We start from the raw sequence: 57671 nt of genomic DNA on the forward strand, positions 1-57671 counted from the left end.
AAGGAACAGACCGAGCAGAAACCGCTCAAGGCCTATCGCGAGCTGTTCCAGTTCCTGAAATCCCTGTACCCCGAACCGCCGCTGGTCAACTACAAGCAGGAGCCGGAAGATGACCAGCAAGCATGATCCGGTCCGGATCGGCATCGTGTCGGTCAGCGATCGTGCCAGCCAGGGCACATACGAAGACCGTGGCCTGCCGGCCCTGCGCGAATGGCTGTCCTCCGCCCTTCTCAACCCGGTCGAGTTCGTTGAGCGGCTGATTCCCGACGAACAGCCACTGATCGAGGCCACGCTGACCGGGCTGGTCGACGACACGGGCTGCGACCTGGTGCTGACCACCGGCGGCACCGGACCGGCACCGCGCGATGTCACACCGGACGCCACCCTCGCGGTGGCCGACCGGCTGATGCCGGGCTTTGGCGAGCAGATGCGCCAGATCAGCCTCGCCTTCGTGCCGACAGCCATCCTGTCGCGCCAGGTCGGCGTCATCCGCGGCCGCTGCCTGATCCTCAACCTGCCGGGCCAGCCCAAGGCGATTGCCGAAACGCTGACCGGACTCAAGGCCTCGGCCGAACGCGCAGCCGTCCCCGGCATCTTTGCCGCCGTACCCTATTGCATCGACCTGATCGGCGGCCCTTACCTCGAAACCCGCGACGACATCGTGCGGGCTTTCCGCCCGAAAAGCGCACAGCGCCCGGCGGCCTGATCCCGTCATGCCCGCACCCTCTGCCTACCGTCCGCCGCGCTGGCTGCCCGAAGGGCACAGCCAAACCATTTGGCCGGCACTCCTGTTCCGCCGGACTCCTCCCGCCTACCGGCGGGAGTGCTGGCCGACGCCGGACGGCGGCATCATCGCGCTGGATTTCATCGATGCTCCGCAGCCGGATGCACCACTGGTGGTGCTGTTTCACGGACTGGAAGGCTCCAGCCACAGCCATTACGCCATCGCCCTGATGCAGGCCCTCCGGCAGTGCGGCTGGCATGGCGTCGTACCGCATTTTCGCGGCTGTGGCGGCATGGACAACCCGCTGCCGCGCGCCTATCACGCCGGTGACTCGGCCGAGGTGGCCTGGATTCTCGAGACGCTGGCCGGCCGCTACCGGACCCTGTACGCCGCCGGAGTCAGCCTGGGCGGCAACATGCTGCTCAAGCACCTTGGCGAGGCCGGTGACCGGGCCGTGGTCAAAGCCGCCGCCGGCATCAGCGTGCCGGTCGACATGGTGGCAGCCAGCGAAAACCTCGACCGCGGACTGTCACGGCTGATCTACACCGGCATGTTCCTCAAGACACTCAAGGCCGCCAGCCGGGCCACCCTTGCTCGCCATCCGGGCCTGTTCGACCGCGACCGCATGGAAGCCAGCCGGACTTTCGGCGAATTCGACGATACCGTCACGGCTCCCCTGCACGGATTTGCCGGTGCCCGCGATTACTGGACCCGTGCCAGCTGCAAACCCTGGCTGCGCGACATTGCCTGTCCGACCCTGCTGCTCAACGCCCGCAATGATCCCTTCCTGCCCCAGCAGGCCCTGCCCCGCCAGCAGGAAGTCAGCCGCCAGGTCACGCGGGAGTTTCCGGATGGCGGCGGCCATGTCGGTTTCATCAGCGGACCCTTTCCGGGTAACATCGACTGGTTGCCTGCGCGGCTTCTGGCGTTTTTTGCCGCGCATTCCCGCCCCGATCCGCACTGAACCGCCCCGTTGCCGCCACCATGTCCGACATACTCGAAAAAATCCTCGCCACCAAAACCGAAGAAGTGGCCGCCGCCCGCAAGGCCCGTCCGCTGGCCAGCCTGCGCAATGATGCCGAAACCCGTCGCGACATCCGTGATTTTGCCGGTGCCCTGACCCGCTGCCAGTCGGTCGGACGGGCTGGCGTGATCGCCGAAATCAAGAAAGCCAGTCCGTCCAAGGGCATCATCCGCCCGGATTTCCAGCCGGCCGCCATTGCCGAAAGCTACGCCGGCCATGGTGCAGCCTGCCTGTCGGTCCTGACGGACGTCCGGTATTTCCAGGGAGCGGCCGATTATCTGGTAGCGGCCCGCGATGCTTGCGACCTGCCGGTCCTGCGCAAGGATTTCCTGGTGGACGAATACCAGGTGTTCGAAGCGCGTGCCATGGGAGCGGACTGCATCCTGCTGATCGTGGCGGCACTGGATGACGCCCGGCTGGCCGACTTTGAAGCCATCGCCCGCGAGCTCGGCATGGCCGTACTGGTGGAAACCCATGACGCTGCCGAACTGGACCGCGCCCTGCGGATGGCTTCGCCGCTGATCGGCGTCAACAACCGCAACCTGCGCACCTTTGACGTCAGCCTCGATACCACGCTGTCCCTGTTGCCGGTCATCCAGGCCGAAAGGCGCATGGCCATCACCGAATCGGGCATCAGCACGCCTGGCGACGTGATCCGCATGCGCGAAGCCGGCGTCAACAGCTTCCTGGTCGGTGAAGCCTTCATGCGAGAAGCCGATCCCGGCGCGGCGCTGGCACACCTGTTCGCCTGATATCTCCGTCAGTCCTGTTGTCCGCACGTCCCGGTCGTTCCGGGAGGTGCCTTTGTGTCGTATCAAAAGGAATCATCTATGCAGTTCAAGACCTCGCTGGTTGCTGCCTGTGCCGTTGCACTGGCTGTCAGTGGTTGTGCCACCAACGATTTGGGGCAAAAGCGGGACCTTAACAACACCGAAATCGGCGCCATCCTCGGCACCCTCGGCGGTGCGGCCATCGGCGCGGCCGTGTCGAGCAAGAAAGACCGCTCGAAAGGCGCACTGATCGGCGCCATCGGTGGCGGGCTGGCCGGTGCCGGCATTGGTCAGTACATGGACCGCCAGGCCCGCGACTTCCAGCGCCAGCTGGCGACCCAGATCCGCGACGGACAGATTTTCGTGGTCAAGCGTGCGGACAATTCGATCCTGGTGACCATGACCAGCCAGACGGCGTTTGATACCAGTTCGGCCAGCTTGAAGCCGGGTTTCATGCCGACCATCAACACCATTTCGCGCATCGTCAACCAGTACGGCAAGACCACGCTCGACATCACCGGCCATACTGATTCGACCGGCAACGACCGCATCAATGTCCCGCTGTCGCAAAACCGTGCGGCCGCCGTGCAAAATGCCCTGCTGTCCCGCAACGTCCATCCGCAGCGCCTGTCGGCCTACGGCATGGGAGCCAGCCAGCCTCGGGCCAGCAATGCCAGCGAAGCCGGGCGCCAGCTTAACCGCCGGGTGGAAATCCTGATCGAGCCGGTAGCTGCCGGCTGAACAGCTGCTTGCTGAAGCCAGGGCATCACCGGAAGGTGATGCCTTTTGTCGTTTTCCTCCTGCCAACCGCCATGCAAAAACCGGCAGGTTCCGGCTCCGGTTTCAGTTTGTGAATCATCCACTTGCCAGCCACGAACAGCCCCCGGCCACCAAGACCATTGGCATGCCGGTTTGCGTGTGTCGCAGCAGGGGCAAATTTTTACCGCGACGAAAAAACAATGTTGCTAGAATGCGCGGCTTTCCGAACGTCCCCGCAACAAAAGAGTCGCGGCTCACGCGATTCTGGGAGGACACGGTGGCCCGACAGTCCACCGCGTTCCCGACAGGCGGCAACAGCCGCTTGAGACTCTCTAGGCGCTATTCGGCCGCAAGCCGTGAAACGGAGGACGGGGTTTTTTAACTTTGTGCAGCCACGACAACCTGCACGAGCTTTAAAGGACAACGTTCATGGCTTGGACTGTCAATGACAGCCGGAACCTCTACGGTATCCGGCACTGGGGTGGTCATTTCTTCGACGCCGGCGACAACGGCAATGTGGTGGTACGCCCGAAAGGCCGCCACGGATCGGAGATCGACCTTTACGCACTCACGCGCAAGCTGGCAGCCAGCGGACTGGAACTGCCCTTGCTGGTGCGTTTCCCAGACATCCTGCAACAGCGCGCCCGCCGCATCATCGAAGGTTTTGACGCTGCCCGCGAGGCCTGGGAATACCCGCAAGGCTACACCCTGCTGTATCCGGTCAAGGTCAACCAGCAAGAAGCCGTCATCAAGGCCATCATTGCCGACACCAGCCTGCCCATCGGCCTGGAGGCCGGCTCCAAGCCGGAACTGATGGCCGTGCTGGCACTGGCGCGACCGGGCTGCAAGATCACCTGCAACGGCTACAAGGACCGCGAATTCATCCGGCTGGCGCTGATCGGCCAGAAGCTCGGCCACGAAATCTTCATCGTGATCGAGAAAGAAGCCGAAGTGCAGTACGTCATCGACGAAGCCCGCCGGCTCGGCATCATGCCCAATGTCGGCCTGCGCGTACGCCTGACGTCGCACGTGGCCGGCAAGTGGGCCGATTCGGGCGGCGAAAAGGGCAAGTTCGGCCTGTCGGCCGCCCAGCTGCTGTCGGTCAGCCGACAGTTCATCGATGCCGGCATGCAGGACGCCGTGCGCCTGCTGCATTTCCACATGGGTTCGCAGATCACCAACATCAGCGACTACCGGGCCGGTTTCCGCGAGGCGCTGCGCTACTTCGGCGAGCTGTGCCGCCTCGGCCTGCCGCTGGATCACCTCGACGTCGGCGGCGGCCTCGGCGTGGACTACGACGGCACCCACTCGCGCAACGACAGTTCGGTCAACTACACCATCGGCGAATACGCCGAAACCATCGTGTCGATGACCCGCGAGTTCTGCGACGAGCACGGCCTGACCTGCCCGCATGTCATGAGCGAATCCGGCCGGGCCCTGACCGCTCACCATGCGGTGCTGATCATGAACGTCACCGACGTCGAGAAAACCAATGACGCGACACCGTCGCAGGCCGAATTCGACGCCCTGGGCGATCCGGACGAGCTGCCCACCGCCATCCACAAGCTCTACGAGCTGGCGACCAGCACCGACATCGTCACCGCCACCGAAACCTATTTCCGTGCCGGCCAGTACGTAGCCACCGTGTCCGACCTTTACACCGACGGCCGGGTCAGCCTGCGTGACAAGGCATTCGCCGAGCAGTGCTATGCCGCCCTGTGCCGGCGCATCCATGGTGCGCTCAACACCCTGCAGCGCAGTCACCGGCAAGTGTTTGACGAACTGGGTGACAAGCTGGCCGACAAGTATTTCTGCAACTTCTCGGTCTTCCAGTCACTGCCGGATACCTGGGCCATCGACCAGCTGCTGCCGATCGCCCCGATCCACCGCCTCGACGAACAACCGGTGCGCCGTGCCGTGTTGCAGGACCTGACCTGCGATTCGGACGGCAAGGTCACGCAGTACGTCGACCAGCAGTCGATCGAATCGACCATGGCCGTGCATGACGTAATGCCGGGCCAGGAATACCTGCTGGGCGTGTTCCTGGTCGGCGCCTACCAGGAAATCCTGGGTGACATGCACAACCTCTTTGGTGACACCGACAGCGTCAACGTTTACGTGGATGACCAGGGCCGTGTGACCTGGAGCGGGGTGGAAGAACACGACACCATCGAAGACATGCTGCGCTACGTGCACCTGCAACCGGAAGAACTGATGCGCCGCTATCACGACAAGATTGCCGCCGCCGATCTGGCCGACCAGGAACGTGGCGAATTTCTTGCCACATTCCGAAGCAGCCTGACACACTCGTCGTACCTGGTGATCTGAACATCAGCAGTCAAAAACCGATAGAGCCGGACAATAGCCCGGCTCTCTTGTTTTTAACGAAATTCCATAGTCATTCAAGAGATTGATCAAGCATGTTGCATTGCGGACGTAAAGATTCGGATTTTTATCAGTAAAAGCGCTCGATAAAGTCATAAATGAACCTCAGAAAATAAGAATTTATCGAAATTGCGTCATAGTTATCCGCTATTCTGCAAATCATCAAAAAGCAGTCCAATTTAGCCAAGCAACTGCTTGACCGGGACAGGTCTCCCCTCGCAGTCTTACGTCGTAAATCTTGACATTCCGACCGGCTCACCCCCGCTCGGCCAACTGGCCAGACGACGATTACGACCATGGAAATCCTGTCCCACATCAGTACCGCCGCACTGGCCATGGCCATCCTGTGCGGCACGCTTGCCGCCCTGCTGGCACTGGCCAACCGCTGGCTCAGCGTTGAAGAAGACCCGCGGCTCGAAGCCATCGGCGACCTGCTGCCGCAAGCCAACTGCGGCGGCTGCGGCGTACCCGGCTGCGGCCAGTTCGCCCGCGAGCTGCTGGCCGGCCGCGCCGACATCACCAGCTGCAATGCCGCCACCACAGACGCACTGACACGCATCGCCGCCCTGCTGGGCACCGCCATCGGCACCCGCGTGCGCAAGGTCGCACGACTGGCCTGTGCCGGCGGCAGCCACGTCGCCCGCCAGCGCGCCCATTACGAAGGCCTGCCCAGTTGTCGCGCTGCACAAATGGTGTCCGGCGGCAACAAGGCCTGTAGCTGGGGCTGCCTGGGGCTCGGAGACTGCAAGCTGCGTTGCCGCTTTGATGCCATCAGCCTTGATGCCCACGGCCTGCCGGTCATCGACCCCGAGCGCTGCACCGCCTGCGGCGACTGTGTCGACGCCTGTCCGCGCGCCCTGATCACCCTCGAGCCGCTGGACCACCGCCTGTGGGTCGCCTGCCGCAACCGCATTTCCAGCAACACCGCCACCGACGTCTGCGAAGTCGCCTGTACCGCCTGCGGGCGCTGCGTGGCCGATGCCGCACCGGGCCTGATCCGGCTGGAAGACGGGCTGGCCGTCATTGCCGCCGACCAGCGCCAGGCCCGCCGCGACGCCATCAGCCGTTGTCCGACCGGCGCCATTGTCTGGCTGGCCACACCCACGATGGCCGAACGCGGCACCGCCGCCTGCCCGATCCGTCGCCGCGAAGCCCTGCCGGTCGATCCGGCCCGTGCCGCCTGATCCGTATTCCGGTCCGGAGCAGCCCACAGGCCGGCTCCGGACCGAAGCTCCATATCCAATCACCCAATCCGAGAGGTTTCATCATGTTTGGCATCAATGGCAAAAAGGCGGCTGAAGAAACCCGCTACCGATATCCTGGCGAGCGCATGGCAGTTGACGGCAATACCGCCGTGATCCTGTGCGAGCGCGAGGCTTCCGATGCGGCCGGCGCCTACCCGATCACGCCGTCGACGCAGATGGGCGAATACTGGGCCGAGCAGGCCGCCAACGGTCACGTCAACGTGTCCGACCGGCCGCTGATCTTTGTCGAGCCGGAATCCGAACACGCCGCCGCCGCCGTCACCGCCGGCCTGTCGATGACCGGCCTGCGCGCCACCAACTTCTCGTCGTCGCAGGGCATCGCCTTCATGCACGAGTCGCTGTACGCCGCCGCCGGCAAGCGCCTGCCCTACGTGCTGAACATGGGCTGCCGCGCCATCACCCACGCCTCGCTCAACGTACACTGCGCCCACGACGACTTCCACTGCGTCGACGACACCGGCTTTTTCCAGCTGTTTGCCACCAATGCCCAGGAAGCCGCCGACCTCAACCTGATCGGCCGCCGCACCGCCGAGCTGGCCCTGACACCGGCCGTGGTGGCGCAGGACGGCTTCCTGACCACCCACTTGCTGGAACCGATCCGCAAGCCCGAGCGCGAGCTGATTGCCGAATACCTCGGCCGTCCGGAAGACCTGATCGACAGCCCGACCCCGGCCCAGCGCCTGCTGTTCGGCCCCACCCGCCGCCGCGTGCCGGCCCTGTGGGACGTTGACCTGCCGCTGATGTCGGGCGGCGTGCAGAACCAGGACGCTTTCATGCAGACCATGGCTGCACAGCGCCCGTACTTCTACGCCCACGTCGCCGGACTGGCCGACCAGGCCATGCATGAATACGGCAAGCTGACCGGCCGCCACTACGAACGCATTTCGCGGTATCGCTGCGACGACGCCGACTACCTGATCGTCGGCATGGGCTCGATGATCGTCGAAGCCCAGGCCGTGGCCGACTGGCTGCGGGCCGAGCGCAAGCTGCGGGTGGGCGTGGTCGGCATCACCCTGTACCGGCCGTTTGCCGGCGACCTGCTCGGTGAAGTCATCAAGGGCCGCAAGGGCGTGGCCGTGCTGGAACGTACCGACCAGCCGCTGGCCGAAGACCTGCCGCTGATGCGCGAAGTGCGCGCCACGCTCGGCAAATGCCTCGAGAACGGCCGCACCCAGCGCGGCAAGTCGCTGCCCTACCCCGGCTACGCCGCCATCGCCGCCACCGAGGCACCGGACCTGTACTCCGGCGTCTACGGCCTCGGCTCGCGCGACCTGCAACCGGAATGCCTGATCGGTGCCATCGAAAACATGCTGCCCGAAGGCAGCCAGCACCGCTTTTTCTACCTGGGCATCGACTTTGTCAGCGATCCGCAGTCGCCTATCGAAGAAGCCAGCAACGACAGCCTGCTGCAAGCCTACCCGCAGGTGCGCGAACTGGCGGTCAAGGGCTCGGTCAATCCCGACCTGATGCCGCAGGGCGCGCTCACCATCCGCATGCACTCGATCGGCGGCTGGGGTGCCATCACCACCGGCAAGAACCTTGCCATGACGCTGTTCGAGCTGCTGGACTGGGAAATCCGCGCCAACCCGAAATACGGCTCGGAGAAAAAGGGCCAGCCGACCACCTACTATCTGGCGGCCGCTCCCGAACCGATCCGCCTCAACTGCGAATACCGCTACGTTGACGTGGTGATGTCGCCCGACCCCAACGTGTTCAGCCACTCCAACCCGCTGGACGGCCTCAAGCCCGGCGGCGTGTTCATCCTGCAAGCCAGCGGCAACGATCCGGACGCCGTGTGGGCCAGCATTCCGGCCCTGCGGCAGCGCGAAATCGTCGACCGCGGCATCCGCGTGTTCTTCCTCGACGGCTTCTCGATCGCCCGCGACGAAGCCAGCAACCCGGAACTGCAACTGCGCATGCAGGGCAATGCCTTCCAGGGTGCCTTCTTTGCCGCCTCGCCGCTGATGGCCCGCGCCAGCCTTGATGAAACCCGCCTGTTCAGCGCCATCGAAGAGCAGCTGCGCCACAAGTTCGGCGCCAAGGGCGAGCGGGTGGTGACCGACAACCTGCGCGTGGTGCGTCGCGGCTTTGACGAAACCCGCGAGATCACCGACATGCCGCTGCACAGCGCCGGCTCGCCGCGCGCGCTGCCCAACGCCCCGGCCATGCTCGCCGCCCGCCCGGCTGCCGAGCCGGCCCTGGGCGACATCCACCGCTTCTGGCAGCGTACCGGCGCCTACTACACCGCCGGCTGCGGCTCGGACCGCCCGGCCGATCCGTTCCAGGCCCTGTCGCTGCTGCCGCCGGTCACCGGCCTGATGCGCGACATGACGCAGATCCGCTTTGAATACCCGCACTGGCAGCCGGAAAAATGCACGGCCTGCGGCAAGTGCTACACCGTCTGCCCGGACTCGGCCCTGCCCGGTCTGGTGGTGAAGCCGGGTGACCTGCTGGCCACCCTGGTCCGCCGCATCGAAACCGGTGGCACGCCGACCGTGCACCTGCGCCGGGTCAGCCGCAAGCTGGAAACGCTGCTGCACGATGCCTGTGACAAGGGCGGCTGCGACACGCACATCGGCACGGCGCTGGAAAGCGCCATCGCGCAGCTCCTGGCCGACATGCCGGCCAGCGACTCGCGTCCGGGCCTTGAGCGCGAACTGGAACTGCTGCGCACCGAGCTGGGCAACTTCGACTTTGCCATCACCGCGCCGTACTGGAAGGTGCGCGAAAAGCAGAATCCGGGCAGCGGCGGCCTGTTTGCCCTGACGCTGAATCCGGCCACCTGCAAGGGCTGCATGGCCTGCATCAACGTGTGCAAGGACGGCGCACTGTCGGCCCAGCCGCAGGACGACATCGCCATTGCCCGCATGCGCGAGCACTGGAACCTGTGGCGCGACCTGCCCAACACGCCGCCGGAATTCGCCCGCATCAGCGATCTGGACAACAAGATCGGCGCACTGGAAACCCTGCTGCTCGACAAGCGCAACTACGGCTCGATGGCCTGTGGCGACGGCGCCTGTCTCGGCTGCGGCGAAAAGACCGCCATCCACCTGTTCACCTCGACCGTCAGCGCCCTGATGCAACCGCGCGTCGAGCGCCAGGTCAAGCGCCTGAAAGACCTGATCACCCGCCTGGAAACCCATGTGCGCCACCAGCTGGTGGCCGGAGTCGACCTGTCGGATGCCGGCGCGCTGGCCGATGCCAGCCTGGCGGTTCCGGATGGCGACCTGACGCTGTCGCGGCTGGCCGACCTGCTCGACAGCGGCCATGAAACCACGCTGGTCGACCGGACCTGGCTGAAGGAAATGGGCCAGCTGCTGGCCAGCCTGCGCGATCTGGTCTGGCGCTACGAATCCGGCCCGTCCGGCAACGGTCGCGCCACCATGGGTGCGGTCAACTCGACCGGCTGCACGTCGGTCTGGGCTTCGTCGTGGCCGTACAACCCCTACCCGTTCCCGTGGTCGTCGCATCTCTTCCAGGACAGCCCGTCGATGGCACTGGGCCTGTTTGAAGGCCACATGGTGCGCATGGCCGAAGGCTTCCGCGCCATCCGCCGTGCCGAAGACGTGCTGGCCGGCGAAACCGTGACCCCGGAAAAGGCCCGCTTCTACCAGCGTTTCGGCTGGCACGACTTCAGCCACGAAGAGTGGCAGCTGTGCCCGCCGGTGGTGGCGATCGGCGGAGACGGCGCCATGTACGACATCGGCTTCCAGAACCTGTCGCGCGCCTTGGCTTCCGGCACCCCGATCAAGGTGCTGGTGCTGGATACGCAGGTGTACTCCAACACCGGCGGCCAGGCCTGTACCTCGGGCTTTATCGGCCAGGTGGCCGACATGTCGCCGTACGGCAAGGTCGGCCGCGGCAAGCAGGAAATCCGCAAGGAAATCGGCCTGATCGCCATGGCCCACCGGACCAGCTACGTGCTGCAATCGGCCGTCAGCCACATTCCGCACCTCCTGGGCGGCTTCATCGACGGCCTCAACAGCCAGCGCCCGGCGCTCTTCAACATCTACGCCGTCTGCCCGGCCGAACACGGCGTGCCGGACGACGCCATGGACCGCCAGTCGCGACTGGCAGTGGAATCGCGCGCCTATCCGGTCTTCCGTTTCAATCCGGATGCCGGCCCGCTGATCGGCGATGCGCTGGATCTGGAAGGCAACCCGGAGCTGGACGCCGACTGGCCGATGACCGAGCTGGCAGGACAGGACGAAAACGGCCGCCCGGTCCGGGTGAAAAAGCCGTTCACCTTTGCCGACTTTGCCTTTACCGAGACGCGCTTTGCCAAGCACTTCCATCCGCTCAAGCCGGCCGATGCCGAGGCCGGGCTGATCCCGTTTGCCGATCTGGTCGCCCTGCCGGAATCCGAGCGCGAAGGCCGCGTGCCGTACATCGAGGTGCTGCGCAGCTCCGGCCGCATCGAGCGTGTGGCCGTCAGCGACAGCATCGTGCGTTCGGCCGATGACCGCCTGCGCTTCTGGCGCCAGCTGCGTGCCCTGTCCGGGCAGGAGCAGACCGGCAGTCTGGACGCTGCCGTGGCCCAAGCCCGCCAGGACATGGCGCGCCAGCTCTCCGATGCGCTGCTGTCGCTCGCAGGTGCGGCACCGCTGGCCGCCACGGCCGGCAGCCCTGCCGGCATGCCGGCGGCGGCTCCGGCAGCCCGTCCGGCAGCGGACTTCGAGCCGGCGTGGATTGATCCGGCCGACTGTACCGCCTGCGACGACTGCACCCGCCTCAACGGCAAGGCCTTTGCCTACGGAGCCGACGGCAAGGCGACAGTGGTGAACCCGACGGCAGCCAGTTATGCCGAGCTGGTGCGCGCAGCCGAGCAATGCCCGGCCGCCTGCATCCATCCGGGTACGCCGGCCAATCCGGCCGAGCCGGGGGTGGCCGCACTGGTCGAACGCGCCAGGCGCTTTGCGTAAGGACAGGCCATGAAGCTCCTCGACGCAGTTTTTGCGCCGATGCACGATGACCACGGCAAGGCCCGCACGGCGGGCCAGCCGATCCGCCGCCTGCCCTTTCCCGCACGCGTGACCGTGCCGCTTGCCCAGCATATCGGCAAGCCGGCCCGCGCCATCGTGCGGACCGGGCAGCGGGTAGAGCGTGGCGAGCTGGTCGCCGAAGCCGACGGCTTCGTGTCGATCCCGCACCACGCGCCGGTCAGCGGCACGGTGGAGTCCATCGGGCTCATCAGCACCCTGTCGGGTGCCAGCACCACGGGCATCGTCATCCGCACCGATCCGGCCAGCATGCAGTGCCGCCAGCCCCTGCCCCCGGCCGGCGATCCGCTGGACTGGTCGCCGGTGGAACTGGCTTCGGCGGTGCAGGCCACCGGTCTGGTCGGCCTTGGCGGCGCTGCGTTTCCGACCCACGTGAAGATGAGTCCGCCCAAGGAGGCCGTGCTTGATACGCTGGTGGTGAACGGCTGCGAGTGCGAGCCCTTCCTGACGGCCGACCATCGGGTGATGATCGAGCGCACTGCCGGGCTCATGGCCGGCATCCGCTACGCCATGCATGCCGTGGGCGTGTCGCGGGCGCTGATCGGCGTGGAGGACGACAAGCCCGAGGCGATTGCCGCCATCAAGGCGTTGTTGCCGGCCGACCGCAGCATCGGCTGCCGGGTGCTGCCGACCCGCTACCCGCAGGGTGCGGAAAAGATGCTGATCCACTCGCTGCTGCAACGCGAAGTGCCGTCCGGCAAGCTGCCGGCCGATGTCGGCGTGGTGGTCAACAACGTCGGCACGCTGGCGATGCTGGGCGAGCTGCTGCCGCAACGCGCCGGGCTGATCGAGCGGGTGGTGACGGTATCCGGCCCGGGCGTGCGTCAGGCCGGCAACTACCTGATACCGCTGGGCACACGCATCGGTGACGTGCTGCGTCATGCCGGCATGGAATCGGGCGAAATGGAGGTGATCCTCGGCGGGCCGATGATGGGCATGAGCGCGCCGTCGCTGGACATTCCGGTGACCAAGGGCATGTCCGGCATCCTGGTGTTTCCGGTCGGCTCGCTGCCCGAACGTCACCGCCAGCCGTGCATCCGCTGCGGCCAGTGCATCGATGCCTGTCCGATGGGGCTGAATCCGTCGCTGCTGGGCCGGCTGGCCGGCAAGCAGGAGTATTACCTGACGGCCCGTCACGGCGTGCTCGACTGCATCGAATGCGGCGCCTGCACCCTGAGCTGCCCGTCCGGCATTCCTTTGGTGCAGTACCACCGCATGAGCAAGTCCATTCTCAGACAGCGGAGGCATTCATGAAAAAGCTGCCGACCCGGCTGTACCTGCACTCCTCACCACACCTAGTGACCGGGCACGACACGCCCAAGATCATGCGCCACGTGGTGTATGCGCTGCTGCCCGTAACGCTGTGGGCCATCTGGCAGTTCGGCACCAGTGCCTTCCTGCTGGTGCTGACGGTGGTGCTGAGCTGCGTGCTGACCGAGCGCCTGATCCTGCGCCACCCGGCTGCGCCGCGCGACATGAGCGCGGTGATCACCGGCCTCACCCTGGCGCTGACCCTGCCGCCGGCCTTGCCGCTGTGGATGGGTGCGGTGGCCGGCATCGTGGCCATTGCGCTGGGCAAGCTGCTGTTTGGCGGGCTGGGCTCCAACGTGTTCAACCCGGCGCTGGTCGGACGGGCCTTTGTGCAGGCGAGCTTTCCCGCCACCATGACCACCTGGACCCCCGCAGGGGCGGCCGGCCGGTTTACCGAGCTGATTCCGTCCACGCTGGCCCTGCCCTTCACCAGCCCGGATCCGGTGGCCGCGTGGGCCGCAGCCCGGCTGGACGGCTTTGCCGGTGCCACGCCGCTGGCGGCATGGAAATTTGCCGGCGAACTGCCAGGCCAGGGACACTTTTTGCTGTCGCCCGGCGTCAGCGGTTCGCTGGGTGAGACATCGGCGTTGCTGATCGTGGCATGCGGCCTCTACCTTGCCGTGCGCGGCATGCTCAACTGGCGCATTCCGCTGGCCGTCCTGCTGGGTGCAGCACTGGTCAGCACCGCCTTCGGCCCGTTTCCGGACATCGGCAACGGCGTGCTGTTCGTGCTGACGTCGGGCGGCCTGATGTTCGGTGCCTGGTTCATGGCCACCGACATGGTGACCGCACCGATCACCCGTCGCGGCATGTGGGTGTACGGACTGCTGATCGGTGCGCTGATCGTCACCATCCGTTTCTGGGGCGGTGCATCCGAAGGCGTGATGTACGCCATCCTGCTGGCCAATGCCCTGGTGCCGCACATCGAGGCCCTGACCCAGCCGCGCCATTACGGACGCAAGCCATTCTGGAGGCGCTCATGAGTACGGCGAAGCAGGAAAGCAGCAGCCGCATGATCCTGGTGCTCGGCGGCATTGCGCTGCTGTGCGGCATGCTGATCGTGCTGGCCGACGAACTGAGCCGGCCCTTTGTCGAGGCCAACCGCCGCCATGCCATCGAAACGCTGGCGCGCCAGGTGGTACCGGCCAGTACGGTGACGATTACGCCTTATGTGCTGGCCGGTGACCGGCTGGTGGCAGACACCTCGCCCGATCTCAAGGGCCAGCGCCTGCTGGCGGCCTACGATGCCGGCGGCGAGCTGGTCGGCGTGGCCGCCGAAGCGGCAGCCCGCGGCTATGCCGATCTGGTGCATCTGGTGTACGGCTATGACCCGGTCCGCGAAACCATCACTGGCTTTGCCGTGGTCAAGATGGCCGAAACACCGGGGCTGGGTGACAAGATCCTGACCGACAAGGGTTTTCTGGCCAACTTCCCGAACCTGGATGCCCGGCTGTCGGCAGACGGGGCAGCGCTGGCCAATCCGATCGTGACCGTGGGGCACGGCAAGAAAACCGACCCGTGGCAGATCGACGCCATTGCCGGCGCCACGGTGACTTCACGGGCCGTGGGCGCCGCGCTCAACCAGGGTGCGGGCAAACTGCTGCCGCAACTGCGCCGGCACCTTGAAACGCTCAGGAGGAACAAGCCATGAGTGAAGCGGACAACAAGGCCGGGCTGGCTCCTGGCACCTTTTCCGAAGGGCTGTGGCGCAACAATCCGGTCTTCGTGATGCTGCTGGGCATGTGTTCGGTGCTGGCGGTGACCAATTCGGCCGTCAATGCGCTGGCCATGGGGCTGTCCACCACGTTTGCCCTGGTGGCGTCGGCGGCCATGGTGTCGGGGCTGCGCCGGCTGATTCCGCGGCCGGTGCGCATCGCGACCTACGTGGTGATCATCGCCACCTTCGTGACACTGATCGACTACGCCATCCAGGTGATCAGCCTTGCGCTCTACAACGCGCTGGGCGCATTCATCCAGCTGATCGTGGTCAACTGCCTGATCCTCGGCCGCGCCGAAGCACATGCTTCCAAAAACCGGGTGTGGCCGGCTGTGGTCAATGCTCTTGGGATGGGGCTGGGCTTTACCCTGGCGCTGCTGGCGATGGGCACGGTGCGCGAAATCCTCGGCAGCGGCAGCCTCTTTGGCGTGCGGCTGTTCGGCGAAAGCTTTGCCCCGTGGGTGATCATGGTTCTGCCGCCGGGCGGTTTCTTCGTGCTAGGCGGCTGGCTCTTGCTGTTCAGCATCATCAAGCATCGCCGTCAGGCGCGGCAGCAACAGCTGGAGGTGCAGCATGTCCACTGAACCGCTGTGGTCGATTTTCCTGAATGCGGCCATCGTCAACAATTTCGTGCTGGCGCTGTTTCTGGGCATCTGCCCGTTCCTGGGGGTATCGAGCAAGCTGCGGACCGCATCCTGCATGGGCGCGGCCACGCTGTTCGTGATGCTGATCTGCGCCCTGTGCGCCTGGGCCATCAATCTGGCGCTGGCGTGGCTGGGGCTGGAAAGCCTGCGGCTGATTGCGTTCATTACGGTGATTGCGTCGACCGTGCAGCTGGTGGAAATGGTGATCCGCCGCTTCAGCCCGGCCCTGTTTGAAAGCCTGGGGATCTTCCTGCCGCTAATCACCACCAACTGCGCGGTGCTGGGCCTCGCGCTGTTCCAGACGGCACGCCAGTATTCGCTGTTGCAGTCACTGGTGTTTGCCCTGGGGGCGGGTGCCGGCTTTACACTGGCGCTGGTGCTGATGGCCGGGCTGCGCGAACGCCTGAGCCTGGCCGAAGTGCCCGATGTCAGCCAGGGGGCGGCCCTGAGCCTGATGCTGGCCGGCATGCTGGCACTGGCGTTCATGGGCTTCAGCGGTCTGGGAGCCTGAGCCATGCTGGGACTGAAAATGCTGGGAGCCGGCGCGCTGGTGGCCCTGCTTCTGGGTATCTGGGTGGTGGTGGACCGGCACTGGCAGCGCCGCTGCCGGCCGGGTGCCGAACCCGGCAGCTCCGGCTGCCATGACTGCCAGCAGCACGACTGCCCGAGCCGCCGCAGCTGATCCCGGCGTTTGATCCACTTTTTTCCGGTATTTGACGATGCACGCAGAACTTCTTGCTTTTCTTGACCAGAACCAGATTCCCTATCAGCGCTTCAGCCATCCGCCCGTATTTACCTGCGAGGAAGCCCGCCAGGTAGCGCCGGACCTACCGGGTGCCGATACCAAAAACCTGTTCCTGCGCGACGGCAAGGGCAAGCGCCACTTTCTGGTGACGGTGCCAGACCACAAGTCGGTCAACCTCAAGGCGCTGTCGGCTGCGCTGGAAGTGAAAAACCTGACTTTTGCCTCGCCTGAGCGCCTGCTGCGTTTTCTGGGCGTGACGCCGGGTGCGGTGACCCTGCTGGGAGTGTTCAACGACAGCGAACGGGCGGTCGAGGTCGTGCTGGACACCGAGCTGTGGGACAGCGACGCCATCCTGGCGCACCCGCTGGTCAATACCGAGACACTGTCGATCCCGACTCCGGGACTGATGCGCTTTCTGGAGCTGAGCGGACACCCGCCGGTCCGCTTGTCCGTGCCGCAGCCAGAGGCTGCCTGACCGGTGACACGGGCAGCATTTCGGTTATGCTCTTGCGCTTTTGCCGCAGGAGAAACCGATGTCTGATGCTGCCCGGTTCTGGAATCCGCGTTTTGCCGCCGGAGAATACGTTTACGGCACCGATGCCAATGCCTTTTTGCGCGAGGAGGCACACCGCCTGCCGGCTGGCGGCCGGGTGCTGAGCCTGGGAGAGGGCGAAGGGCGCAATGCCGTGTTCCTGGCCAGCCAGGGCTGGCAGGTGACGGGCGTGGATGCGTCAGCCGAAGGTCTGGCCAAGGTGGCGCGACTGGCACAGGCCCGTGGCGTGCCGGTGGCAACCATTGAGGCCGATCTTGAGGAATGGGACATTCCGGCCGGCAGCTGGGACGGCATCGTGTCGGTGTTCTGCCATCTGCCGCCGGCCTTGCGCCAGCGGGTGCTGCGCCAGGCTGTCGACGGGCTCAGGCCCGGCGGTGTCCTGCTGCTGACGGGCTACACGCCGCGACAGCTGGCATTCGGCACCGGCGGCCCGAAAGAAACCGCCCTGCTCAACGAACCGGCAGACCTGCGGGCCGATCTGGCCGGACTGGACATCCTGCGTTGCGAGGAAGTGGAACGCGACATCTGCGAAGGCCGCCTGCATACCGGACGCGCCGCCGTGGTGGAACTGGTGGCGCGCAAGCCGGCCTGACGGGTCTGCCGGGGATCAGCGGAACGGATTCCAGCTCTGGTCCCCCAGCCGCTTCATCCGGTAATAGCAGGCGTTGGCCCGCATGCAGAAGAGCATCTGCGAACCGGCCGCGATGGCCTTGAGACCCCGGAGCGGATCAAAGCCGGCAAGGATCAGCACGCCTTCGATCACCACGCCCACCGCCAGGCAGAAGCCCAGGAGCCCCAGCCCCTTGCGCCACATGCCCTTCCACAGGAAATACAGTATTCCGAGGAACAGCGCCGGCGCGTTGTAGGTGAGCGCGACTCGCTCGCGCCATTCAAGCTGGTTGATGTACCGGGGGCTGGTGCCGCCAGCCTGGTCGAACAGGTCGAACTTGGCCTGCCATGTTTCGGACACGGCAGCATTCTGATTCTTTTGGGATTTTTCCTGTTCCGCTTCAAGCATTTCTCATGACTTTCAATGCGTTGTAACCGGATGTAGCTTGACACAGACCCGGGGCAGCGCAGCTTGCGGTACGTCAAGGGCAGGCGGACGGATCAGCCCCGGGGCGATGGATCGTCCTGACGGCACCACACGCCGTGCTCCAGCCGCTCCTGCGGACGGAAGTTGGTCTTGTAGGCCATCTTGCGGCAGTCGGCGATCCAGTAGCCGAGGTAGAGGTAGGGCAGGCCCAGTTGCCGGGCCAGCCGGATCTGCCAGAGCACGTTGTAGGTGCCGAAACTCGCACGGGGCTCGTCCGGGTCGTAGAAGGTGTAGACCGCCGATACGCCGTCTTCCAGCCGGTCGATCAGGCTGACCATGCACAGCCGGTCGCCGTCGCGGAATTCGGCCAGCCAGCTTTCCACCCCGCTTTTGAGGATGAACTCGCTGTATTGCTGGCGGCTGTCGTCTTCCATGCTGCCGCCCTTGTGCCGCGACAGCTGGTAGCGCCGGTAGAGCCGGTAATGCTCTTCGTCAAACTCCAGCGGCAGCAAGCGCACCGACAGGCTGCAGTGGCGGCGCCAGGCCCGTTGCTGGCTGCGGCCGGGCGTGAACTCGGCCACCGGCACCCGCACCGAGATGCAGGCCTGGCAGACATCACAATAGGGGCGGTAGGTAAACAGGCCGCTGCGGCGGAAACCGATCTGCACCAGCTGGCTGTAAACGCCTGCGTCGATCGATTCGGCCGGCATGGCCACCTGCGAACGGGCCTGCCGGTCCGGCAGGTAGCTGCAGGCATACGGTGCCGTCGCATAAAAACGGACGGTCAGCATGGCATGGTTGTCACGCAGGCTCATTGCAGTGGGACCAGCGCCACAGATCGGGCGGAGCAGGTTGGGCAGTCAGTGTGTTGACTGTAGCAACAAAGTCGCTCCGGGGAATTTCGCGCCCGCCGAACCGCGCAAGATGGGCCGTGTGCATCTGGCAGTCGATCATGTCGATGCCGTGGCCGGCAAAGCGGCGCATCAGGTGTGCAAAGGCGATCTTGGATGCATCCGGTGCCTGCGCGAACATGGATTCTCCGTAGAACATGCGGCCGATCATCACGCCGTAAAAGCCGCCTGCCAGCTGGCCGTCGATCCAGGTTTCGACCGAGTGCGCCAGCCCCAGCCGGTAAAGCTGGCTGTACGTACTGATGATTTCCGGGGTGATCCAGCTCGCCGGTCGTGCCGGTGTGGGGGCCGCACAGGCGCGGATCACCGAACCGAATGCCCGGTCGACCGTGACGGTGTACCGGCGGTGGCGCAGCACTTTTTCCAGCGAGCGCGGGACATGAAGCTCCGCGGGATACAGCACCATGCGCGGATCAGGCGACCACCACAGCACCGGCTCACCCGGGTTGAACCACGGGAAAATGCCCCGGCGGTATGCCGTCACCAGCCGGGAAACCGGCAGGTCGGCACTGGCTGCCAGCAGACCGGAAGGTTCGGTCAGGGCCTGCTCGACGGGAGGAAACGGCTCATCCTCGTCCAGCCAGGCGATCATGGCTGCGACTGGCTGGGACCGGAGTCAGCGGCAGGTTCGGCCGGGTGACAGTGCTGGCAGTCACCCTTGAGGCAGCGACCATAGAGATAGAGCGAGTGATCGACGATTTCAAAGCCGTAGCGGGCGGCGATGCGCTCTTGCAGGGCCTCGAGTTCCGGGTCGTAAAACTCGACCACCTGCCCGCACTCCATGCACACGATGTGGTCATGGTGATGGCCCTGGTTGAGTTCGTAGACCGCCCGGTCCGACTCGAAATGGTGCCGGGTCAGGATGCCGGCCTGCTCGAACTGGGTCAGCACGCGGTAAACCGTTGCCAGCCCCACGTCGATCTTGTCGTTGATCAGCCGGCGATAGACATCCTCGGCCGACAGGTGATCCTGCGGATTGCTCTCGAACAGGTTGAGTATCTTGAGCCGGGGGCCGGTGGCCTTCAGGCCGATGCTCTTGAGTTGCTGCGCTTGGTTCATTGCTCTCGGATGTCGTGTGCGTCAACGCTTTTAAGCTATCATATCGGCTTTTCGCGCACCTCCCAAGACTGCTGCCATCCATGCTCAAGCTCGCGCCTCTCGTCGTCACCCTACTTCTGTCGGCCTGCAGCATGCCAGGCTTCCTGTCGCCGCATACCATCGACATCCAGCAAGGGAATGTCGTCACGCAGGATGCGGTCGACAAGCTGCGTCCCGGCATGACCCGCGCCCAGGTCCGCTTCGTTCTGGGCACACCGCTCCTGACCGACATGTTCCATGCCCAGCGCTGGGATTACGTGTTCCAGATCCGCCGGGAAGGCCAGCTGCGCGAAGAAAAGCGCTTTACCGTCTACTTTGACGGCGACCGGCTGACCCGCTGGGAAGGCGACACCTTCCCGCCGCGCCGCGCCGACCTGGCGGCTCCCGATGCCGCCACCACTCCCGACACCCCGGCCCCGGCGGCCGCTACCGGAGCCACCAATCCATGAGTGATCTGCGCCTTGTCATCGCCGGTTGCGGCGGCCGCATGGGCCGCGCACTGATCGAAGCCGTCACCAGTACTCCCGGCGTCGTGCTTGCCGGCGCGCTCGAGCGCGCCGAAAGCCCGCTGGTCGGCCAGGATGCCGGCCTGCCGCTGGGCCTGACCACCGGCGTCCGCGTCAGCCACGATGTCGATGCGGCCCTCGCCAGGGCTGATGCCCTGATCGACTTCACCCGCCCGGAAGCCACCCTCGCCTACCTCGCCGCCTGCCGCCGCCACAAGGTCAACATGATCATCGGCACTACCGGCTTTGACGATGCAGGCAAGGCCGCCATCCGCGACGCCGGACAGGAAATCGGCATCGTGTTCGCCCCCAACTTCTCGGTGGGCGTCAACCTGACCTTCAAGCTGCTCGACCTCGCTGCCCGCGTACTCAACGAAGGCTACGACATCGAAATCATCGAGGCGCATCACCGCCACAAGGTCGACGCACCGTCCGGCACCGCACTGCGCATGGGTGAAGTCGTGGCCGATGCCCTCGGGCGCGACCTGAAAACCTGCGCGGTCTACGGCCGCGAAGGCGTCACCGGCGAACGCGATCCCGGCACCATCGGCTTTGCCACGGTTCGCGCCGGCGACGTGGTGGGTGACCACACCGTGCTCTTTGCCACGCCGGGTGAGCGGGTGGAAATCACCCACAAGGCCTCCAGCCGCCTGACCTTCGCCAACGGCGCCGTCCGCGCCGCGCGCTGGCTTGGCAAGCGTCATGGCCAGTTCGACATGCAGGATGTCCTGGGCCTGCGCTAAGGTGCCGGTCATCCCCGCTTTCACCGCCCGCGCACTCCACGCGGGCGGTGGTGTTTGAGCCATGCCGATTGCACCTGCCCGACTGGCCCTCATCCTCGCCGGCTTGCTGCTGCTGGTTTCTCTCGCCTCCCTGCTGCTGGGCGCCGGAGCAACCATTGACGAGCTGTGGCACGGTGATCCATTCGCCTGGTCGCTGGTCCTGCAACTGCGGGCACCCCGGCTGGTACTGGCCTTGGCGGCCGGCAGCCTGCTGGCCCTGTGCGGCGCCAGCCTGCAGGCGCAGTTCCGCAACCCGCTGGCCGAACCCGGCCTGATCGGCGTCTCGGCCGGTGCCGCCCTCGGCGCCGCACTGGCCCTTGCTGCCAGCGCACCGTTCTGGCTGGTGCTGCCGGCCAGCCTGGCCGGCGCACTGACCGCCACCCATCTGGCGCAGCGACTGGCCGGGCACGGCGGCAATGCCACCGAACTCCTGCTGGCCGGCGTGGCCATCAACGCTTTTGCCGCCGCCCTGCTCACGCTCGTCATCAGCTTTGCCGACGACCAGAGCCTGCGCGGCATCACGTTCTGGCTCATGGGCAGCCTGGCGCTGGCCGACTGGCCCCTGGCTGCCGGACTGGCGCTGGTTGCCGTCACCGGTCTGGCGTTGCTGTGGCCGCGCTGGCGCCTGCTCAATGCCCTGCTGTTGGGAGAGCGGACAGCGTTTCATGCCGGATTTGCCGTGGCGCGCGAACGCCGCATGCTGGTCTGGCTGACGGCGACCCTGGTTGCCCTGACGATTTCGCTGACCGGAGGCATCGGCTTTATCGGCCTGATTGTCCCGCAGCTGGTGCGCCGGCTCTCCGGCGGACATTACCGCCAGCTGCTGCCGCTCTCGGCACTCGGCGGAGGGCTGCTGCTGGCACTGGCTGACCTGCTGGCCCGGCTGGCCGTAGCACCGGCCGAACTGCCGGTCGGCGCCATCACCAGTCTGGCCGGCGCGCCGTTTTTCCTGTGGTTGCTGCGCCAGCGCCGGGGGCTGCGCTGATGCTGCTGCGGGCCGGGAACCTGACGCTAGGCCGCCACGGCCGGACGCTGATCCGGTCGCTCAGCCTGTCGCTGACCCCGCACCAGCTGGTGGCCGTGCTGGGACCGAACGGCGCGGGCAAGTCCACGCTGCTTGGCCTTCTGGCCGGGGAAACGCCAGCCGATGACGGCTCGCTCACGTGGCAGGGCCAGCCGCTGGCGGGTTTCTCGCCTGCCGAACTGGCACGCCGGCGCGCCTACCTGATGCAGCAGCATGAAAATGCACCGGGCCTGAGCGGCCGTGACGTGGTGGAAATCGGCCTGTTTGCCCATGGCGACCCGCGCGCCCATCAGACAGCCTGCCGGCAGGCCGTCGAACTGGCTCAGGCCGCCACCTTGCTGCCGGCGGCCTACGACACGCTGTCCGGTGGCGAACAGGCGCGGGTGCAGTTTGCCCGCGTGCTGGCGCAGGTGCTGGCCGGCTCCGGCGAGCGCCTGCTGCTGCTTGACGAGCCGACCGCAGCACTTGATCCCGCTCACCAGGAACACCTGCTGGCCACTTGCCGGCAACTTTGCCGCACGTTGCCGCTGGCCGTGGTGGTGGTCCTGCACGACCTCAACCTGGCAGCCCGCCACGCCGACCGGGTGGTGTTGCTCGATCAGGGCCGGCTGGTAGCCGATGCCGCACCGGCCGAGGCACTGACGCCGGCACGCATCGAGGCGGTATTCGGCCAGCGGGTGCATGTGCTGCCGCACCCGGACATCCCGTCCCTGCCGGTCTTCGTACCCCGCTATCCGGCCTGATCCCCTCTTCGCCGTTTGTCCTGTGCCCGGCCCCTCCGGCGGCAGACTCCATTACAGGCTGCTAGCTTGGAGCAACAGCCGCATTGCACCTGCATGCCCGTACGGGCAAGCCAGGATTGCGGCCGATCCTTCTGGTATTTGCCGTTCTGCTGGAGCCTGGCCATGCACCGACCGCCTGCCGCCCGATGGTCACCTGTCGTCCCGTCCTGTGTCCTGACCGCCCTGCTGCTGGCAGGCTGCAACAAGCCGGCCGAAACGCCGGCCGTGCCGCCACAGGTGGTCAAGGCCATGACGGTGACCCGCCAGGACGTGCCGATTGATTTTCCCTTCGTGGCCACGACCGAGAGTTCGCAGAATGTCGAAATCAACGCCCGCGTCACGGGTTACCTGGAGCGCAAGACCTACGACGAAGGCGGCACGGTCAAAAAAGGCCAGACGCTCTTCGTGCTGGACCAGAAACCGTTCCTTGCCTCACTCGAGTCAGCCCGCGCCCAGCTGGCCAACAGCCGGGCCGCGCTGGAAACCGCCCGGCTGAACCTGCGCCGCTACCAGGCACTGGCACCGCGCGGGGCTGCCTCGCAGTCCGATCTCGACAATGCCACCGGCAGTTACCAGCAGGCCCAGGCCTCGGTGAAGGCGGCCGAAGCCAGCGTGCAGCAGGCCGAACTCAACCTCGGCTACACCGTGATCACTTCGCCGGTCGACGGCGTGGCCGGACTGGCGATCCCGGCCATCGGCACCTACATCGGCAGCAGCAACAGCAACCTTACGACAGTAGCCACGCTGAATCCGATGTGGATCAAGTTCAGCGTGTCGGAAGGCCAGGTCCAGGCCCAGCAACAGGCCGTACGCTCGGGCAGCCTGCTCACGCCGGCCGACGGACGCTACCAGGTGGAAATCCTGCGCAGCACCGGCGAGCCTTACGATCTGGAAGGGGTGGTCACGACGGCCTCGCCGTTTTACGACAATGCCACCGGCACGTTTGTCGTCCGGGCCACGGTCAACAACAGCAAGGGGATGCTGCGGCCGAACCAGTACGTCAACATCCGCCTGAAGGGCGCGGTACGCCCCGGCAGCATTGTCCTGCCGCAACGCGCCGTCCAGCAGGGACCGGGCAGCCAGTATGTGTGGGTGGTCGGCAAGGACAACACCGCCGAATACCGCCCGGTCACGGTGGGGCCGTGGCAGAACCTCGGCTGGCTGATCCAGAACGGCCTCGAGCCGGGCGAAAAGGTGGTGGTGGAAGGGCTGACCGCCCTGCGTCCCGGTGCACCGATGAAAGTCAGCCAGCTCTCGCCGGCCGAACTCGCAGCCCTGCTGGGCGAACCTGCTCCGGCGGCTCCGGCCACACCCGCAGCGGCACCTGCGGCAAAACTCCCCCCCGGTACCCGGCCCTGACGGAGAGCGCTCATGTTCTCGCTTTCGCGATTCTTCATCGAGCGGCCGGTCTTTGCCGCCGTACTGTCGATCATCATCGCCATACTCGGCCTGCTGGGGCTTTACAGCCTGCCGGTCCAGCAATACCCGAACATCGCCCCGGTGCAGATCACGGTGTCCGCCAGCTACCCGGGGGCCGATGCCCAGACGGCCTCACAGTCGGTGGCCGCTCCGATCGAGCAGCAGATCATCGGGGTGGACAACCTGCTCTACCTGACGTCCAGCAGCTCCTCCAGCGGCAACATCAGCATCCAGGCCTACTTCAAGCAGGATGCCGACCCTGACATTGCCCAGGTGCAGGTACAGAACCGCGTCAGTCTCGCCACGCCACAGCTGCCGTCCGTGGTGAACCAGTACGGCGTGACCGTCAACAAGCGTTCGTCCAGCATCCTGATGGTGGTGAACTTCTACGATCCCAGCGGCAAGATGAGCGCGCTGGACCTGAGCAACTACGTCACCATGAACGTGCTGGACACCATCAAGCGCATTCCCGGTGCCGGCCAGGCCTCGCAGTTCGGCTCGTCCAACCAGGCCATCCGCATCTGGATGGACCCGCGCAAGATGGCGTCGCTGGGCGTTACCACTACTGACATCAAGAACGCCATCGCCAGCCAGAACGCCCTGGTCGGCGCCGGCCAGATCGGGCAGGAGCCCAGCAACAACCAGGTCGAGCTGACCATTCCGGTGGTGGCGGCCGGTGCCTTTGCCGATCCTCGCGTCTACGAAAACATGGTGATCCGCGCAGCCCAGGGCAACAACGCCCTGGTGCAGGTCAAGGATGTCGCCCGGGTCGAACTGGGCCAGCAGAATTACCAGGGGCAGAATTTCGTCAACGGCAAGCCGGCCTCGACCGTGGCGGTGTATCTGCAAGCCGGTGCCAACAGCCTCGAGGTGGCCGACCAGGTGCGGGCCACGCTGAAAACGCTGAAGGCCGGTTTTCCGCCCGGCATGGACTATCTGGTGGCACTGGATACCACCACCTACGTGCGCGATTCGATCAGCGAAGTGACCAAGACCCTGATCGAGGCCTTGGCACTGGTGCTGGTCATCATGTACCTGTTCCTGCAAAACCTGCGCGCCACCTTCATTGCCACCATTGCCATCGGCGTATCGTTGCTGGGTTCGTTCATCGGGCTGGCGCTGCTGGGGTTTTCTGTCAACCTGCTCACCCTTTTTGGTCTGGTGCTGGCCATCGGCCTAGTGGTGGACGACGCCATCGTCGTCATCGAAAACGTCGAGCGGGTCATGCACGACAATCCGGACATGCCGGTACGCGAAGCCGCCATCGAATCGATGCGCGAAGTGTCCAGCGCAGTATTCGGCATGACGCTGGTGCTGTCGTCGGTGTTCATCCCGGCACTGTTCATGAGCGGCACTACCGGCGAACTCTACAAACAGTTTGCCGCCACCATTGCCGGCGGGGTGATCGTGTCCGGCATCACGGCACTGACCCTGACGCCCACCCTGTGCGCCATGCTGCTCAAACGCAGCGAGCCGCACACGCGCGGCCCGTTTGCGTGGTTCAACAACTGGTTTGCCAGGCTGACCCGCGGCTACGGCCGGCTGTCGCACCTGGTGATCCGGCGCTCGCTGGTGTCCGTACTGTTCCTTGGCGTGATGCTGCTGGGCGTATGGCAACTCTTCCGCATCGTGCCGACCAGCTTTGTGCCGCAGGAAGACCAGGGCTATCTCTTTGCCGCGCTGATGCTGCCCGAATCTTCCAGCATGCCCCGCACCATCAAGGCAGCCGATCAGCTCGACCGCATCATCCGGCGCAACCAGGCGGTGGAGGCCAACACCATCATTGACGGCTTCAGCCTGCTGGACGGCCAGAACAAGAGCAGCGTGGCCACGGCCTTCATCAACCTGAAACCCTCGGGCGAGCGTACCAAACCCGGCGAATCAGCCTTTGCCGTGCTGGAAGACATTGCCCGCCAGACCCATGCCTTTACCGCCGGCATGGTGATTCCGCTGATTCCGCCCCCGATTCCCGGCATCGGCACCCAGGCCGGCTTTGACATGTGGGTGCAAAGCCGTGGTACCGATTCACCGGCACAGATCCAGCAGAACGTGCAGAAATTCATTGCGGCTGCCAGCAAGGAACCGGCCATCGGCACCTTGCGGACCAGCTTCAACGCCAACACGCTGCAACTGAAGGTCGACATCGACCGGGTGAAGGCCAACCTGATCGGAGCCGACATTTCCGACGTGCTGGGCACCTTGCAGGCGCAGCTGGGCTCGCTGCGGGTCAGCCAGTTCAACCAGTACAGCCGTGTCTGGGATGTCACCATCCAGTCCGAGTCTGACTACCGCCAGCGCCCGGAGGACATCGGCCTGCTCTACACCCGCACGGCCCAGGGCAACATGGTGCCGCTGTCTTCGGTGGTCAACAGCAGCTTTTCCAGCGGCCCGACCGTGATGTCGCAATACAACGGTGTGCCGGCGGCCAATGTCACCGGCACACCGGCCAGCGGCTACAGCTCGGGCGAGGCCATTGCGGCGCTGGAGCGGGTGGCAACCGACGTGCTGCCTGCCAGCTACAGCTACGGCTGGGCCGGCCTGACCTATACCGAGGTCAGTTCCGGCAATGATTCGGTCTTCATCTTCGGACTGGGCCTGCTGATGGTGTTCCTGATCCTGGCCGTGCTGTTCGAGTCGTGGACCCTGCCGACCGCCGTGCTGGCCGCCGTGCCGTTCGGACTGCTGGGTGCCCTGCTCGCCACCTGGCTGCGCGGTCTGGACAACGACGTCTACATGCAGATCGGCCTGCTGGTGCTGGTCGGGCTGGCAGCCAAGAACGCCATCCTGATCGTCGAATTTGCCGTGCAGCTGCACAAGGACGGCAAATCCCTGCTCGAAGCGGCGGTGGATGCCGGCGAGCTGCGCCTGCGCGCCATCATCATGACTTCGCTGGCCTTCATCTTCGGCACCCTGCCCCTGGCGCTGGCCACCGGCAGCGGTGCCAATGCCCGACACTCGATCGGTACCGGCATCGTGGGCGGCATGATCGTACTGTCGTCGCTCGCCCTGCTGTTCGTGCCCATGTTTTTCTACCACTTTGAACGCTGGCGCGAAGGCAGGCAAAAACCGCAGGCTGCGGCCGGCGAACCACCGGCCGGTGACGACGAGGAAGACCGATCATGAAAGCGGTGCTGACAACGACCTGCCTTGCCCTGCTGCTGGCCGGCTGTGCCGTCGGGCCGGATTACCGGCGACCGGCGGTGGATGTTCCCTCCGGATTCCGCTTCCAGCAGCCGGATGCCTCTGACGCCGCGCTGGACACCGAGTGGTGGAAGGACTTCGGCGATCCGGTACTGGACGGTTATGTCAGCGAAGCGCTGGAGCACAACCGCAATCTGGCCATTGCCGTTGCCAACGTCGATGCTGCGGCCGCCCAGCTGACCATTGCCCGGGCATCCCTGTTCCCCACGCTGGATTACCAGGCCAGTGCAAGCCGGGGGCGCAACAGCAGCCAGCAGCTCCTGCCAGGCAGCCAGGCCGGCAACAGCTTCGAGCTGCTGGGCAGCACCAGCTGGCAGATCGACCTGTGGGGTGCACTGCGACGCCAGACCGAAGCGGCACAGGCCCTGCTGAAGGCCAGCGAACAGGCGCGGCGCGGCGTTCGGCTGTCGGTGGTGAGTTCGACCGTACAGGGCTACCTGCAATTGCGGGGGCTGGACCAGCAGCTTGCAATCGCCAGGCGGACGGCCAACAGCTACGCCGACACCGTCAAGCTGTTCGAGCTGCAATACCAGTACGGGGCCATTGCCCGCATCACGCTGGAACAGGTCCGCAGCCAGTACCAGTCAGCGCTGGCCAGCATTCCGCCGATCGAGGCCTCGATCGTGCAGACCGAAAACGCCCTCTCCCTGCTGCTGGGGCGCAACCCTGGCCCGGTCGTGCGCGGCAAGCCGCTGGCGGAACTCCGGCTGCCGCCGGTTCCCGGCGCGCTGCCCTCCAGCCTGCTGACCCGGCGGCCGGACATCCTGGAGGCCGAAGCCAGGCTCGTGTCGGCCAATGCCAAAATCGGCGTGGCCCGGGCCCAGTATTTCCCGCAACTGACCCTGAATGCCGGCATTGGCAGCCTGGCCACCCGCACCGGCAGCCTGCTGACCGCAGGGGCCGGCATCTGGAGCGTGGCCGGCGCGCTGGCCGGTTCGGTTTTCTCGGGTGGTGCCACCGTCGGCGCAGTCAGAAGTGCCGAGGCCTCGACCCGCGCAGCCGAGCAGACCTATCTGCAAACCATCCAGCAGGCCTTTGCAGACGTCGAAAACGCCCTGTCCGGCTGGCAGACCTCGTCGCAACGCCTGAAATCCCTTGAAGACCTGCAAGCCAGCAGCCGTGAATATGCGGACCTGGCCATGCTGCAATACCAGGGAGGTATCGCCAACTACCTGACCGTGCTTGATGCCCGGCGCCAGCTGTATTCCGCCGAAATCGACGCAGCTTCGGCCCGCACCGGCTATCTGAGCAATGCCGTGGCGGTGTATCTGGCACTGGGTGGCGACTGGGGTACTGCCACGCAGCCCCAGCCCCGGCCGACACCATGAAAAAGCGCCGGCACAGGCCGGCGCCGGCTTTGCCGCAAGAATGCGCTCACTCGCGGAAATTGTTGAACTGCAAGGGGAAATCCGTAATTTCCTTGCGCACCATGGCAATGGTTTCCTGCAACACGTCACGCTTGGCACCCGACACCCGCACGGCGTCCCCCTGGATCGAGGCCTGCACCTTGAGCTTGCTGTCCTTGATCAGGCGCACGAGCTTTTTGGCCAGATCGGTTTCCACGCCCACCTTCACGGTGATGGCCTGCTTGACCTTGTTGCCGCTGACCTTTTCCACCTTGGCGTAATCAAGGCAGCGTACGTCCACGTCGCGTTTGGCCAGCTTGCCCAGCAGGACATCCTTGACCTGGTCCAGCTGAAAGTCACTGTCGGCATAGGCCGTCATGATCTTGTCGGCCAGTTCGACCCGCGCATCGCTGCCCTTGAAGTCGTAGCGGTTGGTGATTTCCTTGTTGCTCTGGTCCAGTGCGTTTTTGACTTCGACCAGATTCACTTCCGACACGATGTCGAACGACGGCATAACTCTTCTCCTGATTCCGTCTCCCCGCAGGGAGAAAATTCGTCACCCCGGCATTCTAGCGGATGTCGAAAAACTGCCTGGCACCATTCTGCTGCGTGCCGGTTGCATCAATTGCAGGCAATCACTAAACATGCATGCATATTCATGAATTTTGGCATTAGATAGCAGCATTTTAATGACTATATAACGCATGCTCGTGCGCATTTTTCTTTATCCCCTGCTGAGTCCGTCACATGAGTCTGGTCGATGTCCTGGCAGTCTATCTGCTGGGGCTCAAATATCTGGTGCTGGTCATTGCCGTCCTGCTGCTGCTCTTCGGACTGGACGACCTGTTCATCGACGCCGTGTTCTGGCTGCGTCGCGGCTGGCGCCGGCTGACGGTCTACCGCCGGCAGGAGCGGGCACGCCCTCCCCTGCTGTACCGCCAGGACGAGCAGCCGCTGGCCATCATGGTGCCGGCCTGGCAGGAAGCCGACGTGATCGCGCACATGGCCGATCTGGCGGCGCGAACGCTGGATTACGAGAACTATCACATTTTCATCGGCACCTACCCCAACGACGCCGCCACGCAGGAACAGGTGGACTGGGTGTGCGCCCGTCATCCCAACGTGCACAAGGTGGTATGCGCCCTGCCCGGCCCCACCAGCAAGGCAGACTGCCTCAACAACATCGTCAGCAGCATCCTGGCATTTGAAGGACGTGCCCGGATCCGCTTTGCCGGCTTCATCCTGCACGATTCGGAAGACGTGATCTCGCCGCTGGAGCTACGCCTATTCAACCATCTGGTCGCACGCAAGGACCTGATCCAGCTGCCGGTCTACCCCTTGCCTGGCCACTGGTACCAGTTCACCCGCTCGCACTACCTCGACGAATTTGCCGAAACCCACGGCAAGGACGTGATCGTGCGCGAGGCGCTGATCGGACAGGTACCCAGTGCCGGCGTCGGTACCTGCTTCAGCCGCCGGGCCATCCAGCTATTGCAGGAAGAAGGCGATGGCGTGGTGTTCGACACCAAAAGCCTGACCGAGGATTACGACATCGGCTTCCGGCTGGCAGCACACGGCCTGCACGGTGTGTTCGTGCGCTTTGAAGACCTGCCTGCTGCCATGCAGGGCCATGACGGGCATTCCGTGCGCAACGCCCAGATCGGCGTGCGCGAGTATTTTCCCGACCGCCTGTCGCTTGCTGTCCGGCAAAAAGCCCGCTGGGTGGTCGGTATCGTGTTTCAGGGCATGAAGAACCTGCGCTGGAGCCGGCGTCCGCTGGTGAACTATTTCCTGTGGCGCGACCGGCGGGGCGCACTGACCAACCTGGTCAGCTTTGCTGCTTTCGCAGTGCTGCTCCAACTGGCCGGCATGCAGCTGGTGTATCTGGCGTGGCCGGATACCTGGCATTTTCCGGCCCTGATCGCGACTGGCTCGCTGCTGTGGTACCTGCTCTTGGTCAACGGGCTGCTGTTCCTGCTGCGCATGGGCAGTCGCGGCTATTTCGTCTGGCACAGCTACGGGCCCGTGCAGGCCCTGCTGTCCGTCCCGCGCACGGTCTGGGGCATGCTGATCAACTTTCTGGCCCAGATCCGGGCCATGCGCCAGATACTCGCCATCGGCAACGTCAACCGGGTGGCATGGGACAAGACCCGGCACGACTTTCCCGGCGTGGACGATGCCAACCGCGGCCCCCCGCTGGGCGAACGGCTGCTGGCCGCCGGCGCCCTGTCGCGCGACACACTGACAGCAGCCCTGGAGGCCGCACCGGCACAGCACATGCGGCTGGGTTACTACCTGGTCCGCCAGGGGCTGGTATCGCCCATGTCCCTGGCCACCGCGCTGGCCGGGCAGGCCGGCGTCACCAGCCGCGATGTGGATGCCTGGCAGCTCCCGCCCGGACTGATCGGCCAGTTGCCGGCCCGCTTTGCTCTCAAGTACGCCGTCCTGCCAGTGGAAGAATCAGCAGACAGCCTGCTGCTGGCACGCGAAAGCCCGATGCCCCCCGTTTTGCTGGCGGCCCTGTCCCGCCGGCTAGGACGACCGCTGGCCTACTGCATCTGCCCGCCAGGGCAGGTCACCGTGGGCCTGCGCCACTGGTATGCCCGGCACCGGAATGGCGCGGACCCGCGGGTACGGCTGTCCGAAGCGATCGAGCGTGGCGACGTACGGCCGGAACAGGCCGGAAAGCTGTGGCAGCAGTATGTTTCGCGCCAGTCGGTACTCGGGGATTTCCTGCTGCGCTTCAACCTGATCGAAGCTGCCGTACTCAATCAGGCACTTATCGCCTATGAAAAAAGTGACCTTCCCTTCGGTCGCTTTCTGGTCGAGGCAGGGGTACTCGATCAGGCCGGGCTGGACCAGGCGCTGGCCCTGCAACGGGCCGAGCAGATCGATATCGACAGCCTGCTCGACCAGGGAGATGCCTTGACGTCTGCAGGAACGCCACGATGAAGCAGCTTCTGATCCTTACCGGCACCCGCCCGGAAATCATCAAGATGGCTCCGGTCTACCGGGAGCTTTCCACCTTGCCGGACCTGAATGTCGCCTGGTGCCACAGCGGCCAGCACGACATCATCGCCGCCCAGACGTTCGACTTTTTCGGCATCACGCCGGACATCGTGCTGACCCGCCCGGCCGGGCACGCACTGGCAGACCTGCTGGCCGGACTGCTGCAAGGATGCGATGCCGTTCTGGCCGGGCAGGACTGGGACATGGTGCTGGTCCACGGCGATACCAGCACCACCCTGGCCGGGGCGCTGGCAGCGTTTTACCGGCATGTCCCGGTTGGCCATGTTGAAGCCGGCCTGCGCTCCGGCCATCCCGGCGAGCCTTTTCCAGAAGAGAGCAACCGCCGGCTGGTAGCCGGAGTGGCCAGCCGCCATTACGCCCCCACGCCGCGGGCGCTGGCCAACCTGCGGGCCGAACGCATTACCCCCGGCACCATCCGGCTGACCGGCAATACTATCGTCGATGCCCAGCAGGCGCTGGCCCGCCATTACGGCATCCGCCGCGCCCCGGCCCGCACGCCCCGGTTGCTGGTCACCGCCCACCGGCGCGAAAACTGGCCGTATCTGGCCAACATCTGCGAAGCCCTGCTGGCACTGTGCCGCCATTACCCCATGCTGGAAGCCGTTTTTCCGCTGCATCCCAATCCGCTGGTACGCCAGATTGTCCACCCGCTGCTCGACCACGAGCCCCGCATCAGCCTCACGGCACCGCTGGACTACATCGCCTTGCAGCAGGAACTGGCACAGGCCACGCTGGTCCTGACCGACTCCGGCGGCATCCAGGAAGAAGCCGCCGGTTTCCGTGTCCCCTGCCTCGTGTTGCGCGACACGACCGAACGCCCGGAAGCCATCGAGGCCGGCATGGCCGATCTGGTCGGGGTCGACCCGGCACGCATCCTCGCCGCCGCCCGGGCCTGGATCGAAGGCGAACGCCGGATCGACCCCGGCTCGGCCAATCCGTTTGGCGATGGCCGGGCCGCCCGCCGCATCCGCCAGGACGTGGCCGACTTCCTGGACCTGCCGGACAAGGCCCCGTGATGCTGCGCCTCATGCTGCTTGCCGGCCTCGGCGCGGCGGCCACCGCGCAGGCGGCTCAGCCGGCTCCGGCAACCAGTGATTTTTTTGCCGGAGAATCCTTGGGCGAGCTGACCCGCTACCGGGTCTACCCGCTGGTTGACCGCGCCCTGCGCGACAACGCCGCCGGACGTTACGCCTCGGCCAGCGCCTTGCTGCAACAAGCCCTGAACATTGCCCCCGACAGCCAGGCCATCCGGCTGGCGCTGGCCCGCACCTTGATGCTGCAAGGCCGGTTCGGGCAGGTTGAAACCATACTGAAGCCGCTGGATGCCCGCTCCTCGTCCGTAGCCGGCCTGTTGCTGGAAAGCCGGCTCAAGCGCCTGGCCGGGCATCCGCTACCTTCTCCCCAGACCGTGCATGACTGGCTGGCCTCCAGCCCTGCGGCCCTGCAACCTCGCTATGCCGAGGCCGTACTTGATGCCCTGGCACGGCAGGATCTCTCCGCCGACGCCGGACGCTATCTGGCCCCGTGGCTGAAGGAACTGGCACAACACGACCCCGCAACGGCCCGGCAGATGCAGGCCCGGCTGGCGCAAGGCCGGCAGGACTGGCCTGCCGCCATCGCCCAGTGGCAGGCACTGGCGCAGCAGCGCCCGCTGACACCGGCCGAAACACTGGATTACGGCTACGCCTTGCTGGCCGCCGGCGAAGCCGAAACGGCAGCCAGACTGCTGACACCGGAAACGCTTGCCACTCCGCGTGGCCGGACACTGGCACAGGACATTGCCGCCCGCGCCAGCGCCCTTGGCCAACCGGCGCTGGCCAGCCGGACGCTGGAAATGCTGGACCAGGTCGAACCGCTGGCTCCGGCGCAACTCGGGCAGGGGCTGGAAAACGCGCTGGCCAGCCACGACATGGCGCGCGCGCGCCAGTTGGCCGGGCGGCTGGCAACCCGGGCCGACGCAGCACAACTGCCGCTGCTGCTGGAAGCATGGGCCCGGCTCGACGACTGGCCGGCCTTGCGTGCCTTTCAGGCTCCGACCCCGCAGCTGGTGGCCCGCCAGCAGGCACTGCTGCTGGAACACGCACTGCACGAACGGCAGTTTGATGCCGTGTTGGAGCAGGTGCCCGCCAGTACTCCACCAGCCAGCCCAGCATTTGCTGCCCGCCTGCAGGCACTGCAAGCCACGGGCCAGCGCGAAGCCGCGGCCCGGGGCTGGCTGGCCCGCTACCAGGCTGCCCGCACCCCGCAGGCGCTGGAGCAGGCCAGTTTCCTGCTGGCCGAAACCGGCAACAGCCAGACCGCAGCCCGTCTGCTGCAATCTGCCCTGCCTTTTGATTCCCGGCGCGATGTGCTCACCACCCGCTTGCTCACGCTTTACCAGGCAGAACCGGTGCTCGCCTCTGCGGCTGATCTTGACATGCTTGGCCGGCAGCCCCTGTCACCAAGCCAGCGCATTGCACTGGCCGAACTCTGGCGCCTGCGCAACGATTGCGAGGCCGCAGAATCCGTGCTGGCACCCGTATCCCCGCTGCCGGCCCGCGCCGCCCTCGTGCTCGGCCACTGCCAGGCTCCCCGCCATCCCGGCATCGCCATCAGCTATTTTGAAGCGGCCCGCGCAACCGATCCGCAGGCGGCAAACCGGGCCCTGGCGGAGCTGTACGCCCGCACCGGAGATGCCGCACTGGCCGTGGCAGCCTGGCAGGCATTGCCGCCGGACACCCTGACTGCCAGTGACCGCCTGAGTGCTGCACGCAGCGCACTCGCGGCCGGCGATCCGGCCCTCGCCGATGGCTGGTGGCAGGCGGCCGGTCTTTCGCAACAGGCCGGCTGGTACGCCACCGGCGCCGCCATTGCCGAGGCGCAAGGCCGCTTGCCGCTGGCACAGGAACGCTGGCAACAGGCCCGGATGCTGGCCCCGCAGGATGCGGCGGATGCCTATGCCGCAGGCGAGCTGGCCAGAAAGATGCAGCAACCCCAGGCTGCCAGGCAGGCCTTGGCCGATGCGGTCCGGCTGGCACCGGACAATCCGGCATACCGGGCAGCGCTGGGCTTTGCGCTGGCAGAAACTGATCCGGCCCTCGCCGCAGCCAATCTGGCGGCCGCAAAGCTGCCCGGTGCCAGTGCCTTTCCGGTGGACGAAGCGCTGACTTATCTTTACGCCCGCCTCGGCGACAACCGGGAAGCCCTGCTGGCACAGCACCGGGCCCTGGAGCTGGCACCCGATTATCTTGCCTTGCAACCCGCCGATGAAGCCGCCGCGCGCGAGTATGCCCTGCGCACCGTACGCAGCGACCTGGAACGCCGCTGGAGCCTCGGCATCAATGGCTGGATCGGCAGCCAGGCCGCACCGGGCGAGTGGATTGCCGGTACGCCCAACCCTGCCGGATCACCCAAAAACTCGCTGGAAATCAACGGTGAATGGCGACTGGGCGAGCAACCGCTCGACAACAACCGCTTTACCGCCATCACGGCCCGGCTGATTGCCGAGGGCAGCAGCGGCGACCCCTTGCCCGGACAGTCACGCTGGCTGGGCATCGGCCTGCGTACCAAGCCATTGAGCGGGCAGAATCTTTACCTGTCGGTGGAACGGTTGTGGCAGGTGGCCGGGGCCGGCAAGGAAAACGACTGGCTGGTCCGCGCGTCGGCCAGTTTTCTTGACCAGGGACGCTGGCGGCCTGAGTGGCACGCCGAAGGTCCGGGCTGGTGGCAGCAAAGCCTTTATCTGGATGCTGCCCGCTGGCTGGTCAACGACCATTACACCCTGCTGGCACGCTATACCCTCGGCTACAACCACAAACTGTCGCAAACCAGCGCGCAGGTAGTGCAGCCCTATGCCCTGCTCCAGGCGCAAAAGACTGATGCCGGCCGGGATACCCGCGCAGGCCTGGGCCTTGCCTGGCGCGGTTTTTTCGCCGCCGATCACGACCACTCCTACCGGCAACAGCAACAGCTGAAACTGGAATGGCAGACCGTGCTGGACTCGACGCTGGCGCACGGCAACGGCTGGTTTCTGCGGTACGAGGGCAGCTGGTAATGCTCAGACTCATATGGATGATCCTGGCCGTCTGGCTGCTGGCCCCGCCGGTACAGGCACGACCGGCCATCGTGTTCTACCAGCCGCAAAACCGCGATGCCCGGCTTGCCGACAGCGACTGGCAAACCCTGTTCCGGACTGTCCGCCAGGCGGGATTCGACACCTTGCTGGTGCAGTGGACCCGCTGGGGAGAAGAGGATTTTGGCGGCCGCGACGGCTGGCTGGCCCGGGCTGTGGAACAGGCCCGCGATGCCGGACTGGCCATCAACCTCGGCCTGTACGCCGACCCGCAGTTTTTCCGGTGGATACAACAGGATGGTACGGAGTTTGACATCGAGCTGGCCCGTTACGCCCGCGAGACACTGGCAACGGCCCGCGCGTGGTCTGCGTCCGGTGCCGTGCAAGCCTGGTATCTGCCGGCCGAACTGGATGACCTGCACTGGCAGCAGGCCGGCAAGCGGGCCCGGCTGATGGCGACCCTGAGTGCAATCCGCTCAGGATTGCCGGCGACTCTGCACCCGGCAGGCATCAGTGCCTTTTTCACCGGGCAAAGCTCACCGGCCCAGCTGCAACGCTGGTATGGCGAGTTGCAGCAGCAGGGCTGGCAAGTCTGGGTGCAGGATGGAGCAGGCACCCGCGCCCTGCCTGCCGCACAGCGCAAAAGCTATCTTGATGCCCTGTTTGCCTGCCCGCAGCGGGCCGGCACACCCGCCCTGGTGCTCGAAGCCTTTCGCCAGACCAGTGCCGCCGATGCCCCGTTTGCGGCCATTCCGGCTTCACCGGCACAATGGCAGGCCCAGACCCGCGAAACCCGGTCCCTGTGTCCGTCGGCAACGGGCGTGTTTTCATTGCGCTACCTGCCCCAGGCCAGCGGCTACCTGCAACCCTGAACCCGATACGGAGGACACCTGCATGCCGGCTTGTCACCGTTTGCAAACCATGAGCCTGTACGGCCTGTTTCTGGCCCTGCTGACGGTCAGCAGTCCGCTACTGCTGGCTGCACCACAGGCCGCGCCACATATCGAAAACGTGACGATCACTCCCGGTGGACCGGCCTTGCATCTGCACGGCACGCTCAAGGGCTATGCTTATGCCGATTACCTGCTGTGTGCCCGGCAAGGCCAGCAGATGACCGTCAGCCTGCGTGCCAGCAACAGCTCGACATACTTCAATGTCTTGCCTCCCGGCGAACAGGAGGCATTATTCAACGGATCGGTCAGTGGCGACCGCTTTCACGGCTTGTTGCCTCAGGACGGTGTTTATACGGTCCGGGTTTACCTGATGCGCAATGCGGCCCGCCGCAATGCCGTCACCCGCTACCGGCTGGCACTGGAGTTGACGGAGATCGCTGTCCGTCAACCCGGTCAGAAAGACATGGCACCAGAGTCATGCCCGCAAACGGTACTGCCCGTTTTGCCGGACGGCCTGCCATCCCGGAATGCCCGGTAAAAACCGGCTGGCAATGTCCGGGCCCGGCAGCTGCCCGCAACATGATGCCATCACTCTTCCACCATCCAGCCCGGACGGTTGGTTGCACGGCGAAAATCCCACGGCGGCTGCGGCCTGGCATCCGCCCACAAGCCCAGATGACGTTCGCGGGCAGCGGCTTCCGCCGCTGCATAGCGCTGAAAATCCCCGGCAGGCTGCAAACGGGCAAACTGGCGGTAATGCCAGGCAAAGCCGGCAGCCACCATCAGGAAATCGACATCCACACCGTTCATGCGTACCCGGCCGACAATCCGGCCATAACGGTCATGATCGATGACCTCTACATCCACGGACTGGCGGAACAGTTTTCCGGCCAGCAGCTCCCGCGCCTTTTGTCCGTATGGCTGGCGCCGTTCGGGAGCATCGATGAAAGCCAGACGCACCCTGACCGGCTCCCGCCGACCGTCCAGCACCGTGATGGTGTCTCCGTCACTGACACCAATCACGGTTGCAGAAAAACGGGCAGCCTCACCCGGCTGGGCCCACCACGCACCGATGACCGCCAGCCCCACCAGCATCAGGGCAGCCAGTTTGCGGGCTGGCGATGACCTGCCGGCCAGTATGCGAAAGCACCGCAAGAGCACAGTATTTATTCTCATGACATGACCGACAGGCAAAAAATGTGCCGCATGTAGCGGCACGACAAATAACCGGTTTCAGCCCGGCTGCACGCCGGCATCACGCCCGGGCGTCCACAGCACGTCCGGACGCCCGGACCGGTGATTCAGGTAACGGGCCAGCACAAACAGCATGTCGGACAGACGGTTAAGATAAGCCAGTGCCTGTGCCGATACCGCCTCATGCCCGCCCAGCGCCACGACCGCACGTTCGGCCCGCCTGGCCACTGCGCGCACCACATGCGCCAGGGCTGCCGCACGGCTGCCCCCCGGCAGGATGAACTCTTTCAAGGGGGCAAGTTCGGCATTCATCAGGCGGGTCATCTCTTCCAGCCGCAGGATGTGTGCGTCCACAATGGCAACGTATCCCGGCACTGCCAGCTCACCGCCCAGATCGAACAGATCATGCTGCACCCCGGCCAGCCAGCCGGCTACGTCATCAGGCAAAGGCTCGACCAGCAGGACGCCCAGCTGGCTGTTGAGTTCGTCCACTTCGCCGATGGCATGGATGCGGGCGCTGTCCTTGGCGACCCGGCTGCCGTCACCGAGGCCGGTGGTTCCGGCATCTCCGGTGCGGGTGGTGATCTTGCTCAGGCGATATCCCATTCTGTCTCTCTGCAAGCGGGCTATTTGCCCGTCATGTCGTGGTAAACCGTATCCAGCCCGGCACGTTTGTAGGCCCGGGCCACCTCACGGGCGCGATCCAGCTGACCGGCATCCTCGCCGACAATCTCCAGGATGCGCGGCCACGCCGGGAAACCGGCCGGCTCTCCCAGGGAAAGGTTCAGCAGCACGCCGGTTGGCGGCACCTCCGGCAGGGAGGTGGCCAGCAAGACCGGCGTTTCTGCAGCCAGCGGATCGTCCAGCCGCACATGCGGCACAAAACCTTGCGCCGGCACCGACCACAACCGGGTATCGAATGCCCCCAGTGCAGCCTCGTCGGCAAACAGGACCGTCAGCCGCTCCCCCTTGCCGATCACCGTGCGGGTGAGCTTGCAGGCAAAGGAAAGCGGATCGGCGACGTGGTGGTAAAAATCAACCCGCGTCATCTTCGGCAACCGGCGGTTGATCGGCAAGCTCTTGCCGCGGACGCCCACGCCGCACGATCTTGCCGGTGGCAAGGTCTGCCCGGTCACGCAGGAATTGCGCCAGGAGCGGCACCGGGCGGCCGGTGGCTCCCTTGTCCTTGCCTGATTTCCATGCCGTGCCGGCGATGTCCAGATGCGCCCAGTCGTAGGTTTTGGTGAAGCGCGACAGGAAGCAGGCGGCCGTTACGCTGCCGGCCGGCCGGCCACCGATGTTGGCAAGATCGGCAAACGGGCTCTTGAGCTGTTCCTGATAGTCGTCCCACAGCGGCATGTGCCATGCACGGTCACCTACTTCGTCACCGGCGGCGAGCAGCTCCCTGGCCAGTCCGTCCTGGTTGGCAAAGAGGCCGGTAGCGACATGCCCGAGGGCGATGATGCAGGCACCGGTCAGCGTGGCGACATCCACCACCGCCTGCGGCTCCAGACGCTCGGCGTAGGTCAGGGCATCGCAGAGGATCAGCCGGCCTTCGGCATCAGTGTTGAGGATTTCGATGGTCTTGCCGGACAGGCTGGTGACAATGTCACCCGGCTTCACGGCCCGGCCGGACGGCATGTTTTCGCAGGTCGGGATGAGTGCGACGACATCCAGTGCCAGCTTCATCTTGACTGCGGCCACGAAGGCGCCCAGCACGGTAGCCGCCCCCATCATGTCGTACTTCATCTCGTCCATGGCTTCGCCCGGTTTGAGCGAAATGCCGCCGGAATCGAAAGTGATGCCCTTGCCGACCAGCACGACCGGCTTGCTGCCGGCGGTGCCGCCGCGATAACGCAGGACGATGAAGCGCGGAGCCTCGTCGCTGCCCTTGGCCACGGCCAGAAATGCACCCATGCCGATCTCGGCAATGGCCGCCTGATCCAGCACTTCGCACTCGGCTCCCACGGCGGCGGCCTGCTCACGCGCGGTGATGGCCAGATGCTCGGGCGTGCAGACATTGCCCGGCAGGTTGCCAAGGTCTTTAGCGAGTTTTACGCCATCGGCAATCGCCAGACCCAGCGCCAGGCCGCGCTCACCCTCGGCCAGGTCGCTGCGGCGCGGAACGGACAGCGTCAGCTTGCGCAATTCACGGCTGGGTGCTTCGTCGGCCTTTTTGGTCTTGAAGCGTTCGAACTTGTACAGGGTATCAAGCGTGACCACGGCAGCCTGCTCGATCATCCATTCGACATCATGTTTTTTCAGCGTCAGCTCGGTGATGTAGCTGACCGCCTCGACCGCAGCGGTCTGGGCCAGTGCCCGCACCGAAGAGCGGATGGCTTCGCGGTATTCCTTTTCCTTGAACTCGCGCTCGCGGCCGAGCCCGACCAGCATGACGCGGTCACACAGGGTATGCGGCACGCTGTGCAGCACCAGCGTGCTGCCGAGCTTGCCGTCCATGTCCCCGCGCTTGAGCACGTCGGACAAAAAGCCGTCCGAGATGCGGTCCAGCAGGTCGGCAGCCAGCGTCAGCTTGCGTCCTTCGTAAATCCCCACGATCACGCAGGCTACGCGCTGCTTCTCCGGGCTACCGCTTTTTATGCTAAATTCCATTATCTATCTCCTGTCAGGCAGATTCGGGCTTCGTCCCGGATTCAGGTGAAAACCCTGATGAATAAGCGCTCCGGAGAGACTCCGGCATTGCATGCAGACTAGCCGATAGAAAAGATATTTTCAAAATCAAAGCATTTTCTCAAATCAATTTCGATTATCTCTGCCGTTTTCGCAAAATGTCAAAAAGGCATCTGTCATGATTTTTTACCGCAGCGTGATCCGCGAGCTCACTGCGGTTGCCTTCGCCGTTTTCAGTGTCCTGCTGGCCATCATGGTGGTCACCCAGGTCGTCAAGCTTTTTGACAAGGCGGCCTCGGGTGCCCTGCCGGCAGATGCCATCGTGGCACTGATTGCCTTCTCGACACTCGGCTATTTCGGCACCCTGCTGTCCATCACCCTGTTCATTTCGGTCATCGTGGTCCTCACCCGCATCTGGCGCGATCACGAGATGGCCGTCTGGCTGACATCCGGCCTGTCACCCAACCGCTGGATCCGGCCCGTGCTGGCCTTTGCCGTGCCGCTGACGCTGCTGATTGCCACGGTCAGCCTGTTCCTCGGACCGTGGGCCGCGCGCAAGGGCAGCGAATACACCGACATCCTGCGCCAGCAGGATGAAATCAGCGCCGTGGCGCCGGGGGTGTTCAAGGAATCCCGTGACGGCAGCAAGGTCTACTTTGTCGAGAACTATTCCGGCGAAGCCGGTTCGGCAACCAACCTTTTTGTCCGCAGCATCGAAAACGGCAAGACCAGTCTGGTGTTTGCCCGTGAAGGCATTGTCAGGACCGAGCCCAACGGCGAGCGCTATCTCTATCTCACCGATGGACGACGCTATGAAGGCGAAGCCGGTGCCGCCGACTGGAAAGTCGTCGAGTTCCGCAAGTACAAGGTCAAGATCAACCAGAACATCCGCACTACGGTTGATACCCGCACCAAGTCGGTGCCGAGCAGCATGCTGTGGCTGGCCAATACGCCGGATGCCCGTGCCGAACTCGCCTGGCGGGTGTCCCTGCCGATTGCCTCGCTGATCCTGGCACTGCTGGCCATTCCGCTTTCCTACTACAACCCGCGCAGTGGCCAGACCTTCAACCTGCTGATCGCCATTTTCGTATACCAGCTGTACTACAACCTCATGGGCGTGGTGCAGAGCTGGATCAGCAAGGGCGAGCTCTCGGTCTGGTCGATGGTCTGGCTGCACCTGACCATGCTCGGCCTCTTCGTCTTGCTGATGGTCATGCGGCGCAAACCGCTCAAGGTGTGGTGGCAGGCCCTGACCGGAGGCTCGCGATGAAAATCCTGACCCGTTACATCGGTGGCAACGTGATCGCTGCCAGCATTTTCGGCCTGCTGGCGCTGTTGTCCCTGTTTGCCTTTTTTGACGTCCTCAGCGAGCTGACCGATATCGGCCGGGGCGGCTATTCGTTCTCCGACGTTCTGGTGGTGGTGGCTCTCAAGCTGCCGCGCCATGCTTTCGAGCTGATGCCGCTGGCCGTACTGATCGGCACCATGGTGGCCATGAGCCTGCTGGCCGGCAGCTCGGAATACGCAGTCATGCGCACGTCCGGCATGTCGCTGGGACAAGTGGCCCGCATCCTGGCCGGCATCGGTGCCCTGTTTGCCGTACTGACCTTCGTGACCGGCGAATTTGCCGCGCCATGGGCCGAGCAGGCCAGCGAACGCACCAAGCTGCAGTCCACCGGCGCGGTCATCTCCGGTGACTTCCGCTCCGGCGCGTGGATCAAGGATGACAACCACTTCATCAACGTGCGCGAAATGCTGCCCGACAACACCCTGCTGGGCATCAACATCTATACCTACGACAAGAATGACCGGCTGACCGACGTGCGTTACGCCCGCCGCGCCATTTACCAGCCGGACGGCAGCTGGCAACTGGAAGACATCAAGGAAACCCGCATCGAGGCCAACCGCACCATTGCCAGAGACCTGCCGAGCCAGCGCTGGGAATCCATCCTGCAACCGGAACTGCTGTCGACCCTGCTGGTCGAACCGGAGCGCATGTCGGTCGCTGACCTCGGGCGCTATATCGAGCATCTGGCCACCAACCGCCAGAACACCCTGCGCTATGAAATCGCCTTGTGGGGCAAGCTGTTCTATCCCCTCGCCTGCCTGACCATGGCCCTGGTGGCGCTGGCATTCACGCCGGTCAACCAGCGGCAGTCCAATCTGGGTTCACGCATTTTCGTCGGCATCCTGATCGGGCTGGCGTTTTACTTCATCAACCGGCTGTTCGGCCATCTGGGCCTCCTGTATGGCTGGTCGCCTCCGCTGGTGACCCTGTTGCCTACGCTGATTTTCCTGGCCGTGGGCACCTGGTTCCTCGTCAGGCAAGAAAGGCGCTGACACCATGCTTGCTCCTGCTTCCCTGACTGTCGCCGACTGGCGCGATGAACTCTCCTCCCGCCGGCAGGCCTTGTGGCAGACCTTTGAAGCAGAACGCGAGCCCTTTTCGGTACTGTCGGCCCATTGCCGTCTGGTTGACGAAATGCTGGCCCGCATGTGGCAGGCCCACGGACTCGACAGCGAAGCAGCCATCATCGCGGTAGGCGGGTTTGGCCGCGGCGAACTCTATCCGCATTCAGATGTCGACCTGCTGATCCTGCTGGAAACCGATCCGGCCCCGGAACTGGCCGTCCGCATCGAGGAAATCATCGGACATTTCTGGGACATCGGCCTGGAAGTCGGCCACAGCGTACGCACCATCGGGCAGTGCGTTGAGGAAGCCGATCTGGACGTAACAGTGGAAACCAACCTGCTGGAAGACCGGCTGATCTGCGGCCCTGCCAGCCTGCACCAGCAGCTCAACAGCACGCTGGCGGCCCGCCGGAATCCGGAAGGTTTTTTTGAAGCCAAACTGCTGGAACAGCAGCAGCGCCACAACAAGTTTTTCGGCGTTGCCAACAATCTGGAACCCAACATCAAGGAGTGTCCGGGTGGTCTGCGCGACCTGCAAACCATCCTGTGGATCGGACATGCGTTGGGTCTGGGAGACGACTGGGACGCACTGGCCGGCCGGGCCATCCTCACCCGTGCTGAAAGCCGCCTGATCCGGCACGCCCAGCGCCAGCTGGCGCGGCTGCGGATTGACCTGCACCTGCTGGCCCGCCGCCGCGAAGACCGGCTGGTTTTCGACCTGCAACAGCGTGTGGCCGAATGCTGGGGACTGTCGGATACGGCCACCCGCCGTGCCAGCGAACAGCTGATGCAGATCTATTACCGCGCAGCCCGCACGGTCATCCAGCTCAACGGCATCCTGCTGCCGAACTTCCGTACCCGCCTGTATTCGCACAGCCCCTATCCCAACCTGCCGGTCAACGAGCGCTTCAAGGCGGTCAACGACATGCTGGCGCTGCGTGACCTTGACGAATTCAAGCGCAATCCCTCGGCCATTTTCGAGGCTTTCATCGTGCTGGCCCGCCATCCCGAGCTTTCGGGTTTTGCTCCGCGCACCCTGCGTGCGCTCTGGCATGCGCGCGGCCGCATCAATGACCGCTTCCGGCGCGACCCGGCCAACCACGAACTGTTCCTGACCCTGCTGCGCGAACCGGCCGGCGTCACCCGGGCCTTGCGGCGCATGAACCTTTACGGCGTGCTCGCCCGCTACATTCCGGCATTCGGCCGGATTACCGGCCAGATGCAGCACGACCTCTTCCACGTCTATACCGTGGACGAACACATCCTGATGGTGGTGCGCAACCTGCGCCGGTTTGCCGTGCCGGCCTTCAACCACGAATACCCGCTGATGAGCCAGATCATCGGCCGGATGGACAAGCCGGAACTCCTGTATCTGGCCGGACTCTTTCATGACATCGCCAAAGGCCGCGGCGGCGACCATTCGGTGCTGGGCACCCAGGATGCGCGACAGTTCTGCGAATCACACGGCCTGCCTCCGGCCGATGTCGAAGAGGTGGTCTGGCTGGTGCGACAGCACCTGACCATGTCGACCGTGGCGCAGAAAGAAGACATTTACGACCCGGAGGTGATTGCCCGATTTGCCCAGCAGGTCGGCACACCCGAGCGGCTGGCCGCACTTTACCTGCTGACAGTGGCCGACATCCGCGGCACCAGCCCCAAAGTCTGGAACGCCTGGAAAGGCAAACTGCTGGAGGACCTGTACCACGCCACACTGCACGTGCTGAGGCGTGACGGCATCGACACCCGCACACTCCTGAGCGAGCGCAAGCAGGAGGCGCAATCGCTGCTGCGGCTGGCAGCCGTACCGGAAGGCGTGGAAAACCGGTTGTGGAAACATCTAGATGATGTCTATTTCATGCGGCACGAACCGCAAGACATCGCTTGGCACGCCCGTGTGCTCAACCGGCTGGTCGACACCACCGAGCCGGTCGTCCGGGCACGCATGTCGAGAAGCCACGAAGGCATCAAGGTGCTGGTTTACCTGCCGGACCAGCCTGACCTCTTTGCCCGCATCTGCGCCTTTTTCGGACATACCAGTTACAGCATTGCCGACGCACGCATCTACACCACCCGCAACGGCTATGCCCTCGACACCTTCCATGTCTTCCTGCCCGAGCACCACGACGGCGAATACCGTGACATGATCAATTTTGTCGAGTTCGAGCTGGCCGCCGCCCTGATTCGTCATGATGCCATCTGCCCGCCACGCTCGGGCCGGATCGACCGGCACCTGAAATTCTTTCCGATCACCCCCCAGGTCAGCATCCGTCCGGACGACCGCGATGACTACTTCGTGCTGTCGATCGTCGCCGGCGACCGGCGCGGCCTGCTGGCCAATATCAGCTGCGTGCTGGCGCAATACCAGGTCACCGTGCATGCTGCCAAGATCATGACACTGGGCAGCCGGGTGGAAGACAGCTTTCTCCTGACCGGCCCGGCCCTCAAGGACAGCAAGACGGCCTTGCAGATCGAGGCCGAACTGATCGACGTGCTCCAGCTATAAACCTTTCAGGGATACCGGACCGCCGACACCTCAACGAATAGCGGGATCGCGCCGGCCTCGTGGCGTACATGATGGCATACGGGCTTTCTCCGGCCTGGCTCCGGTCCTGATGAACCGCCGTTTGCGCCAGCCACTGGCTCGTGTACGGATGGATGCCTCAAGAAAACACACAGTCCTGGTTGCTCAGCACATCGCGTTACCCGTACGACCAGCATCTGCAACCGGCAAAGCCTTCTGACATGGCCACGCCAGCGCCACCCCCGCCTCCAGCAACAGAATACCCATTCACCGCCCTTTCATGCCAATGCGCTCTTGAAAACGGTTCTCGTCTGAACGGGGTTTGCGCGATAATCGGCCATTGTCTTGCCATCTGACTGCCATGCGCTTCACCCACTCCGGCCCCGCGCCAACCAACCGCAACGATCTGCAAACCCTGAAAACGCTGGTTCCTTACCTGCTGGAATTCAAATGGCGGGTGGCGCTGGCCCTATCCTGCCTGGTTGCAGCCAAGCTTGCCAACGTCAGCGTGCCGGTTTTCCTCAAGGATGTCGTCGACCAGCTGAGCGGTCCGCATGCCATACTGGCCCTGCCCATGGGCCTGATTGCAGCTTATGGTCTGGCCCGGCTTTCCACCAGCGTCTTTGGAGAACTGCGCGACGCCATTTTTGCCAAGGTGACCCAGCGCGCCATCCGGCGCATCGCCATGCAGGTTTTTGCCCACCTGCAACGCCTGAGCCTGCGCTTTCACCTCGAGCGCCAGACCGGTGGCATGAGCCGTGACATCGAGCGCGGCACCAAAGGCATCGGCTTCCTGCTCAACTTCACCCTGTTCAACATCCTGCCAACCCTGCTGGAAATCGCACTGGTCGCCGGCATCCTGCTGTGGCGCTACGACTGGTATTTTGCCGTGGTTACCATCGGTACCATCGTCGCCTACATCACCTTCACCCTGACGGTGACAGAATGGCGCATGGTGTTCCGCCGCAGCATGAACGACCTCGACAGCAAGGCCAACAGCAAGGCCATCGATGCCCTGCTCAACTACGAAACCGTCAAATACTTCGGCAACGAGCGCTACGAGATCCAGCGCTACGACGGCAACCTGGCCTCGTGGGAAGACAGTGCCGTCAAGAACCAGACTTCGCTGAACTTCCTCAACGCAGGCCAGGGCGTGATCATCGCTGCCGGTGTCACCCTGCTGATGGGCCTAGCCGCCGATGGTGTAGTCAAAGGCACCATGTCAATCGGTGACCTGGTACTGGTCAACGCCTACCTGATCCAGCTGTATGCCCCGCTCAACTTCCTCGGCTTTGTCTACCGCGAAATCAAGCACTCGCTTGCCGACATGGAACGCATGTTCACCCTGCTGGATGTCGGGGAAGAAGTCGCTGACCGGCCGGATGCCGTCACGCTGGACAGCCGCTCGGTCGCCATCCGTTTCGAGCACGTGGATTTTGGCTACGACAGCAAACGGCAGATCCTGCACGACGTCAGCTTCGAGATTCCGGCCGGCCATACCGTGGCGGTAGTGGGCTCGTCGGGTGCCGGCAAGTCCACCCTCTCGCGCCTGCTGTTCCGGTTTTATGACGTCAACACTGGCCGGATCAGCCTCAACGGCCGCGACCTGCGCGACTATTCGCAAGCCAGCCTGCGGGCACACATCGGCATCGTGCCGCAGGATACCGTCCTCTTCAATGACAGCATTTACTACAACATCGCCTATGGCCGCCCGGACGCCAGCCGGGAAGAAGTCATCGAAGCCGCCCGCGCTGCCCGCATCCACGAGTTTGTCGAACGCCTGCCGGACGGATACGACACGCGGGTCGGCGAGCGCGGACTCAAGCTGTCCGGAGGGGAAAAGCAACGGGTGGCCATCGCCCGGACCCTGCTGAAAAACCCGCCGATCATGGTATTCGACGAAGCCACCAGCGCGCTCGATTCGGAAACCGAAAAAGGTATCCAGAGCGAGCTGACGGTCATTTCGCAGGACCGGACCACGCTGATCATTGCCCACCGCCTGTCCACGATCGTCGATGCCGACGAAATCGTGGTGATGGAGCAAGGCCACATCGTCGAACGTGGCAACTTCCGTTCCTTGCTGGAAGCCGACGGACGCTTTGCCGACATGTGGCGCCTGCAGCAGCAGGAAGAGGCCGCCTCCTGACAGGGATGCAGCTGACCCGCGGATTTGCGACAATTGCCAACCTTTTTGACTTTGTCATCTCCATGCGCTCCATTGCCTTTCGCCCGCTGCTCTTGTCCGTTGCCGTCCTCCTGTTGTCGGCCTGCTCGCCCTCCGCTCCACCCGACGAAGCCACCACGACCCGGGTCAAGGCATTCAAGACCATGCTGAACACCTTCGAGCCACTGGGATTGATGGTGCGTGACAAGCAGCCGTTTGACCCGGCTGAAGCCAAAGCACTGGCGACCCACCTGCAACAGGAAGCCCGCCTGCCGTTCGAGCATTTCGGCACACCGCCAAAGGGTCCGAGCAAGTCAAAACCGGAAATCTGGCAAAACCCGGCAGCCTTCGACAATGAGCGCGATCTCTTCTATCACCGCATCGATGCACTGGCACAAGCCGCTTCCCTGCCAGAAGCCTCGCCGGCGACCCTGAAACCGGATTTCGGCCGGGTAGCCGAAAGCTGCAAGAACTGCCACGACCGCTTCCGTCTGGAAACCGCCCGCTGATTTGACCTGACTGTCTCAGTCATAAAACACGCCCTGTACTCCTGATCTGCCCGCCGGGCAGGCCATGCAGACAGGGCGTCCTGTTTTGTCCAGCAGGATTACAGGACAAGCACCGACATTACATCGACATGACCGGTGATCCTCCCTACCCGGCCCGGCTGGCGTCGCATGCATGCGACAACCACGCCCTCTGCTCCTGCCGCTATAAAATTTTTTTCCTTTTTTTCAATAGCTTGAAAACATGGCCCGATCCCTGCAATAGCCGTACACCGCCAGGCAAACCAGCCAGGTGGCAAAGAAGCAGTTCCTTAAAGTCGGCCTACCGACTGCGGGCCCTCCGCACTGCCTGCCGGCCAGTTTCCGGCACTTTCAGCACCATGCACAGGAGAAGTCACCATGAAGCAAACCATCAAGCACACCCTGGTTTTCACCGCCCTCTTTGCCGCAGCCGGCGTTGCCCTGGCCGACGGGCCGAACAACCCGCCGCCGTCCTCCACCTCGCTGACCACCACCCTGACCGGCCAGAACAAGCTGTCGATCAGCAACACCACCCAGTACAACAACACCGATACCAGCAGCTACACCAACGATGACAACATCAAGCAGGACATTGACGTCAATTTCGTGTTCGATCAGAACGTCAGCAAGGGCACACTGGCTTCGGCCCATGACACGCAAAAACTGCTGAAATCGACTGTCGAAGTACCGGATCCGTCTGTTACCTCCGTCACCAACAGCGTCAAGGGCAACGTCGGCAACGTTGGCGTGAACGCCGCCACCGGCATCTTCAACCAGCAGGCCAACGACGTGGCGATGGCTGTCAACCAGAGCGGACATTCCTCCGACAAGCGAGAATCGGGAGGCGACGATCATCGCGGCGATACCGCAGCCGCTGCGGTCACCGGTTACGAGCAGCTGGTCGATGGCTTCAAGGTCAGCATCGGCACGCCTTATGCCAGCGATACCAATGCCGCGACTGTCAACGTGAACGACTCGGTCAAGAACAACGTCGGCAATGTGGGCGTGAATGCCACTGCCGGCATCGGTAACCAGCAGAAAAATGACCTAGCAATGGCCATCGACAGCAACGCCCGGCTGGCTTATGCCGATGCAGGCGGCGCACAGGTGGGACAGAACAACACCTACAGCATCATCGGCGGAAACAGCCAGCTGACCGGCGGCATGCCGTGGGCGACCGAGCAGACCGCTCCGTACATCGCCCTCAACAGCACGGCCAACATGAATGATTCGGTAAAGGACAACGTCGGCAACATTGCCGCCAACGTATCGGCCGGCATCGGCAACCAGCAGGCCAACGGTCTGGCGATCGCCAAGGCTGACAACGCCACGCTGGTGGTGGCTTCGGCCGGCGGCATGCAGGTACATTCCAACGATACCGTCTACGCTTGGCTGCCGCTGGTCAACAATGCCAGCCTGACCGACTCGGTGAAGGGCAACGTGGGTAATGTGGGTGTCAACCTGAGCGCCGGCATCGGCAACCAGCAAGTCAACAACGTGTCGCTGGCGGTCCGCTGATCCAGACCGGTTCGGTGCCTTCGGGCACCGTTTTTTGCACCATGTCTACTCCTGGGGCAACTGCTTGCTGGTGCTGATAGGCATGGTGCCCTTTTTGTTGCAGTCTTCCCTGCCGGTTACACCCGCCAAGCCACCGGGCAAGCCTGCCAGTCAATGCACCAGTGCAGGAACAGCCGGGAGCAACGGATGTTGCGGCCACAAAAAAAGCAGCCTGAACGGCTGCTTTTTTGTTTTGGCGTCTGCCGGGGCGATCAGCCGCGGGAGAACTTGCCGAACTTTTGCTTGAACTTGTCGATACGGCCGGCGGTATCCACCACCTTTTGCTTGCCGGTGTAGAACGGATGGCATTCCGAGCACACTTCAATGTGGAAAGCATCTTTGCTCATGGTCGACTTGGTCGTGAAAGCATTGCCGCAGGAGCAGGTCACTTTCAGGTCGGTGTAATCCGGATGGATGTTGGCTTTCATGATTTACCTTTACAAACGGGCGCAGGGGTTTTGCCTGCGCTGCTTTACGAAAAGTTCAGGATTATACGCTGGCCCGTCCGGCTTGACCAGCAGGCCGGACTGCCAGCATGTCAGGCCCGCCGCCAGGTCGTGCCACCGGCACCGTCTTCCAGCACGATGCCACGGGCAATCAGCTCGTCACGGATGCGGTCGCTTTCGGCCCAGTCCTTGCCGGCCCGGGCGGCCTTGCGGGCAGCGATCAGTTGCTCGACTTCGTCAGCACTGATTTCCCCTTCCAGGCTGCCGCCCTGCAGGAAATCAACCGGGTCACGCTGCAACAGGCCCAGTACGCCACCAAGGGTCTTCAGCCAGCCCGCCAGTTCGGCCGAGCGGGACTTGTTGGCTTCGCCCGCCAGCTCGAACAGCACGGCTACAGCTTCGACGGTATTGAAGTCGTCATCCATGGCTGCGCGGAAACGGCGGGCGTAATCGTTGGCTTCCCAGTCAAGGGCAACATCGGCAGCCGGCACGTTCTTGAGCGCGGTGTAAAGCCGCGAGAGCGCACTGCGGGCGTCTTCCAGATGTGCGTCCGAATAGTTGAGCGGGCTGCGGTAGTGGGCACGCAGGATGAAGAAGCGCACCACTTCGGCGTCGTACTTTTCCAGCACTTCGCGGATGGTGAAAAAATTGCCCAGGCTCTTGGACATTTTCTCGTTGTCCACGCGGATGAAGCCGTTGTGCATCCAGTAGTTGACGAACTTGCAGTCGTGCGCGCCCTCGCTCTGGGCGATTTCGTTTTCATGGTGCGGAAACTGCAGGTCTGCCCCGCCACCGTGGATGTCAAAATGCGGGCCGAAGTAATGTTCGTTCATGGCCGAGCATTCGATGTGCCAGCCAGGACGTCCCTGCCCCCACGGGCTCGGCCATGCCGGCTCGCCCGGTTTGGCCGCTTTCCACAGCACGAAATCCATCGGGTCACGCTTGTTCGGATCCACGTCCACGCGCTCGCCGGCACGCAGGTCGTCCAGCGACTTGCCCGACAGCTGGCCGTAACCGGCAAATTCACGCACGGCGTAATACACGTCGCCATTCGGCGCAGCGTAGGCCCGGCCCTTGCCGATCAGCTCTTCGATCATGCTGATCATGTCCGGCACGAACTGGGTGGCGCGCGGTTCGAAGTTCGGCTTCTGCACGCCAAGGGCCGCGGCATCCTCGTCCATGGCATCGATGAAGCGCTGGGTCAGCACGTTGATCGGCTCGCCGTTTTCTGCGGCCCGCCTGATGATCTTGTCGTCGATGTCGGTGATGTTGCGCACGTAGGTCAGATCGTAGCCGGACGCGCGCAGCCAGCGGGCCACCATGTCGAACACCACCATCACGCGGGCGTGCCCCAAGTGACAGTAGTCATACACGGTCATGCCACAGACGTACATGTTGACCTTGCCAGGCTGGATGGGCTGAAAGCGTTCTTTCTGGCGCGAGAGCGTGTTGTAGAGGTGCAGCATAGTGAATCCTGAAGATGACTGGCGCAGTGAGCGCGAATGCGCGCTCACTGCCCGATGTTACTTGGCGGTGAAACCGTCCTTGAGCGCAACCGTGCGGTTGAACACCACGCGCTCGCCGGGACAGTGGTCCACGCGGTCGGTGACGAAATAGCCGACCCGCTCGAACTGGTAGCGGGTTTCCGGCGGGGCATCCGCCACGCAGGCTTCGACATGACCGGTGATGGTTTGCAGGGAGGCCGGATTGAGGAACTGCGTGAAATCGACGTATTCACCGGTCGCAGGGTCACGCACGGCATCCGGGCGCTCGACCGAGAACAGCCGGTCATACAGGCGGACCTCGGCTTCAATGGCATGCTCGGCACTGACCCAGTGGATGACGCCCTTGACCTTGCGGCCTTCCGGGTTCTTGCCCAGCGTATCAAGGTCGATGGAGCACTTGAGTTCCACAACGCGGCCGTCAGCATCCTTGACGATTTCGTTGCACTTGATCACGTAGCTGTAGCGCAGGCGCACTTCTCCGCCCAGCGTCAGGCGCTGCCATTTGGGCGGCGGCACTTCGGCAAAATCGTCGCGCTCGATGTAGATTTCGCGCGACAACGGCACGTCGCGCTCACCAAACTCGGGATGATGCGGGTGAAACGGTGCCGTCCGGCTGCCGCAAACGGCAGGATCGTAGTTGGTCAACGTGACCTTGACCGGATCAAGCACGGCCATGACGCGCGGTGCGCTGTTTTCCAGATCTTCGCGCACGGCACCTTCCAGCACTGACAGGTCAACCACGTTTTCGCTCTTGGAAATGCCGATGCGCTGCGCAAACAGGCGGATACCGCCTGGCGTATAGCCACGGCGGCGCATGCCGACAATGGTAGGCATGCGCGGGTCATCCCAGCCTGCCACCAGGCCTTCGGTCACCAGACGGTTGAGCTTGCGCTTGGAGGTCAGGGTCGAAAGCAGCTCCAGGCGCGAGAACTCGATCTGCTGCGGGTGGCAGTCGATGGAGATGTTGTTGAGCACCCAGTCGTACAACGGCCGGTGGTCTTCAAACTCCAGCGTGCACAGGCTGTGCGTGATGCCTTCCAGTGCATCGGAAATGCAGTGGGTGTAGTCGTACATCGGATAGATGCACCATGCATCACCGGTGCGATGGTGATGAGCCCGGCGGATGCGGTAGATCACCGGGTCGCGCAGGTTGATGTTGCCCGAAGCCATGTCGATTTTCAGGCGCAGCGTCTTGCTGCCGTCGGGAAACTCACCGGCCTTCATGCGGGCGAACAGGTCGAGGTTTTCCTCGATGCTGCGGCTGCGGTACGGGCTTTCGCGGCCCGGCTCGGTCAGGCTGCCGCGGTAGGCACGCATCTCGTCGGCATTCAGGTCGTCGACGTATGCCTTGCCGGCCTTGATCAGCTCGACGGCGTAGCCGTACAGCGTGTCAAAGTAGTTGGACGCGTAACGCACTTCGCCGTTCCAGTGAAAGCCCAGCCAGGTCACGCTTTCCTTGATCGACTCGGCGTATTCGTCGTTTTCCTTTTCCGGATTGGTATCGTCCATGCGCAGGTTGCAGGTGCCGCCATACTCGTCGGCCAGCCCGAAATTCAGGCAGATCGACTTGGCGTGCCCCACGTGCAGGTAGCCGTTCGGCTCCGGCGGAAAGCGCGTGGCAACCGACTGACATTTGCCGCTCTTGAGATCGGCATCGATGGCGTTCTTGATGAAATGCTTGATTTCCGGCGCAGCCGGAGCGGAATGGTCGTTATGGCTCATGGGCATCTGGGGCAAAGGACAAGCGCGCTGCCCGCAATCCGGGACAGCGCGCAAAAATCAGGTATTGCAAGGATTGTAACGGATTCGTCCGAAACGCCAAGTCCTGTCCGGCTTATGCAGCCAGCAACTCGCGTGCGCGCCGGAGCGAATGTTCAAGGTCCGGCTGCACGTTTTCCGGATGCAGGTGCAGGGTTTCACGGGCATGATGGACCATGCGAGCGGCATCCCCGCCGGCGCCGCACAGGATCAGCGCCTTGCCGTGTGCCGCCAGCCTGTCGTTCAAGGCCCCCAGCGCCATCATCCCGGTCGCGTCCAGCAGCACCATGCGATGCAGTTGCAGGATCACCACCCGTGCGTCGCCGCAGTCCTCCACCAGCAGGTCCAGCCGGTCAGCCGCACCAAAGAAGAGTGCACCTTCAACACGGAAAGCCGCACATTCTTCCGGCAGGTCCTTGCCGGCAATCGAATGGCGCGCATAGGCTTGGGCATTTTCCGGCCGCAGACGATGGATGCCCGAGGCACCCGCCATGCGCTGGATGAAGAACACGGCGGCCAGCAAGAGACCGATCTGCACGGCCACGGTCAGGTCAAACACCACCGTCAGGCCAAACGTCACGGCCATCACGATCAGGTCGCGCTTGGGATAGAGCCGGAATTCACGCCAGTTCCAGTCGCCCATCTTCAGCGAGACGGCAATCAGGATGGCCGCCAGCACGGCCAGAGGAATGTACTGCGCCAGCGGTGCGGCCACCAGGATGACTGCCAGCAGCAGCACGGCATGCACGATGCCTGCGACAGGTGTCTTGCCGCCGTTCTGGATGTTGGTCCCGGTACGGGCGATGGCACCGGTGGCAGGGATGCCGCCAAAGAACGGTACCACCATGTTGGCAATACCCTGGGCGATCAGCTCCTGGTTGCTGTTGTGTTTGGTGCCGGTCATCTGGTCGGCAGCCACGGCACACAGCAGCGATTCAATCGCGCCCAACAGGGCAATGGTGAACGCCGGTGTCAGCAGATAGGAGAAGTGCTCAAGGTCAAAGGTGAGCGGGCGGAACTCCGGCAGACCCTGCGGAATGCCGCCGAACTTGCTGCCGATGGTGGCCACATCCCACGGCATGATGGCAGCGGCCAGCGTTGCCAGGATCAGGGCCACAAAGGGTGACGGCAGGAACTTGTTGAGCCGTTTGGGCCAGAACAGGATCAGGGCCAGCGAAGCGGCGGCCAGACCTAGCGTGGCCGGGTCGAAGCTGGCGAGATGGTTCTTGAGCATCTCGACCGTCGGGAAGAAACCGGACGGGGCCGCCACCGGCAGGCCAAAGAAATCCTTCATCTGGGTCAGGAAAATCATCACCGCGATGCCGTTGGTAAAACCGATCACCAGCGGCATGGGGAAATACTTGATGATCTGCCCCATGCGCAGCAGTCCCATCAGGACCAGCATGACACCGGCCATGAAGGTACAGATCATCAGGTTGGCAAAGCCGTATTTGCTAACAATACCGAAGAGGATGACGATGAACGCGCCGGTGGGGCCGCCGATGCAGGCGTTGGTGCCCCCCAAGGCCGAAATCAGGAAGCCGGCAATGATGGCGGTAAAAATGCCGGCCTGCGGACTGACACCGGAGGCGATGGCAAACGCCATGGCCAATGGCAGTGCAACGATACCGACGGTCAGGCCGGCCATGGCGTCATCACGCAAGTCATTGATGCGATACCCCTTCAGGGTATCAACGAGTCGTGGGCGGAACTTGAAAAACAGTATTAAAGAATCTGCTGACATGGTGGTTTATAGGGCTCCAATACGGATAGCGCGGCCGAAATAGTGGTCGGCCAAAGCGCAACATTATCGGGGTACAACCCGGCCATGCATCTGGTCAAGGTCAAAAATAGCGGAAATGTACCGACAAGCGGAACATTTCCGGACAAAGGCAACGCCTGAATGGAAAAAGCCGCAGTCTCCCTGCGGCTTTTCTGCACTGCTGCCGGACATTACGCCGGTTTGGCGGATGAATCTTCGTCGATCATCTTGATGAGTTCGCCAAGTTCGGCCTTGACGTTCTCGATGACCTGCACGCGCTCGCCGGCCTGCACTTCGACGCTGGCATCAGCCTCTGCTTCCGGTGCATTTTCTGCGGCTGCCGGCTTGTCCTTGCTCATGGCGTCCAGACGGCGTTTGGCATCGTCGCGCTCAAGATCGGTCAGCTCGGCGGCCCGCTTGCCAGTCAGGTGGTAGCGGAAACCTTCGCGCTGCATGGCCTTGAGGTAGCGTGCCGTCGAGCAATGACGCTGGATCACGCGCTGGACGACGACCGGATCGAATTGCGGCAGCTCGCTGATCAAGACTTCGTGAACACCGATGGCAAGCGGTTTGAACTGCCGCAAAACGGCATACCGCTTGTACACCAGGTCGGTGGCCTCTTTGACTTGCTGACGCTTGGGTTTGTCCCGCATCGCCTGTTGCAGGGCGAGCTGGAGAATGGGGTTGTGTTGCTGGGCCATGAAAACACTATCGGGCTGAATTCAGAATTGGGCGCGAGTATAGCAGCCCATTTACGGTGCTGCTTGCACCGGAATACCGGCGGGCAGTTCGATGATGCGGTTTTGCTCATCGACATGCACCAGACGCGGGCGATGCTCCAGTCGTTCCTGCTCGTCGAACCGGGCAAAAGTGGCAATGATCAGGATATCGCCGACGGCTGCGCGGCGGGCAGCCGAGCCATTGACCGAGATCATGCCGCTGCCCCGCTCGCCACGGATGGCGTAGGTGGCAAAGCGTTCGCCGTTGTTGACGTTCCAGATCTGGATTTCTTCGTATTCACAGATATCGGCCGCTTCGAGGAGATCCTCGTCAATGGCGCAGGAGCCGATGTAGTGAAGTTCGCACTGGGTCACATGGACCCGGTGCAGCTTGGATTTCAGTAGCGTGCGTTGCATGGTCATTCAAAAGTTCAGATACATGACAGCGAAGCTCCCGCCTGGCGGGAGGCTGCTCAGCGGAAAATCTCGACGTTGTCGATCAGGCGCGTCTTGCCGATCCGGGCTGCGGCCAGCACCACCAGTCGCTTTTCACCGGCGTGGGCCAGCTCCAGCGTGTCGGCCTGGCGGATTTCAACGTAGTCGACACGCCAGCCATGCTGCTCCAGCGTGGCCCGGGCATCCTGCTCCAGGCTGGCGTAATCGTTTTCACCGTCGATCAGGTTTTCCCGGATGCGCGAAAGCTCGCGGAACAGGCGTGGCGCCTCTTCACGCTCGCCGGCACTCAGGTAGCCGTTGCGCGAACTCAGCGCCAGTCCGTCAGCCGCCCGGCCGATGTCCACCGGCACTACTTTCACCGGCTGGTTCAGGTCGGCCACCATCGCCTGGATGATGTGCAGCTGCTGGAAATCCTTTTTGCCAAAGCAGGCCGCGTCCGGCTGGACGATGTTGAACAGCTTGGTCACTACCGTGGCCACCCCCCGGAAATGCCCCGGGCGAAAAGCCCCGCACAGTTCGTCCTGGATGTGCGGCGGCTCGACATTGAAGTCTTGCCGGATGCGGGGATAGAGCTCGCGCTCGTCCGGCAGGAACAGTGCATCCACGCCGGCTGCGGCCAGCTTGTCACGGTCGGCCTCGAAAGTGCGCGGGTAGCTGTCAAAGTCTTCGCCCTGACCAAACTGCAGGCGATTGACAAAAATGCTTACCACTACGCGCTCAGCCTGCTTTTTGGCTTCGCGCACCAGCGCGAGGTGCCCTTCATGCAGGTTGCCCATGGTCGGAACCAGGGCTACACGGCCGGCCTTTTGCCGCCAGGACCGCATTTCTTCAATCGTGCGAATAATGTCCATGTCTAGGAATTCAGCTATCGGGAGTTCAGAACATGTGTTCCCGCGAAGGGAAACTGCCAGATTTGACGGCTTGTACATATGCCGTCACGGCGGCCGGGATGCTGCCCGCTTCCGCCATGAAATTCTTGACGAAACGGGCTTTCTTGCCCGGGAAAGCATCCAGCATATCGTGCAGTACCAGCACTTGACCAT

Annotated in this window: 51 protein-coding genes (2 of these 51 running past the window's edge); 34 read left to right on the forward strand and 17 right to left on the reverse strand. The window is 64.1% G+C overall.

Annotation, left to right across the window (positions count from 1 at the left end; genetic code table 11):
- From yjgA to G542_RS0109945, 16 genes are all read left to right on the forward strand, one after another.
- On the forward strand, positions 1–126 hold the 3' portion of the coding sequence (yjgA, locus tag G542_RS0109870; protein ID WP_012696926.1) for a ribosome biogenesis factor YjgA. 429 nt of this gene lie to the left of the window's left edge; 126 of the gene's 555 nt are visible here — the last part of the coding sequence; the start codon falls outside the window, past its left edge; the stop codon is at positions 124–126.
- The gene (gene mog, locus G542_RS0109875) at positions 110–706 is read left to right on the forward strand and encodes a molybdopterin adenylyltransferase (protein WP_012696925.1); all 597 of its coding nucleotides are present in this window, start codon (positions 110–112) and stop codon (positions 704–706) included. The genes yjgA and mog overlap by 17 nt, the downstream gene beginning before the upstream one ends.
- Positions 707–713: 7 nt before the next feature.
- A complete protein-coding gene (locus G542_RS0109880) occupies positions 714–1688 on the forward strand; it encodes a YheT family hydrolase (RefSeq protein ID WP_012696924.1) in 975 nt (324 codons plus the stop codon).
- A 20-nt stretch (positions 1689–1708) separates the two neighbouring features.
- Positions 1709–2500, forward strand: a complete 792-nt coding sequence (gene trpC / locus G542_RS0109885) for an indole-3-glycerol phosphate synthase TrpC (protein ID WP_027824013.1) — start codon at positions 1709–1711, stop codon at positions 2498–2500.
- Between the two features lie 78 nt (positions 2501–2578).
- Positions 2579–3259, forward strand: a complete 681-nt coding sequence (locus tag G542_RS0109890) for a YiaD family glycine zipper/OmpA-like lipoprotein (RefSeq protein ID WP_034985503.1) — start codon at positions 2579–2581, stop codon at positions 3257–3259.
- A 447-nt stretch (positions 3260–3706) separates the two neighbouring features.
- Complete coding sequence (gene speA / locus G542_RS0109895; protein WP_012696921.1) at positions 3707–5605, forward strand: arginine decarboxylase; 1899 nt, start codon at positions 3707–3709, stop codon at positions 5603–5605.
- A 353-nt stretch (positions 5606–5958) separates the two neighbouring features.
- Positions 5959–6846 (forward strand): (Fe-S)-binding protein, encoded by an 888-nt coding sequence (locus tag G542_RS0109900; RefSeq protein ID WP_012696920.1) that lies wholly within the window; start codon positions 5959–5961, stop codon positions 6844–6846.
- Positions 6847–6929: 83 nt separating this feature from the next.
- Positions 6930–11849 carry a 2-oxoacid:acceptor oxidoreductase family protein gene (locus G542_RS0109905; protein ID WP_211218811.1) on the forward strand — a complete coding sequence of 1640 codons (4920 nt, stop codon included), beginning with the start codon at positions 6930–6932 and terminating at the stop codon, positions 11847–11849.
- 9 nt (positions 11850–11858) lie between these two features.
- Complete coding sequence (gene rsxC / locus G542_RS0109910) at positions 11859–13181, forward strand: electron transport complex subunit RsxC (RefSeq protein ID WP_012696917.1); 1323 nt, start codon at positions 11859–11861, stop codon at positions 13179–13181.
- Positions 13178–14221, forward strand: coding sequence for an RnfABCDGE type electron transport complex subunit D (locus tag G542_RS0109915; RefSeq protein WP_027824016.1), 1044 nt, complete (start codon positions 13178–13180; stop codon positions 14219–14221). The genes rsxC and G542_RS0109915 overlap by 4 nt, the downstream gene beginning before the upstream one ends.
- On the forward strand, positions 14218–14889 hold the full coding sequence (locus G542_RS0109920; protein ID WP_027824017.1) for an RnfABCDGE type electron transport complex subunit G: 672 nt from the start codon (positions 14218–14220) through the stop codon (positions 14887–14889). The genes G542_RS0109915 and G542_RS0109920 overlap by 4 nt, the downstream gene beginning before the upstream one ends.
- Positions 14886–15539, forward strand: a complete 654-nt coding sequence (gene rsxE, locus G542_RS0109925) for an electron transport complex subunit RsxE (protein ID WP_012696915.1) — start codon at positions 14886–14888, stop codon at positions 15537–15539. Before G542_RS0109920 ends, rsxE begins: the two co-directional genes overlap by 4 nt.
- Positions 15529–16110, forward strand: a complete 582-nt coding sequence (locus tag G542_RS0109930; protein ID WP_012696914.1) for an electron transport complex protein RnfA — start codon at positions 15529–15531, stop codon at positions 16108–16110. Before rsxE ends, G542_RS0109930 begins: the two co-directional genes overlap by 11 nt.
- A 3-nt stretch (positions 16111–16113) precedes the next feature.
- Positions 16114–16281, forward strand: coding sequence for a hypothetical protein (locus G542_RS18530; protein WP_012696913.1), 168 nt, complete (start codon positions 16114–16116; stop codon positions 16279–16281).
- A 37-nt stretch (positions 16282–16318) separates the two neighbouring features.
- The gene (locus tag G542_RS16515; protein ID WP_034985505.1) at positions 16319–16819 is read left to right on the forward strand and encodes a prolyl-tRNA synthetase associated domain-containing protein; all 501 of its coding nucleotides are present in this window, start codon (positions 16319–16321) and stop codon (positions 16817–16819) included.
- Positions 16820–16877: 58 nt separating this feature from the next.
- Complete coding sequence (locus G542_RS0109945; protein ID WP_027824018.1) at positions 16878–17489, forward strand: class I SAM-dependent methyltransferase; 612 nt, start codon at positions 16878–16880, stop codon at positions 17487–17489.
- A 15-nt stretch (positions 17490–17504) separates the two neighbouring features.
- Here G542_RS0109945 and G542_RS0109950 read toward each other — a convergent pair whose 3' ends face one another.
- From G542_RS0109950 to fur, 4 genes are all read right to left on the reverse strand, one after another.
- A complete protein-coding gene (locus G542_RS0109950; RefSeq protein ID WP_027824019.1) occupies positions 17505–17867 on the reverse strand; it encodes a DUF2628 domain-containing protein in 363 nt (120 codons plus the stop codon).
- Positions 17868–18007: 140 nt separating this feature from the next.
- Positions 18008–18748, reverse strand: coding sequence for an arginyltransferase (locus tag G542_RS0109955; protein WP_027824020.1), 741 nt, complete (start codon positions 18746–18748; stop codon positions 18008–18010).
- A complete protein-coding gene (gene aat, locus G542_RS0109960; RefSeq protein ID WP_012696908.1) occupies positions 18735–19436 on the reverse strand; it encodes a leucyl/phenylalanyl-tRNA--protein transferase in 702 nt (233 codons plus the stop codon). The genes G542_RS0109955 and aat overlap by 14 nt, the downstream gene beginning before the upstream one ends.
- Positions 19433–19903 carry a ferric iron uptake transcriptional regulator gene (gene fur / locus G542_RS0109965; RefSeq protein ID WP_012696907.1) on the reverse strand — a complete coding sequence of 157 codons (471 nt, stop codon included), beginning with the start codon at positions 19901–19903 and terminating at the stop codon, positions 19433–19435. The genes aat and fur overlap by 4 nt, the downstream gene beginning before the upstream one ends.
- A 131-nt stretch (positions 19904–20034) precedes the next feature.
- On the opposite strand from fur, the gene G542_RS16520 reads away from it, so the two are divergent.
- The 7 genes from G542_RS16520 (at position 20035) to G542_RS16535 (ending at position 28984) form a co-directional block, all read left to right on the forward strand.
- A complete protein-coding gene (locus G542_RS16520; protein WP_228369956.1) occupies positions 20035–20391 on the forward strand; it encodes an outer membrane protein assembly factor BamE in 357 nt (118 codons plus the stop codon).
- Entirely contained in the window at positions 20388–21191 is an 804-nt protein-coding gene (gene dapB, locus G542_RS0109975) for a 4-hydroxy-tetrahydrodipicolinate reductase (RefSeq protein WP_012696905.1), read from the forward strand. The genes G542_RS16520 and dapB overlap by 4 nt, the downstream gene beginning before the upstream one ends.
- Before the next feature lie 61 nt (positions 21192–21252).
- Positions 21253–22215: a FecCD family ABC transporter permease gene (locus G542_RS0109980; RefSeq protein ID WP_027824021.1), complete on the forward strand. Its 963-nt coding sequence runs from the start codon at positions 21253–21255 to the stop codon at positions 22213–22215.
- Positions 22215–22997 carry a heme ABC transporter ATP-binding protein gene (locus G542_RS16525; protein WP_051190004.1) on the forward strand — a complete coding sequence of 261 codons (783 nt, stop codon included), beginning with the start codon at positions 22215–22217 and terminating at the stop codon, positions 22995–22997. Before G542_RS0109980 ends, G542_RS16525 begins: the two co-directional genes overlap by 1 nt.
- Positions 22998–23159: 162 nt before the next feature.
- Complete coding sequence (locus G542_RS16530) at positions 23160–24395, forward strand: efflux RND transporter periplasmic adaptor subunit (protein WP_051190005.1); 1236 nt, start codon at positions 23160–23162, stop codon at positions 24393–24395.
- 12 nt (positions 24396–24407) lie between these two features.
- A complete protein-coding gene (locus G542_RS0109995; RefSeq protein WP_027824022.1) occupies positions 24408–27578 on the forward strand; it encodes an efflux RND transporter permease subunit in 3171 nt (1056 codons plus the stop codon).
- Positions 27575–28984: an efflux transporter outer membrane subunit gene (locus G542_RS16535; protein ID WP_034985507.1), complete on the forward strand. Its 1410-nt coding sequence runs from the start codon at positions 27575–27577 to the stop codon at positions 28982–28984. Before G542_RS0109995 ends, G542_RS16535 begins: the two co-directional genes overlap by 4 nt.
- 46 nt (positions 28985–29030) lie before the next feature.
- On the opposite strand, the gene G542_RS0110005 is transcribed toward G542_RS16535, so the two are convergent.
- Positions 29031–29516: a YajQ family cyclic di-GMP-binding protein gene (locus G542_RS0110005; protein ID WP_012696899.1), complete on the reverse strand. Its 486-nt coding sequence runs from the start codon at positions 29514–29516 to the stop codon at positions 29031–29033.
- Between the two features lie 233 nt (positions 29517–29749).
- On the opposite strand from G542_RS0110005, the gene nfrB reads away from it, so the two are divergent.
- From nfrB to G542_RS16550, 5 genes are read left to right on the forward strand one after another with little or no spacing between them, the layout of a single operon-like run.
- Positions 29750–31954, forward strand: a complete 2205-nt coding sequence (gene nfrB, locus G542_RS0110010; RefSeq protein ID WP_027824023.1) for a cyclic di-3',5'-guanylate-activated glycosyltransferase NfrB — start codon at positions 29750–29752, stop codon at positions 31952–31954.
- Positions 31951–33048, forward strand: coding sequence for a non-hydrolyzing UDP-N-acetylglucosamine 2-epimerase (wecB, locus tag G542_RS16540; protein ID WP_034985511.1), 1098 nt, complete (start codon positions 31951–31953; stop codon positions 33046–33048). The genes nfrB and wecB overlap by 4 nt, the downstream gene beginning before the upstream one ends.
- Entirely contained in the window at positions 33048–36065 is a 3018-nt protein-coding gene (locus tag G542_RS0110020; RefSeq protein ID WP_027824024.1) for an NfrA family protein, read from the forward strand. Before wecB ends, G542_RS0110020 begins: the two co-directional genes overlap by 1 nt.
- Positions 36065–36955 (forward strand): DUF4434 family protein, encoded by an 891-nt coding sequence (locus G542_RS16545; protein WP_012696895.1) that lies wholly within the window; start codon positions 36065–36067, stop codon positions 36953–36955. Before G542_RS0110020 ends, G542_RS16545 begins: the two co-directional genes overlap by 1 nt.
- Positions 36956–36977: 22 nt before the next feature.
- On the forward strand, positions 36978–37514 hold the full coding sequence (locus tag G542_RS16550; protein WP_012696894.1) for a hypothetical protein: 537 nt from the start codon (positions 36978–36980) through the stop codon (positions 37512–37514).
- A gap of 50 nt (positions 37515–37564) precedes the next feature.
- On the opposite strand, the gene G542_RS16555 is transcribed toward G542_RS16550, so the two are convergent.
- The 4 genes from G542_RS16555 to G542_RS0110050 are packed head-to-tail and all read right to left on the reverse strand — an operon-like array spanning position 37565 to position 40783.
- On the reverse strand, positions 37565–38152 hold the full coding sequence (locus tag G542_RS16555) for a thermonuclease family protein (protein ID WP_012696893.1): 588 nt from the start codon (positions 38150–38152) through the stop codon (positions 37565–37567).
- Between the two features lie 57 nt (positions 38153–38209).
- Positions 38210–38776 carry a cob(I)yrinic acid a,c-diamide adenosyltransferase gene (locus G542_RS0110040; protein WP_012696892.1) on the reverse strand — a complete coding sequence of 189 codons (567 nt, stop codon included), beginning with the start codon at positions 38774–38776 and terminating at the stop codon, positions 38210–38212.
- A gap of 20 nt (positions 38777–38796) precedes the next feature.
- Positions 38797–39219 carry a DNA polymerase III subunit chi gene (locus G542_RS0110045; RefSeq protein ID WP_012696891.1) on the reverse strand — a complete coding sequence of 141 codons (423 nt, stop codon included), beginning with the start codon at positions 39217–39219 and terminating at the stop codon, positions 38797–38799.
- Positions 39206–40783: a leucyl aminopeptidase gene (locus G542_RS0110050; RefSeq protein WP_012696890.1), complete on the reverse strand. Its 1578-nt coding sequence runs from the start codon at positions 40781–40783 to the stop codon at positions 39206–39208. Before G542_RS0110050 ends, G542_RS0110045 begins: the two co-directional genes overlap by 14 nt.
- Positions 40784–40979: 196 nt before the next feature.
- Between G542_RS0110050 and lptF the strand changes: the two genes are divergently transcribed.
- The 6 genes from lptF (at position 40980) to G542_RS0110080 (ending at position 49943) form a co-directional block, all read left to right on the forward strand.
- The gene (gene lptF / locus G542_RS0110055) at positions 40980–42071 is read left to right on the forward strand and encodes an LPS export ABC transporter permease LptF (protein WP_012696889.1); all 1092 of its coding nucleotides are present in this window, start codon (positions 40980–40982) and stop codon (positions 42069–42071) included.
- The gene (lptG, locus tag G542_RS0110060; RefSeq protein ID WP_012696888.1) at positions 42068–43141 is read left to right on the forward strand and encodes an LPS export ABC transporter permease LptG; all 1074 of its coding nucleotides are present in this window, start codon (positions 42068–42070) and stop codon (positions 43139–43141) included. Before lptF ends, lptG begins: the two co-directional genes overlap by 4 nt.
- Before the next feature lie 4 nt (positions 43142–43145).
- Positions 43146–45716, forward strand: a complete 2571-nt coding sequence (locus G542_RS0110065) for a [protein-PII] uridylyltransferase (protein WP_034985513.1) — start codon at positions 43146–43148, stop codon at positions 45714–45716.
- Between the two features lie 379 nt (positions 45717–46095).
- Positions 46096–47880, forward strand: coding sequence for an ABCB family ABC transporter ATP-binding protein/permease (locus tag G542_RS0110070; RefSeq protein WP_027824027.1), 1785 nt, complete (start codon positions 46096–46098; stop codon positions 47878–47880).
- 5 nt (positions 47881–47885) lie between these two features.
- Positions 47886–48407, forward strand: a complete 522-nt coding sequence (locus tag G542_RS16560; protein WP_051190008.1) for a c-type cytochrome — start codon at positions 47886–47888, stop codon at positions 48405–48407.
- A gap of 396 nt (positions 48408–48803) precedes the next feature.
- Positions 48804–49943, forward strand: a complete 1140-nt coding sequence (locus tag G542_RS0110080; protein WP_012696883.1) for a FapB/FapC family functional amyloid domain-containing protein — start codon at positions 48804–48806, stop codon at positions 49941–49943.
- 251 nt (positions 49944–50194) lie between these two features.
- Here the strand turns inward: G542_RS0110080 and rpmE are convergent, their stop codons facing one another.
- From rpmE to panB, 8 genes are all read right to left on the reverse strand, one after another.
- Positions 50195–50410 (reverse strand): 50S ribosomal protein L31, encoded by a 216-nt coding sequence (gene rpmE / locus G542_RS0110085; protein WP_012696882.1) that lies wholly within the window; start codon positions 50408–50410, stop codon positions 50195–50197.
- 110 nt (positions 50411–50520) lie between these two features.
- On the reverse strand, positions 50521–51894 hold the full coding sequence (cysS, locus tag G542_RS0110090; RefSeq protein ID WP_012696881.1) for a cysteine--tRNA ligase: 1374 nt from the start codon (positions 51892–51894) through the stop codon (positions 50521–50523).
- A gap of 57 nt (positions 51895–51951) precedes the next feature.
- A complete protein-coding gene (locus G542_RS0110095) occupies positions 51952–53655 on the reverse strand; it encodes a glutamine--tRNA ligase/YqeY domain fusion protein (RefSeq protein WP_027824028.1) in 1704 nt (567 codons plus the stop codon).
- A gap of 112 nt (positions 53656–53767) precedes the next feature.
- On the reverse strand, positions 53768–55435 hold the full coding sequence (locus tag G542_RS0110100) for a SulP family inorganic anion transporter (RefSeq protein WP_012696879.1): 1668 nt from the start codon (positions 55433–55435) through the stop codon (positions 53768–53770).
- A gap of 209 nt (positions 55436–55644) precedes the next feature.
- Positions 55645–56154 carry a ProQ/FINO family protein gene (locus G542_RS16565; RefSeq protein ID WP_012696877.1) on the reverse strand — a complete coding sequence of 170 codons (510 nt, stop codon included), beginning with the start codon at positions 56152–56154 and terminating at the stop codon, positions 55645–55647.
- A gap of 51 nt (positions 56155–56205) precedes the next feature.
- The gene (gene panD, locus G542_RS0110110; protein WP_012696876.1) at positions 56206–56589 is read right to left on the reverse strand and encodes an aspartate 1-decarboxylase; all 384 of its coding nucleotides are present in this window, start codon (positions 56587–56589) and stop codon (positions 56206–56208) included.
- Between the two features lie 56 nt (positions 56590–56645).
- A complete protein-coding gene (panC, locus tag G542_RS0110115) occupies positions 56646–57479 on the reverse strand; it encodes a pantoate--beta-alanine ligase (protein WP_012696875.1) in 834 nt (277 codons plus the stop codon).
- A 25-nt stretch (positions 57480–57504) separates the two neighbouring features.
- Positions 57505–57671: the end of a 3-methyl-2-oxobutanoate hydroxymethyltransferase gene (gene panB, locus G542_RS0110120; RefSeq protein ID WP_027824030.1), read on the reverse strand. The gene runs 625 nt beyond the window's last position; the window shows 167 of its 792 coding nt (coding positions 626–792); the start codon falls outside the window, past its right edge; the stop codon is at positions 57505–57507.

Source organism: Laribacter hongkongensis DSM 14985 (assembly GCF_000423285.1).
GTDB lineage: Bacteria > Pseudomonadota > Gammaproteobacteria > Burkholderiales > Aquaspirillaceae > Laribacter > Laribacter hongkongensis.

Bases quoted from the DNA above. Each gene is read 5' to 3' on its own strand.
- mog (WP_012696925.1), top strand. From the start codon at position 110: ATGACCAGCAAGCATGATCCGGTCCGGATCGGCATCGTGTCGGTCAGC.
- G542_RS0109880 (WP_012696924.1), top strand. From the start codon at position 714: ATGCCCGCACCCTCTGCCTACCGTCCGCCGCGCTGGCTGCCCGAAGGG.
- trpC (WP_027824013.1), top strand. From the start codon at position 1,709: ATGTCCGACATACTCGAAAAAATCCTCGCCACCAAAACCGAAGAAGTG.
- G542_RS0109890 (WP_034985503.1), top strand. From the start codon at position 2,579: ATGCAGTTCAAGACCTCGCTGGTTGCTGCCTGTGCCGTTGCACTGGCT.
- speA (WP_012696921.1), top strand. From the start codon at position 3,707: ATGGCTTGGACTGTCAATGACAGCCGGAACCTCTACGGTATCCGGCAC.
- G542_RS0109900 (WP_012696920.1), top strand. From the start codon at position 5,959: ATGGAAATCCTGTCCCACATCAGTACCGCCGCACTGGCCATGGCCATC.
- G542_RS0109905 (WP_211218811.1), top strand. From the start codon at position 6,930: ATGTTTGGCATCAATGGCAAAAAGGCGGCTGAAGAAACCCGCTACCGA.
- rsxC (WP_012696917.1), top strand. From the start codon at position 11,859: ATGAAGCTCCTCGACGCAGTTTTTGCGCCGATGCACGATGACCACGGC.
- G542_RS0109915 (WP_027824016.1), top strand. From the start codon at position 13,178: ATGAAAAAGCTGCCGACCCGGCTGTACCTGCACTCCTCACCACACCTA.
- G542_RS0109920 (WP_027824017.1), top strand. From the start codon at position 14,218: ATGAGTACGGCGAAGCAGGAAAGCAGCAGCCGCATGATCCTGGTGCTC.
- rsxE (WP_012696915.1), top strand. From the start codon at position 14,886: ATGAGTGAAGCGGACAACAAGGCCGGGCTGGCTCCTGGCACCTTTTCC.
- G542_RS0109930 (WP_012696914.1), top strand. From the start codon at position 15,529: ATGTCCACTGAACCGCTGTGGTCGATTTTCCTGAATGCGGCCATCGTC.
- G542_RS18530 (WP_012696913.1), top strand. From the start codon at position 16,114: ATGCTGGGACTGAAAATGCTGGGAGCCGGCGCGCTGGTGGCCCTGCTT.
- G542_RS16515 (WP_034985505.1), top strand. From the start codon at position 16,319: ATGCACGCAGAACTTCTTGCTTTTCTTGACCAGAACCAGATTCCCTAT.
- G542_RS0109945 (WP_027824018.1), top strand. From the start codon at position 16,878: ATGTCTGATGCTGCCCGGTTCTGGAATCCGCGTTTTGCCGCCGGAGAA.
- G542_RS0109955 (WP_027824020.1), bottom strand. From the start codon at position 18,748: ATGAGCCTGCGTGACAACCATGCCATGCTGACCGTCCGTTTTTATGCG.
- aat (WP_012696908.1), bottom strand. From the start codon at position 19,436: ATGATCGCCTGGCTGGACGAGGATGAGCCGTTTCCTCCCGTCGAGCAG.
- fur (WP_012696907.1), bottom strand. From the start codon at position 19,903: ATGAACCAAGCGCAGCAACTCAAGAGCATCGGCCTGAAGGCCACCGGC.
- G542_RS16520 (WP_228369956.1), top strand. From the start codon at position 20,035: ATGCCAGGCTTCCTGTCGCCGCATACCATCGACATCCAGCAAGGGAAT.
- dapB (WP_012696905.1), top strand. From the start codon at position 20,388: ATGAGTGATCTGCGCCTTGTCATCGCCGGTTGCGGCGGCCGCATGGGC.
- G542_RS0109980 (WP_027824021.1), top strand. From the start codon at position 21,253: ATGCCGATTGCACCTGCCCGACTGGCCCTCATCCTCGCCGGCTTGCTG.
- G542_RS16525 (WP_051190004.1), top strand. From the start codon at position 22,215: ATGCTGCTGCGGGCCGGGAACCTGACGCTAGGCCGCCACGGCCGGACG.
- G542_RS16530 (WP_051190005.1), top strand. From the start codon at position 23,160: ATGCACCGACCGCCTGCCGCCCGATGGTCACCTGTCGTCCCGTCCTGT.
- G542_RS0109995 (WP_027824022.1), top strand. From the start codon at position 24,408: ATGTTCTCGCTTTCGCGATTCTTCATCGAGCGGCCGGTCTTTGCCGCC.
- G542_RS16535 (WP_034985507.1), top strand. From the start codon at position 27,575: ATGAAAGCGGTGCTGACAACGACCTGCCTTGCCCTGCTGCTGGCCGGC.
- G542_RS0110005 (WP_012696899.1), bottom strand. From the start codon at position 29,516: ATGCCGTCGTTCGACATCGTGTCGGAAGTGAATCTGGTCGAAGTCAAA.
- nfrB (WP_027824023.1), top strand. From the start codon at position 29,750: ATGAGTCTGGTCGATGTCCTGGCAGTCTATCTGCTGGGGCTCAAATAT.
- wecB (WP_034985511.1), top strand. From the start codon at position 31,951: ATGAAGCAGCTTCTGATCCTTACCGGCACCCGCCCGGAAATCATCAAG.
- G542_RS0110020 (WP_027824024.1), top strand. From the start codon at position 33,048: ATGCTGCGCCTCATGCTGCTTGCCGGCCTCGGCGCGGCGGCCACCGCG.
- G542_RS16545 (WP_012696895.1), top strand. From the start codon at position 36,065: ATGCTCAGACTCATATGGATGATCCTGGCCGTCTGGCTGCTGGCCCCG.
- G542_RS16550 (WP_012696894.1), top strand. From the start codon at position 36,978: ATGCCGGCTTGTCACCGTTTGCAAACCATGAGCCTGTACGGCCTGTTT.
- G542_RS16555 (WP_012696893.1), bottom strand. From the start codon at position 38,152: ATGAGAATAAATACTGTGCTCTTGCGGTGCTTTCGCATACTGGCCGGC.
- G542_RS0110040 (WP_012696892.1), bottom strand. From the start codon at position 38,776: ATGGGATATCGCCTGAGCAAGATCACCACCCGCACCGGAGATGCCGGA.
- G542_RS0110045 (WP_012696891.1), bottom strand. From the start codon at position 39,219: ATGACGCGGGTTGATTTTTACCACCACGTCGCCGATCCGCTTTCCTTT.
- G542_RS0110050 (WP_012696890.1), bottom strand. From the start codon at position 40,783: ATGGAATTTAGCATAAAAAGCGGTAGCCCGGAGAAGCAGCGCGTAGCC.
- lptF (WP_012696889.1), top strand. From the start codon at position 40,980: ATGATTTTTTACCGCAGCGTGATCCGCGAGCTCACTGCGGTTGCCTTC.
- lptG (WP_012696888.1), top strand. From the start codon at position 42,068: ATGAAAATCCTGACCCGTTACATCGGTGGCAACGTGATCGCTGCCAGC.
- G542_RS0110065 (WP_034985513.1), top strand. From the start codon at position 43,146: ATGCTTGCTCCTGCTTCCCTGACTGTCGCCGACTGGCGCGATGAACTC.
- G542_RS0110070 (WP_027824027.1), top strand. From the start codon at position 46,096: ATGCGCTTCACCCACTCCGGCCCCGCGCCAACCAACCGCAACGATCTG.
- G542_RS16560 (WP_051190008.1), top strand. From the start codon at position 47,886: ATGCAGCTGACCCGCGGATTTGCGACAATTGCCAACCTTTTTGACTTT.
- G542_RS0110080 (WP_012696883.1), top strand. From the start codon at position 48,804: ATGAAGCAAACCATCAAGCACACCCTGGTTTTCACCGCCCTCTTTGCC.
- rpmE (WP_012696882.1), bottom strand. From the start codon at position 50,410: ATGAAAGCCAACATCCATCCGGATTACACCGACCTGAAAGTGACCTGC.
- cysS (WP_012696881.1), bottom strand. From the start codon at position 51,894: ATGCTGCACCTCTACAACACGCTCTCGCGCCAGAAAGAACGCTTTCAG.
- G542_RS0110095 (WP_027824028.1), bottom strand. From the start codon at position 53,655: ATGAGCCATAACGACCATTCCGCTCCGGCTGCGCCGGAAATCAAGCAT.
- G542_RS0110100 (WP_012696879.1), bottom strand. From the start codon at position 55,435: ATGTCAGCAGATTCTTTAATACTGTTTTTCAAGTTCCGCCCACGACTC.
- G542_RS16565 (WP_012696877.1), bottom strand. From the start codon at position 56,154: ATGGCCCAGCAACACAACCCCATTCTCCAGCTCGCCCTGCAACAGGCG.
- panD (WP_012696876.1), bottom strand. From the start codon at position 56,589: ATGCAACGCACGCTACTGAAATCCAAGCTGCACCGGGTCCATGTGACC.
- panC (WP_012696875.1), bottom strand. From the start codon at position 57,479: ATGGACATTATTCGCACGATTGAAGAAATGCGGTCCTGGCGGCAAAAG.